The organism is Microbacterium pseudoresistens (assembly GCF_013409745.1).
GTDB classification, from domain to species: domain Bacteria; phylum Actinomycetota; class Actinomycetes; order Actinomycetales; family Microbacteriaceae; genus Microbacterium; species Microbacterium pseudoresistens.
The window spans coordinates 2,079,087-2,134,817 of sequence record NZ_JACCBH010000001.1; the positions used below are offsets into that span (position 1 = coordinate 2,079,087).

Here is a 55,731-nt window from a genome sequence, read left to right on the forward strand (position 1 = left end):
CGAGACGGGTGCGCGCATCCGCGCCGATCCAGCCGCGGTGGCCGGCGATCAGACTGCGGGCGATGCCCAGTTGGCGGTCGGCGTCATCGATCGCGTGCTGCACGTGCTCGATCGCCGGCAGCGGGTTCTCAGCGCGGTAGCGGGCTGCGGCGACGGCCTCGTCGAGAGCGGTGTTCGCCGTGCGCAGCATGCTGAGGTCGGCGAACGGATCCGAGCGCGTGCCGATCGGTGCCACCGCCGTCAGCGCCGAATCCAGCGCTGCGATCGCCTCGCTGACGGCCGGGGTCGACGGGGCGGAACGAGCCGAGACCAGGTCGCCTCGAGAGTCCTCCACGACCTCGGCGAGCGTGGACTCGGCGCGCAGCGCCTCGATCTCGAAGTCTTCGACGGCATCCAGCAGCACTTCGGAGCGTCGGATCGCCTCGGTGGCCGTTTCCAGGGCGAGCACGGCCTCCTCGTTGCGCTTCGCCTCGCGCCGCCGCTCGCAGACATCGGCGCTGTGCGTTGCGAAGGCCAGCAGCTGCTCGGCCTCGTCGGCGCTGCGCGCGATGCGTCGCATCGCGTCGTCGGAGTACCGCTGCGTCAGCCGCTCGATGGTCTCGCGGGCGTGAGGGACGCGCGCACCCAGACGCGTCGCATCCGTGCGCACCTGGGCGATGACCTCGGGCGCGCGGCGCACGCGGGAGACCGATTCGGACAGCGCGGCCGACTTCTCGTCGAGCAGGTCGTGCGCCCATTCGCACAGCTGCGCGATGCGTGCATGACGCGTGCGCAGCTCTTCGGCGGTGTCGGGGATCTCGTCGTGGTTCAGCTGGTGCAGCTGGAATGCTTCGCCCAGGTGCGTGCGGACGGCGCCGAGGGCGTCGCGGAAATCCTTCGTCAACGATTCGCCCAGCTCGGCCGTGGCGAACGCGAGCTCGTCGGTCGCCGTGCGGATGCGCTCATCCGTCGTGACGAGCGCCTGCTCCGCGCGCCGCGCGAGATCCGCGTCCTGCGCCGCCTGCGCTTCCTGTTCCCGCTTGCGTCTGCCCCAGAATCCGGCCATGCTCCGATCTTACGGTTGCCGGGCGCGTCGCGGCTGGGGATCGGCTCCGCTTCGGACCGGGCGGCCGCGCCTGGGGCGCTCGGTGGCGAGTTCGAGCCCCATCGCATGACGCGGATGCGACAGCAGACGCTGTTCGGTGTGATCCAGCCAGCGCACCTCGGCCTCTGCGGCGAAGATCAGCGAGTCCACGACGAGCGACCGGGCCAGCTCTTCGGGATTGCCGGGATCGGCGCCGGCGTGCTTCGCGCGCTGCAGCGACCGCAGATGCGACAGCGATGCGACGCGCTGCGCCTGGATCACGGCACCCGCATCCACGCCGGGCAGTGTGGCGGCGAGGGCCAGCTTGATCGCGAGCTCGTCGCGCGTGGCCTGCTCGCGCACGACGGGGGAGCCCAGCCAGCTCGCGACCTCGGCGGATCCCCCCGGGGTGATCCGCCAGTACACGTGCCCCTGATCGTCGGCGTCGCCGCGCTCGACGAAGCCGTCGCACTCGAGTCGCTCCAGGGTGTTGTAGATCTGGCCGACGTTGAGCGGCCACGTCGATCCCGTGCGGCGGTCGAACTCCGCACGCAGCTGATACCCGTAGCAGGGACCCTGGTCGAGGATGGCGAGCAGGCTTTGACGGACGGACATCGATCCTCCTTTCCAGGAAACTGTTTTCGAGTATATGCATATCCGGAAACCACGGGATGCGCTGTTCGGAGGCGATGCCAAGGTCACGCGCCGGTAACATGGGTGGATGTGCCCGGCGCATACCCTGCGCGTCGTGCCTCATCCACCTCGAGGAGAAGACATCCGTGGCGAATCCGCTTGAGAAGCTGCTGCGCGCCGGTGAGGGTCGCACCCTGCGCCGGCTCAACCAGACGGTGAAGGCGGTAGGCGCCCTCGAGGCAGAGTTCGAGAAGCTCTCCGATGACGACCTGCGCGGTGAGACCGCGGTGCTGCGCGAGCGCTTCGCGAACGGCGAGACCCTGGACCAGCTCATGCCCGAGGCGTTCGCAGCCGTGCGCGAGGCGGCCCGGCGCACGCTGGGCATGCGCGCGTACGACGTGCAGATCATGGGCGGCGCGGCCCTGCACGGCGGCAACATCGCCGAGATGAAGACCGGTGAGGGAAAGACGCTCGTCGCCACCTTCCCCACCTACCTCAACGCCATCGCCGGCGAGGGCGTGCACGTCATTACGGTCAACGACTACCTCGCCACCTACCAGTCCGAGCTCATGGGTCGCGTCTACCGCGCCCTCGGCATGACCACCGGCGTGATCGTGTCGGGTCAGACGCCTGAGGTGCGCCGCGAGCAGTACGCCTGCGACATCACCTACGGCACCAACAACGAGTTCGGCTTCGACTATCTGCGCGACAACATGGCCTGGCGCAAGGAGGACCTCGTGCAGCGCGGGCACTTCTTCGCGCTCGTCGACGAGGTCGACTCCATCCTCATCGACGAGGCCCGCACGCCGCTGATCATCTCCGGTCCGTCATCGGGCGAGGCGAACCGCTGGTTCACCGAGTTCGCGAAGATCGCGCGCACGCTCGAGGCGGGGGAGGACTACGAGGTCGACGAGAAGAAGCGCACCGTCGGCGTGCTCGAGCCCGGCATCGAGAAGGTCGAGGACTACCTCGGCATCGACAACCTCTACGAGTCGGCCAACACCCCGCTCATCTCGTTCCTCAACAACTCGATCAAGGCGCTGGCGCTGTTCAAGCGCGACACCGACTACGTCGTGATGAACGACGAGGTCATGATCGTGGACGAGCACACCGGCCGCATCCTCGTCGGTCGCCGCTACAACGAGGGCATCCACCAGGCCATCGAGGCCAAGGAGGGTGTGCCGGTCAAGGCCGAGAACCAGACCCTCGCCACGGTCACGCTGCAGAACTACTTCCGCCTGTACGACAAGCTCGCCGGCATGACCGGTACGGCCGACACCGAGGCCGCCGAGTTCATGTCGACGTACAAGCTGGGCGTCGTGCCGATCCCCACGAACAAGCCGATGATCCGTCAGGACCGCTCCGACCTCGTCTACAAGAACGAGACGGCGAAGTTCGCGCAGGTCGTGGAAGACATCGCCGCCCGTCACGAGAAGGGCCAGCCCGTGCTCGTGGGAACGGTGAGCGTGGAGAAGAGCGAATACCTCTCGCGCCTGCTCTCCAAGAAGGGCATCAAGCACGAGGTGCTCAACGCCAAGAACCACGCGCGCGAAGCCGAGATCGTCGCCCGCGCCGGGCGGCTGGGCGCGGTCACCGTGGCCACGAACATGGCCGGTCGCGGTACCGACATCATGCTCGGCGGCAACGCCGAGTTCCTCGCCGTGCAGGAGCTCAAGGCCAAGGGCCTGGATCCGGTCGAGACCCCGGACGAGTACGAGCAGGCGTGGGATGAGGCCTACACGGCCACCAAGCAGAAGGTCGCCGAAGAGAGCGCCGAGGTCGTCGAGGCCGGCGGGCTCTACGTGCTCGGCACCGAGCGCCACGAGTCGCGCCGCATCGACAACCAGCTGCGCGGCCGTTCCGGTCGTCAGGGCGACCCGGGCGAGAGCCGGTTCTACCTGTCGCTCACCGACGACCTCATGCGCCTGTTCCAGTCGGGCGCGGCCGAGGCGATCCTCGCCCGCACGAACTTCCCCGACGACATGCCGATCGAGTCGGGTCTCGTCACCCGAGCGATCCGCAGCGCGCAGAGCCAGGTCGAGGCGCGCAACGCCGAGATGCGCAAGAACGTGCTCAAGTACGACGATGTGCTCAACCGTCAGCGCGAGGCGATCTACGCCGACCGCCGGCACATCCTCGAAGGCGACGACATCGCCGGGCGCGTGTCGCACTTCATCGAGGATGCGATCACCGCGATCGTCGACGAGCACACCGCCGAGGGCCACGCCGAGAGCTGGGACTTCGACAGCCTCTGGACCGAGCTGAAGACGCTGTACCCCGTGGGCGTGACGATCGACGAGGTCGTCGCCGAGGCGGCCGGACGCAAGGGCGGGATCACGGCCGAGGGCCTCAAGCGCGAGCTGCTGTCGGATGCCACCATCGCGTACGAGAAGCGCGAGGAGAGCCTCGGCGAGTCGGCGACCCGCGAGCTCGAGCGCCGCGTCGTGCTGCAGGTGCTCGACCGGCGCTGGCGCGACCACCTCTACGAGATGGACTATCTCAAGGACGGCATCGGCCTGCGCGCCATGGCGCAGCGCGACCCGCTGGTCGAATACCAGCGCGAGGGCTACTCGATGTTCCAGGCGATGATGGGCCAGATCAAGGAGGAGTCCGTCGGATTCCTCTACAACCTCGAGGTCGAGGTGCGCCGCGCGGAAGAAGGCGTCGCCGAGGTCGAGGCCAAGGGCCTGGTCACCGGAGGCGACGAGCAGCGCCTGGAGTACTCGGCGCCCAACGACGCCGGCGACGTCGAGGTGCGCAACGAGCGCGGGCAGGTGCAGCAGTCGGCCACCGATCGCCTTCGTCAGGCCGCGGCCTCTGCGCAGCAGCCCGGCGAGGCGCCGCAGGAACCCGCCCAGCGCGGCGCGTTCGGGCAGCGCACCGACGGCGGATCCGGCACGCCGGCCCCGCAGAACCGCGCCCAGCGTCGCGCCGCCGACCGCCGCAAGTAGGTGTCCTGCGCCGCGGGCGGCGACGAGGATCCATCGTCCGCGGCGATAGGATCTAGCGATGACCCCACGATCCTTCGATCAGTCCGCCAAGCTGAAGAACGTTCTCTACGAGATCCGCGGCAAGGCGCTCGTCGAGGCGGCACGGCTGGAGGCCGAGGGGCACGCGGTGCTCAAGCTGAACACCGGCAATCCGGCCATCTTCGGGTTCGAGGCCCCGCAGCAGATCGTGCACGACATGCTCGCGGCGGTGCCCACGGCGCACGGCTACAGCGACAGCCGCGGCATCATCTCGGCCCGTCGGGCCATCGTCAGCCGCTATGAAGAGGTCGAGGGCTTCCCGCCGTTCGATCCCGACGACGTCTACCTCGGCAACGGCGTCTCCGAGCTCATCACCATGACGATGCAGGCGCTGCTCGACGAGGGCGACGAGGTGCTCATCCCCGCGCCCGACTACCCGCTCTGGACGGCCATGACGAGCCTGGCCGGCGGCACGCCCGTGCACTACGTGTGCGACGAGGAGAACGACTGGAACCCCGATCTCGAAGACATCAGGGCCAAGGTCACGCCGAACACCAAGGCGATCGTCATCATCAACCCCAACAACCCCACCGGGGCGGTGTACTCGCGTGCCGTGCTGGAGGGCATCGTGCAGATCGCCCGCGAGAACGGCCTGCTGCTGCTCTCGGACGAGATCTACGACCGCATCCTGTACGACGACGCCCATCACATCCCCACGGCCACCCTCGCGCCCGACCTGCTGTGCTTCACCTTCAACGGCCTGTCCAAGACCTATCGCGTGGCTGGGTACCGTTCGGGCTGGCTCGTGATCACCGGGCCCAAGGCGCACGCCCGGGGTTTCCTCGAGGGGATCACGCTGCTCGCGTCCACGCGGTTGTGCCCGAACGTGCCCGCTCAGCACGCCGTGCAGGCGGCGCTGTCAGGGGTGCAGTCCATCGAGGCGCTGGTGCTGCCCAGCGGGCGCCTGCATCAGCAGCGCGACGCCGCGTGGGAGGGGCTGGAGGCGATTCCCGGCGTCTCGTGCGTGCGGCCGGCGGGGGCGCTCTACGCCTTCCCCCGGCTGGATCCGGACGTGCACGAGATCCACGACGACGAGAAGCTGATCTTCGACATCCTCGTGGCCGAGCGGATCCTTCTCGTGCAGGGCACCGGGTTCAACTGGCCGACGCCGGACCACCTGCGCGTGGTCACGCTGCCCGAGCCGCGCGTGATCGGCGAGGCGATCGAGCGCCTGGGCAACTTCCTGGCGAGCTACCGCCAGTGAGGCGGCTGCGGTCGCCGCAGGTCAGGCGACCACGCGGCGGTCGCGCCGCCGCAGCGCGCGCCGCTCGGGCTGAGTGTCCGGCTCACCTGTGACGGCCGCCCTTCCGGTGCGGTCGAGCATCGTGCTCAGTTGTCGGATCGCCGCGGCGAACGCCGAGCGCGGCGAGACCTCGGCCACGGGCCGGGCATGCAGCAGTGCGGCATCGAGCGCGCGCGGATCGTCGGGCAGGAAGCGGATGTCGCCGATACCGGAGAATCGGTCCAGCGCCCGGCGGATCTGGCCGCGGGCATCGATTCCGAGCGATCCCGACCGCACGCGGTTGACGACGACGGTGACCGGCGTGGTGCCGACCAGTGCCCGCAGCTCGGAGTATGCGCGCACGAACCGGGCGAGGCCCAGTGCATCAGCCGAGGCGACGGCCACGATGTGATCCGCCGACTCCAGCGCCGTGCGTGCGGCGGCGTTGCGGCGCGGCACGCTGAGGTCGCTCATGAGTTCTTCATCGGCTTCGAGCGCGGCGGCGACGTCGACGACGGTGGTCCGGGTCCATCCGCGGCAGGCATCCAGCGCGCCGCGGAGCCTACCGGGCGTCAGCTCCGGCCAGCGCGCAGGGCGGTTGAGCCCCGTCAGCACCTCCAGCGGACCCTGCGAGGTGTCGACGGTGCGGGAGAGCCGGGTGAGCTCGGAGTCGTCGAGCCCGCCGGTCTCGGCCCGGCGGCAGGCCGCGGCGAGGCCGGGACCGTCATCGCCCAGTCCCAGCAGCAGCGCGACGGCGGGGGCGTGGGTGTCGGCGTCGACGAGCGAGACAGGACCGGAGCGGGTCAGCGCCGCGGCCAGCTCGATGGCGATGGTCGTGCGTCCGGGCGCGCCGTGCGGGCCCCACACGGCGACGACGCGCCCCGGTTCGAATGCCCCTCCCGTGCCTGCGTGCCCTTCCGGCGGCACGGCCGACCCGTGCGGCGCGGCCAGGGCATCGGCGATGCGCCAGGCCGAGGCATCGGCGGGCAGCGGTGCGGCCAGGCCGTGGCGGCTCGCGAGGTGCACGCCGTCGCCTTCGTCGCCCAGGAGCAGGATGCGCACCCCGGCGCGATCGCAGGCGGCGAGCACGGGGGAGGAGAGCAGCGCACGTTCGGCGGGAACGACGATCGCGTCGACGTCGCGCAGGGGCGAGTCGTTCTCGGCATCCCAGGTGCGCACGGCGCGGGCGAGCTCGCCGGGCGCGACCTCGCGCACGATCTGCTGACCGGTGAGCGCGAGGTCGTCGCGCAGCGCGTCGGTCCGGGCGGCGTCGAGGGCGAGGACGATACGGCTCACGAACGGCCCCCGGCGGGCACGACGGACAGCGAGGCGCCGCCGGTCACGGCCGAGAGAACGTCGCCGACCTGCGCCCGGTCGATCACGAGCTCCAGCGAGGCCTGCGCCCCGCCGAGCATGCTGTCGTCGTGGGTCACATCGGCCACGGTGGCAGACGGGATGAGGATGCGCGGCTGCTCGAATCCCTTGCCGTCGGGCAGCGCCGGCGCGACCCACACCTCGACGACCGCGCCATCGGTGATCGCGCCGGGGATGCCGATCGCGCTGTCGACCACGATCGAGGTGGTGCGCGCGTCGTCGGCATCGCCGCCGGCGGATCCGGGGATGAGCTCGCCTGCGGCGATCGTGCGGGTGGCGACGGTGCCCGGCTCGAGCGTGCCAGGGGTGAGGTAGTCGTCGGTGATCGATCCCAGCGCGACCTCGACGACGCGGACGTCGTCGGAGGAGAGCGCCTGGCCCGCCACGATCGTGCGTGCGGCCTGCAGCACCGACGTGGTCTGGCGGGCCGAGGCGACGACCATCCAGACGCCGAGCACAGATGCGATGATGAGGCAGACGCCGAGAAGGAAGCGCAGGTCGCCCCACGGACGGCGCGAAACACGGGGAATCGTCATGCCGACATCGTCACAGACGCGTCGTTGACAGCCGCCAAGTTATCCACAGTCGGCGGTGCGACTCGTGCTGCCGGCGGGCGCCCACCACAATGGAGGGCATGCCCGACGCATCCGAGCGCTATCTCGCCCCCTCGCAGGTGGCCGAGTTGTTGAGCCTCGATGTCGACGAGGTGCTCGCACTCGTACTGGACGGGCGACTACGGGGCTCGCGCCTCGGGGAGCCGGCGCGCTGGCGGATCGAGGAGTCGTCGGTCGGGGATTATCTCGCCGATCGCATCGAGGAGAGCCGCCGGATGGCACTGTGGGAGCAGTCGAACGTGGCGAGCTTCCCCGAGCTGTGGGGGCCCTCGGTCCGCCAGGGACGCTGACCCCGCGCCGCTGTCGCGGCTGATCCCGAGGGGCCGGGTCCCGGCGCAGGGCGTCAGCCCAATGCGGAGCCGGCCGTATCGCCGACGATCACCGTCATCACCGCGTCGAAAGGGATGAGTCGGAAGCCGCGGACCGCGTGAGATCGCCGCGCCTCTCCCGCGTCGTGCAGGGCGAGATCGAGGTGATCGGATCCGGCGCGGTCGATCGTGCCGGCCAGCAGCGTGCCCGGTCGCACGCGCAACGCCACCCCTGTGCGGCGGCGCGCCAGATCGCGCAGGACGAAGCCCATCGTCATCCGTTCGCGCAACGGGGAGAGCGGGGCCTGCGTGCTGCCGCTGGCGAGCACCGAGCCGTGGTCGAGGCCCCACTGGACGACGGCGCCGAACGGCAGCAGCGCCGTGCTGTGCGTCTCGCTGAGGTCGAGGGCGGCCCAGTCGGCACCCGTGGCCCTCAGCCGCCCGCGCATCGTCGTGCCGTCGGTGAGCGTCGCATTCAGCGCAGGGGCGTCGGCGACCAGGGCCGCCAGCCGTGCCCTCAGCTCGATGCGGGCGAAGCGCACGCGCTCGGCCTCGGCATCCAGTGCGGCCCGCTCGGCCTCCCAGCCGGAGGCCAGCTGATCCTCGAGGTCTTCGAACAGCCCATCCCATTCCACGCCGACGAGCGTACGGGAGGGCTCCGACCCGTATACGGGTTATCCACATGCATCCTTCAGCAAGCCTTCAGGGTCGCTTTCGCCGTGCTCTACTTCGAGTGTTCCCCTCGGTTCCCGGCGCTCCGGCGTCGCGAGCCGACTTGCACCGAGACGTTCGACCCAAGAGCGACACAAGAGAGCTGACGATGACGCCGTACGAAGAGTTCGCCCCGCAGCACACGCCCTCCGCGATGCTTCCGGATCCCGAGCCGCTGCTCGAGAGCCTCACGCGCGGCGTGCTCGAAGTCGTCGCCGGTGTGCGCGAGGTCGATCAGCTCGCGCGCTGGTTCACCGAAGAGGCGTACCGCTCGGTCATGGTGCGCGCGAACCTCTCCGCCCGCGCGCGGAGCGCTCGGGGCATGTCGCCGACGCGACCCGTGTACCGCATTCTGTCGACGCGGTGCTCGAGCCCGGCCGACGGAGTCGTCGAAGCCGCGGTCGTCGTGGCGGGCCCCGCCCGCACGCGCGCCGTCGCCGTGCGCCTGGAGGGCTGGGATGGGCGCTGGCGCGCCACGAGCCTCGCCGTTCTCTGATCCGCACCGCCCTGCCCGCCGCAGGCGCGAGCCGGGCCGCCCACAGTACTGGCCGTCGCAGGGGTGGGGTCGAACCTGCCTCTAGGCTGAGAGGGTGTCCACCCTCAGCGACCTCGTGCATGCCCAGGGATGCCTGAACGACTCCGATGTCGAATGGCTCCACCGCCTGGCCGGAGACGGCCAGCTGCTGGCCGATCTGGCTTTCGCCGACATCGTGTTGTGGGTGGCGACCTCTGACGCGTCCTTCATCGCGGTGGCGCATGCGCGCCCCGGCGGGGCGGCCACCCTGTTCTATCGCGACATCGTCGGCGAGCGGGTGCGGCCGCAGTGGCGCACCCAGGTGCAGGAGGCCTACGACACCGCCCGGATCGTCGACTCGTCGTCGCCGGACTGGTTCGAGGAGACGCCCACGCGGGTGCGCGCCGTGCCGATCGTGCGCGAGCCGGCGCCGGAGGGCGAGCGCTCCGCGGTGATCGCGGTGCTCACCCGGCACACGAACCTCGGCGAATCGCGCCAGCCATCGCGCCAGCAGATCACGTTCGACCAGTGCGCCGACGACCTGTTCGGCATGATGGGCCACGGCGAGTTCCCCGACCTGTCGGCGCCGACCTCACCACGCCGCGGTGCTCCGCGCGCCTCCGACGGCCTCATCCGGCTCGACGTCGACGGGATCGTCACGTTCGCGAGCCCGAACGCGCTGTCGGCCTTCAATCGGATGGGCTTCGACGACGAGCTCGAGGGGGAGTCGCTCGCCGAGGTGACCTCGCGCATCGTGCCCGCCGGGCGCCAGGTCGACGAGTCGCTCCCGGTCGTGGTGACCGGCCGCGCGCCCTGGCGCACGGATATGGAGGCGCGCGGCGTGACCGTCTCGCTGCGGGCCATCCCGTTGCGCGACCACGGCTCGCGCGTCGGCGCGATCGTGCTGTGCCGCGACGTGTCGGAGATGCGGCACCAGGAGCAGGAGCTCATCACCAAGGATGCGACGATCCGCGAGATCCATCACCGGGTCAAGAACAACCTGCAGACCGTCGCCTCGCTGCTGCGCATCCAGGCCCGCCGCACGCACTCGGAGGAGGGGCGAGACGCTCTCGTCCAGGCTATGCGCCGCGTCGAGGCGATCGCGGTCGTGCACGACACGCTGGCGAGCGGGCTGGCGCAGACCGTCGACTTCGACGAGGTCTTCGCACGGGTGCTCAAGCTGGTGGCCGAGGTCGCCGCCGCGCCGAACACCCGCGCCCGCACACGGCGCGAGGGGCGCTTCGGGGTGCTGCCGAGCGAGTACGCCACTCCGCTGGCGCTCGCCCTCACCGAGGTCGTCACGAACGCCGTCGAGCACGGGCTGTCGGGTCAGGAGGGCACGGTCACCATCGAGGCGCAGCGCACCGACGAGAACCTCCGGGTCATCGTGCGCGACACCGGCCACGGGCTGCCCGAGGGGCGGGTCGGCCAGGGCCTGGGCACGCAGATCATCCGCACGCTCATCCAGGGCGAGCTGGGTGGGACGATCGATTGGCAGGGTGCCGAAGGCGAGGGCACCGTGGTGACGATCGACCTGCCGATGCGTTGGGTGAAGGCCTAGCCAATCACCTGACCCGGCGGGCCGTCGGGGGAGTCAGGAGGCGCGGCGGGCGCGGGCGGCGCGGCGCTTGAGGGCGCGGCGCTCGTCTTCGGACAGGCCGCCCCACACGCCCGAGTCCTGGTTGGACTCGAGGGCGTACTGCAGGCACACCTCGGTGACCGTGCAGCGGGCGCAGACGCTCTTCGCCTTGTCGATCTGGTCGACGGCGGGGCCGGTGTTGCCGACCGGGAAGAACAATTCGGGGTCGACGGTGAGGCAAGCGGCTTTGTCGCGCCAATCCATAGGGGCTCCTCGGGTGAATCGTGGGCGCGCGGATTGCGCGCCGCAAACGGGCGGCGATCGGGTGCGCGGCCCGCTTTGTGCAAGCGGATGCTCGCCCCACGCCGCTGTGGGAGCACATGGCTGTGTTCTATTCTCGTCTATGCACTGTTCACAATCAAGGGTTTTCTGCGCCTCGTCGCGGGATCCCTCGCCTCAGGAGAGTCATGCGCGTCTCGAGACTGACCACGGCCACCGCCGCGCTGCTCGCGCTCGAAGGCATCGCGCTGCTCATCGTCGCGCTCGTGGAGGGCATCCGACTCGGTGCGGGCGAAGCCGCCGAACTCCCCACGGCCCTGGCGCTGATCGGGCTCACCGTCATCGGCGGGGCGGGGCTTCTACTGCTCGCCGTCGGCGTGCTCCGCGGGCGCTCCTGGGCTCGCTCCGGCGGAATGGTGCTGCAGATCCTCGGGGTGGCGACGGCGCTGAGCGGGATGTCGGCGCAGCCGTTCCCGACGCTGTTCGTCGTGGGTCTCGGCGTGCCCTGCGCGCTGGGGATCGTACTGATCTTCCTGCTGTCGCGCCGCGCGGGTCTCGATGCGCGCAGCGCCTCGGATGCGGAGGCCGACGGCAGGCTCTGAGCGGATCCGCTCAGGAGTCGATGCCGAGGAGTTTGCGCAACCGCGCCACGTGGCCGGTGGCCTTGACGTTGTACAGCGCCTCGGTGATCGTGCCCTCTTCGTCGAGCACGAAGGTCGAGCGGATGACGCCCTGGATGATCTTGCCGTAGTTCTTCTTCTCGCCCCACACGCCGTAGGCGTCGTGCACGGCGTGGTCAGGGTCGCTCAGCAGGGTGAACGTGAGCCCGTCGCGCTCGCGGAACGCGGCGAGCTTCGCCGGCTCGTCGCGCGAGATGCCGACGACGGTGTATCCGGCGCCCTGCAGTGAGGAGATGCTGTCGCGGAAGTCGCACGCCTGCGTCGTGCATCCCGGGGTCATCGCTGCCGGATAGAAATACAGCACGACCTTCTGCCCGCGCAGATCGCCCAGCGAGACGGGCGAGTCGTCCTGATCCCGAAGGGTGAAGGCGGGGGCGGGGGTACCGGTTTCGAGGCGCGTAGTCACGGCTCCAGCCTATCGTCGCGGCCGAGACGGTCTGCGTCGCCCGTGATCAGCGCCGGTCGCCGAAGGTGGCCAGCAGCCGCTGCAGGGAGTCGAGGCGCGCTCGCCCCGCCTCGCCGAGCTCTCCGCCTTCCGCGGCGAGGTTCAGCGCGCAGTCCTCGGCATCGGGCAGGTGGGTGCATCCGCGCGGGCATTGCTCGGCGATCTCGGCGAGCTCGGTGAACGCGGAGAGGATGTGGGCCGGATCCACGTGCCCAAGTCCGAACGAGCGCACGCCGGGGGTGTCGATCACCCAGCCCGATCCGCCCGCGGGAGAGCGGTAGCGCAGCGACACGGTCGACGACGAGGTGTGCCGCCCGCGACCGGTCACCTCGTTCACGTGCCCGGTGGCCCGACCCGCTGTGGGCACCAGCGCGTTCACCAGGGTCGACTTGCCCACGCCGGAATGCCCGACGAACACCGTGGAGTGGCCCACGAGCGCCGCCCCGATCTCGTCGACCGGCATCTCGCCACGCGCGCTGGTGAAGATGCGCAGGTCGAGGCCGTCGAAATGGTGCAGGAACGCAGAGGGATCCGCGAGGTCGGTCTTGGTGACCACGAGCAGCGGCTGGATACCGGCGTCCAGCGCGGCGACGAGGTAGCGGTCGACCAGGCGTGCGCGCGGCTCGGGATCGGCCGCGGCGACGACCACCAGCATCTGATCGGCGTTGGCTACGATCACGCGCTCGACCTGGTCGGTGTCGTCGGCGCTGCGGCGCAGCAACGAGGTGCGATCGGCGATTCCCACGATCCGCCCGAGCGTGCCCTCGTCGCCGGAGGTGTCGCCGACGACGCGGGCCCGATCGCCCGTGACGATGGGCGTGCGCCGCAGCTCTCGCGCCCTGGCCGCCGTCACGGTGCGCTCGTCGTCACCGTCCTCGTCGAGCAGCACGGCGTACCGGCCGCGATCGACGCCGAGCACTCGGCCGAGTTCGGCGTCGTCGTGCGAGGGGCGCCGTTTCGTGCGGGGGCGGTTCGCCTTCGGATTGGGACGCACGCGGATGAGCGTCTCGTCGTACTCGTCGAGTTCGTCGAGCTCTGCGTCGTCGTCGTCGCCCAACCAGCTCACGCGGAGGCGCCTCCGACCGGCACCGGTTCGTCGGCGGCCAGCATCTGCTCCCACAGCCGGGCGAACTCCGGCAGCGTCTTGGCCGTCGTGCCGATGTCGTCGATCACGACTCCTTCGACGGCGAGGCCGATCAGCGCACCCGTCGTCGCCATCCGGTGGTCGTGGAACGAGGCCCAGTCGCCGCCGTGCAGAGCGGTGGGAGTGATCCGCACGCCATCCGGAAGCTCCTCGATCTCGCCGCCGAGCGCGCGCAGGTTCGCGATGAGGGCGGCGATGCGGTCGGTCTCGTGCCCGCGGATGTGACCGATGCCGTGGATCGTCGTGGGCTCGTCGGCGAACGCCGCCAGTCCCACGAAGGTCGGCGCGAGCTCGCCCGCCGCCGACAGGTCGAGCGAGCCGCCGCGGATGCGTCCGCCGCCGCGCACGGTGAGCGCGCCCGCCTGTCGCGAGGTGTGCGCGCCCAGCAGGGTGAGCAGCTCGGGCAGCAGACCGCCGGGCTGGGTGGAGTGCGGCGGCCAGCCGTGCACGGTGATCTCTCCGCCGGTGACGAGGGCCGCGGCGAGGAACGGCGCGGCGTTGGAGAGGTCGGGCTCGATCGGCAGTTCCTTCGCGCGGGGCGCGCCCGCTTCGACGAGCCATTCGCCCGTGGCGGGGCGCTCGACGCGGATGCCGCGGCGATGCAGCGCCTCGACGGTCATGTCGATGTGCGGCATGCTCGGCAGCCGGTCACCGGTGTGCACGAGGTGCAGGCCCACGTCGAAGCGGGGAGCCGCCAGCAGCAGGCCGGAGACGAACTGGCTGGACTCGGAGGCGTCGATCTCGACGCGGCCGCCGCGGATCCGGCCGTGACCTCGGATGGTGAACGGCAACGACCAGCTGCCCTCGTCGTCGACGTCGACGCCCAGGTCGCGCAGCGCGTGGATCATGGCGCCCATGGGGCGGTGCAGTGCGCTCTCGTGCGCCGTGAGCATTACATCGCCTTCGGCAAGGCCCGCCAGGGGCGCGACGAAGCGCATCACCGTTCCCGCCTGCCCGCAGTCCACGGTCACGCCCGCGCGGAACGGGGCGGGGGTCACGACGAGATCGGGACCGAACTCGCCCTCGCCCTCGACCTCGGCGATCCCGGTGCCCAGCGCCTGAAGGGCCTCGACCATGCGTCGCGAGTCGTCGGAGTGCAGCGGGGCGACGAGGCGGCCCGGGCCGTCGGCGATCGAGGCGAGCACCAGTTCGCGGTTGGTCAGCGACTTCGAGCCGGGAATCGTCAGCGTCGCAGTGAGGGGGTTGTCGGCCGACGGCGCGACGTAGCGGCCCGTCGGGGCGTCGTGCCGGGAATACCTGTGGTCGCTCATCGGTTTCTAGCCTACTGAAGCGCTCCGCACGGGAAGAGCACCCGAAACAGGAAGGGCGGACATGATCGCGACTCTCGAGCCGGTGTCGGTCGCCCTCGACAGCCTAGACTGGCGGGCGATGGAAGATGACGCATCGCAGGACGCCGCCGCGCACGCGGAGGGCGATTCCGCGCGCCGGGAGTTCGAGCAGCAGGCCATCCCGTTCATGGATCAGCTCTACGCCGCCGCGATGCGCATGACGCGCAATCCGGCCGATGCCGCCGATCTGGTGCAGGAGACATTCGTCAAGGCGTTCGCGTCGTGGGCGAGTTTCACGCAGGGCACCAACCTCAAGGCGTGGCTGTACCGCATCCTCACGAACACCTACATCAACAGCTACCGCAAGAAGCAGCGCGAGCCCTACCAGGGAACGATCGACGAGCTCGAGGACTGGCAGCTCGGCGGCGCCGAGTCGACCACGGCCACGCACCGCCGCTCGGCCGAGGCCGAGGCGATCGATCGCATGCCCGCATCTGTCGTCAAGGACGCGCTGCAACAGGTACCTGAGGACTTCCGCCTGGCGGTCTACTTCGCCGACGTCGAGGGATTCGCGTACCAGGAGATCGCCGACATCATGAAGACCCCCATCGGCACCGTGATGAGCCGTCTGCATCGTGGCAGGCGGATGCTGCGGGAGCTGCTGGCAGATTACGCCGCGGAGCGTGGGATCGCCGCGGCCGGCACGAGGAGCACGACATGAGCGACTGCGGCTGCGACAAGGCCAGGCGCGATCTGGAGGAGTACCTCCGCAACGAGATCTGCAAGACCGAGCATGCGGATATCCGGGCGCACCTGGAGAACTGCCCCGGATGCCGCGATGAGGCGCACGTGGCCACGACCCTCACCGAAGTCGTCGCGCGGGCGTGCAAGGAGACCGCTCCGGAGGAGCTGCGCGACCAGGTGATCGCACGGCTGCGGGCCGTGCAGTCCGGTACCCACTGACGTCGGCCCCTCCGGCGCCCTCCGTGCGGCGCGAGCGAGGCGCCCCTTAGGGTGGAGGGATGACCGCCTCCGACGCGCTTGCCGTTCCCGTCGACCCGACCTCCCGGCAGAGACTCGCCGAGTCCGCACTCGTCTACCGCGTCATCGACATGAGCGATGATGCCGACGCCGAAGGGTTTCTCCGCGCGGATTCGCGCGGTTTCCTCGACGAGGATCCGACGGAGAAGTCGATCGCCGAGATGCGCCCGGGGTTCTCGGAGCGACGCAACGTCGGCGTCTTCGATGAGACGGCCGGCACGTGGCCCATCGCCACGGTGAACGGGTGGATCACTCCGCTCACGGTCCCCGGCGGCGAGATCCCGATGTGGGCGATCAGCTCGGTGACCGTCGCCGGTACGCATCGGCGCCGCGGTATCGCACGCAACCTCCTCGAGGGCGAGCTGCGCGCCGCTTCCGACGCGGGGCTGGCGATCGCCGGGCTCACCGTCTCGGAGGCGACGATCTACGGCCGGTACGGCTTCGCCTCCGCCGTGCCCGTGGCATCGGTGACCGTCGACACCGTGCGCGCCGGCTGGGCCGACAGCGCGCGCACCGACGAGGGGCGAGTGCTCTTCTGCGACCGCGAGACGCTCGCCGATGATCTCGGCCGGCTCCACGAGCGCACCCGCACGGCGCGTGCCGGGCAGATCGCCGGATGGGCCGGTCGCTGGAAGCGTGCGGCCGGAGTCTTCGAGAGCGACAAGGAGCGGGCCTCCGTGCGCGGCGTGCACTACCTCGACGCCGACGGCGAGGTCCGAGGAGCGCTGGCGTACACGCTGTCGGAGGTTCCCGACGCCTTCCGCTCCGAGCTGAAGGTGCGCGCACTCATCGCCGAGACCGACGGGGCACTCCGCGCCCTGTGGCGCTTCGTCGTGCAGCACGACCTCGTGGTGCGCGCCCGTGCAGACCTTCGCCCGGTCGATGATCCGTTGCCCTGGCTCGTCGCCGACCAGCGCGCCGTGCAGGTCTCCGTGCACGATCACGGGTGGCTGCGCATCCTCGACGTTCCGGCGGCGCTGGCGGCGCGCACATATCGTGCGCCGCTGGATGCGGTCGTCGCGGTGGACGACCCGCTCGGGTTCGCCACGGGAACCTGGCGGCTCACGGTCGACGGCGGCCAGGCGTCGACCGTGGAGACGGATGGGCCCGCCGACGTGTCACTGGATGTCGCGACGCTCTCGGCGCTCTACGTCGGAGGGGTCAGCGCCGTGCGCCTGCGCGCCGCGGGCCGGTTGAACGCCTCCGCCGAGATCGCCGCGGCGATCGACGACGCGTTCCGCGCCGCCGATGCCCCGCTCCTCGGAATCTGGTACTGACGGGGAGCTAGAGCGTCAGCGCGCGCTTCATCAGGTCGGCCTGCTCGGCGGCGTGCACCTTCGACGACCCGGTCGAGGGTGCCGCCGATGCCGCCCGCGTGATGGGGCGCACCTGTCGGGCGCCTTCCACGGTGAGGAAGGTGAGGGCGAGCGAGGGCCATGCGCCCTGGTTCTCCGGCTCCTCCTGCACCCACACGATCTCGGCGTTCGGGTAGGTGTCGGCGACGGCCTTCAGCTCGGTCAGCGGGGTGGGGTAGAGCTGCTCCACGCGTACGAGCGCGATCCCGGGGTTCGGGTTCTTCTCGAGTTCGGCGCGCAGATCCCAGTGCACCTTGCCCGAGTGGAAGATCACGCGCTTCACGGCCGCGCGATCCAGTGAGCGGTCGTCGTCGAGCACGGGCTCGAAGCGGCCCTGCGTGAAGTCCTCGACCGGGCTCGTCGCACCGCGCAGGCGCAGCATGGCCTTGGGGGTGAACACCACGAGCGGCTTGCGGGGTCGCGCGTAGGCCTGGCGGCGGAGCAGGTGGAAGTACGACGCCGGCGTCGACGGACGCGCGATGATCATGTTGTCCTGTGCGCACAGCTGCATGAAGCGCTCGATGCGTCCCGAGGAGTGATCCGGTCCCTGGCCCTCGTAGCCGTGCGGCAGGAGGAGGACGACGCTGGAGTGCTGGCCCCACTTCTGCTCGGCCGCCGAGATGTACTCGTCGACGACCGACTGGGCGCCGTTGGCGAAGTCGCCGAACTGCGCCTCCCAGAGCACGAGCGACTCGGGTGACTCCACGGAGTAGCCGTATTCGAATCCGAGCGCCGCGTACTCGCTGAGCAGCGAGTCGTACACGAAGAAGCGCGCCTGGCCGTCGGAGAGGTTCGTCAACGGCAGCCATTCCTGGCCGTTGGCGCGATCGTGCAGCACGGCGTGGCGCTGCACGAACGTGCCCCGTCGGGAGTCCTGGCCGGCCAGACGCACCGGGGTGCCCTCGATCAGTAGCGATCCGAAGGCGAGAAGCTCGCCGAAGCCCCAGTCGATCCCGCCGCTGCGCGTCATCTCCACGCGCTTGTCCAGCTGCTGCTGGAGCTTGGGGTGCACGGTGAAGCCCTCGGGCTTGTTCGCGTGCGCCTCGCCGACGAGGGTGATGACCTCCTGCGGAACGCCGGTCTCGTCCGGCGCGCCGACCTGCTCGTCGGTCGTGCTGGCCTCGGGAGCGATCGGGGTGACGCCGGTCTCGGCGGCGTGTGTCTCGGCGAAGGCGATCTCCAGACGGTTCTGGAAGTCGGCCTTGGCCTGGTCGTACTCGTCCTGCGTGATGTCGCCGCGGCCGACGAGCGACTCGGTGTAGAGACTGCGCACCGAGCGCTTGGCCTGGATGAGGTCGGTCATCAGCGGCTGCGTCATCGAGGGGTCGTCGCCCTCGTTGTGGCCGCGTCGCCGGTAGCAGACGAGATCGATGACGATGTCGCTGTGGAACCGTTCACGGTACTCGAACGCGAGCTGGGCCACGTGGATGACGGCCTCCGGGTCGTCGCCGTTGACGTGCAGCACCGGGGCCTGGATCGTCTTGGCCACATCGGTGGCGTACACCGAGGTGCGCGAGTCGTTGGGGAGGGTGGTGAAGCCCACCTGGTTGTTCACGACGACGTGCACGGTGCCGCCGGTGCGATAGCCGCGCAGCTGCGACATCTGCAGCGTCTCGACGACGACGCCCTGACCGGCGAAGGCAGCGTCGCCGTGCACGAGCACCGGCAGCCAGGTGAAGGTGCCGATGGGCTTGCGGTCCTGCTTGGCGCGGACGATGCCCTCCAGCACGCCGTCGACCGTCTCCAGATGCGACGGGTTGGCCGCGAGGTACACCGGCAGCTCGGATCCGTCGTCGGCGACGAAGGTGCCCTCGGTGCCGAGGTGGTACTTCACGTCGCCCGACCCGCGCTGGTTGCCCGGCGTCGCCGTGCCCTCGAACTCGCGGAACACCTGTCCGTACGTCTTGCCGGCGATGTTGGTGAGCACGTTGAGCCGGCCGCGGTGGGCCATGCCGATCGCGGCGCCCTCCAGACCCGCGGTCGCCGCCCCCTGCAGGATCTCATCGAGCAGCGGGATGAGCGATTCGCCGCCCTCGAGCGAGAAGCGCTTCTGGCCGACGTACTTCGTCTGCAGGAACGTCTCGAACGCCTCGGCCTCGTTGAGCTTGTTCAGCACGCGCAGCTGCTCGTCGTGGCCGGGCTTGACGTACTTGACCTCGAGCTTCTCCTGGAACCAGCGGCGCTGATCCGGGTCGGGGATGTGCATGTACTCCACGCCCAGGGTGCGGCAGTACGAGTCGCGCAGCACGCCCAGCACATCGCGCAGCTTCATGGTGCGCTTGCCGCCGAAGCCGTTCGTGACGAACTCGCGATCCAGATCCCAGAAGGTGAGCCCGTGGCTCTCGATCTCGAGGTCGGGGTGCGAGCGCTGCACGTACTCCAGCGGATCGATGTCTGCCATGAGGTGGCCGCGCACGCGGTAGGAGTTGATGAGCTCCTGCACGCGAGCGGCCTTGTCGATCCGCTCGGCGAGGTCGACGGCGATGTCGCTGGCCCAATGTATGGGCGCGTAGGGGATGCGCAGCGCGCGGAAGATGTCTTCGTAGAAGTCGCGCTGGCCCAGCAGCAGCTCGTGCACCTTCTTGAGGAACTCGCCCGAGCCGGCGCCCTGGATGACACGGTGGTCGTAGGTGCTGGTGAGGGTGATCGTCTTGCCCACGCCGAGAGCGTTGATCGCCGTCTGGCTGGATCCCTGGAACTCGGCCGGATACTCGAGGGCGCCGGCGCCGATGATGCAGCCCTGGCCCTTCATCAGGCGCGGCACGGAGTGCACCGTGCCGATGCCGCCGGGGTTGGTCAGCGAGATCGTCGTGCCCTGGAAGTCGGTCGCGGTGAGCTTGTTGTTCCTGGCACGGGTCACGAGGTCCTCGTACGCGACGAGGTACTCGTTGAAGGTCATCGTGTCGGCGCGCTTGATCGAGGGCACGAGCAGGGCGCGGGTGCCGTCGGGCTTGGGCAGGTCGATGGCGATGCCGAGGTTGATGTGCGCCGGGGCGATGACGGAGGGCTTGCCGTCGACCTCGGAGTAGAACACGTTCTGGCTCGGGAACTCCTTGAGCGCGCGGATGAGCGCCCAGCCGATGAGGTGCGTGAAGCTCACCTTGCCGCCGCGGGTGCGCGCCATGTGGTTGTTGATCACGATCCGGTTGTCGATCATGAGCTTGGCGGGGATCGTGCGCACGCTCGTCGCGGTGGGGACGGTGAGCGACTCGTCCATGTTCGCCGCGAGCGTCTTGGTCATGCCGCGCAACGGCGTCACCACGTCTTCGCCGGCATCCTGCTTGGGTTTGTCCTCGGACTTGCTGGGCGCCTGCGCGGGAATCGGCGCGGAGGAGGCCGGCTTGGCCGTGGTGCGCGCCACAGGCTGCTGGCCGATCACCGGGATGGGGGCGGTGACCGGATGCGTCTGCTCGGTCTTGCCGGCCGCGGTCGTGGCCTGCGAGGGCTGGTACTTCTCCAGGATGGGCCACCACTCCTTGTCCACGGAGTCGCGGTCGACCTTGAACTGCTCGTAGAGCTCGTCGACGAGCCAGGAATTGGCTCCGAACTCCTCGTCATTCGAAGTCCCGACGCCCGTCGTCTGGCTCGACACGCTCGATCGCCCTCTTTCGTCGCTGAAGTGCGGTTTCCGCCGCCTGTGGAGAACTTTTCCGTGCGGCGTTCTTTACTGGTAAAGCCTAACGTGTCCAGGGGTGTGCTCAGGCCTCTCTGAACCTTGCGACACGCCGCTGCCGGTACCCTGGAGACATGCAGTTCTCCGGTGAGCGACCCATGGTCGACCTGACGTACTCCGACGTCTTCCTCGTGCCCCGTCGCTCCGATGTGACCAGTCGGCTCCAGGTCGACCTCGCGCCGCAGGACGGCACCCCCGCGACGATCCCGCTCGTCGCGTCGAACATGAACTCGGTCACGGGTCCGCGCCTGGCCGCAACCCTCGCCCGCCGCGGCGGCATCGGCGTGCTGCCGCAGGACATGGCGCTGCAGCAGCTCGACGAGTCGATCCGCTGGGTCAAGCGTCAGCCGGTCGCCTGGGACACGCCCATCGTGCTGCCGCCGACGGCCTCCGTCGAAGACGCGCTGCGCCAGCTGCCGGCCACGGACGGGCACGGCTTCGTCGTCGCCGAGCCGGGCGAGTCGATCGACGCGGAGTCGATCATCGGCACCCTGCCCGCCGCGCGCCTGGCGACGGCCCTGCCCGATGCACGACTCGGCGACCTCGTGCGGGGAAGCTCGCCGTCGCTCGACGCCGACGACGTCCAGGGCGGCCGCGCCGCGTTCGATGCGATCACCGCCGCCGACGCCGAGATGATGTGCGTGCTCCAGCACGGACGCCTCGTGGGCACGCTCACCGCCCGCAGCGCACTGCGCTCAACCCTCTACCGCCCGGCAGTGGACGGCTCCGGGCGGCTCGCCGTCGCCGCCGCCGTCGGCATCAACGGCGATGTCGCCGCGAAGGCCAAGGCTCTCGCCGCGGCCGGCGTCGACGTGCTCGTGGTCGACACTGCCCACGGGCATCAGGAGGGCATGCTCCGCGCCCTGCAGACGGTCTCGGGGCTCGGGCTCGGCCTGCCCATCGTCGCGGGCAACATCGTCACGGGCGACGGCGTGCGCGACCTCGTCGACGCGGGCGCCTCGATCCTCAAGGTCGGCGTCGGCCCCGGCGCCATGTGCACCACGCGTATGATGACGGCCGTGGGCCGCCCGCAGTTCTCCGCCGTGCTCGAGACCGCCGAGGCCGCCCGTGCGGTCGGCGCCCACGTCTGGGCCGACGGCGGCGTGCGCTACCCCCGCGACGTGGCCCTGGCGCTCGCCGCGGGTGCGGCGTCCGTGATGATCGGATCCTGGTTCGCCGGAACAGTCGAGGCCCCCGGCGAACTGCAGAGCGATGCCGAGGGACGCCTGTTCAAGGAGTCGTGGGGGATGGCCTCCACGAAGGCCGTCCAGGCGCGCTTCGGCCGTCTGGACGCGTACGATCGCGCCCGCAAGGAGCTTTTCGCCGAGGGCATCTCGTCGTCGAAGATCTACCTGGATCCGCTGCGCCCCGGTGTGGAGGACCTGCTCGACATGATCACCTCCGGCGTGCGGTCGTCGTTCACCTACGCGGGAGCGTCGAGCGTTCCCGAGTTCCACGAGCGCGCCACGGTCGGCCTGCAGTCCGCGGCGGGATACGAGGAGGGCAAGGCGCTCCCGGTCAGCTGGTGACCGTCCGAGGCCTTTGATACGACGGCGCGGGCTTTCACAGCCGATCCGGATACAATCTCCTCACCATGGACGACCCTCCTTCTTGTAGTCCCTCGCCCCACCGTCCGGCCTCTGCTCTTGCGGAGGTGCACGCCTGATGGATTACGTCTGGCTCGGCGTGGGGCTCCTGCTCACGATCGGCACGGGTCTGTTCGTCGCCAGCGAGTTCGCTCTGGTGAACCTCGACCGTGCAGACCTGGAAGCGCGTCGCGATCGCGGCGAGACGCGGCTGGGAATGACCATCGCCGCGTTGAAGATCACGTCGACGCATCTCTCATCCGCTCAGCTCGGGATCACCCTCACGACGCTGCTGACCGGATTCACGATGGAACCGGCCCTGTCGAACCTGCTCGGTCCCGTGCTGCGAGGCTGGGGCGTTCCTGCCGGTGCCGTCGCACCGATCGGCGTCATCGTGGCGATGTTCGTCGCCACGATGCTGTCGATGATCATCGGCGAACTCGTGCCGAAGAATTTCGCCCTCGCCCTGCCGGTGGCCACCGCGAAGCTGGTGATCCCGTTCCAGACGGCGTTCACCTGGGTGTTCCGGCCGGCCGTGGCCCTGCTCAACGGCAGCGCCAACGGCGTGCTCCGTGCGATGGGGATCGAACCGAAGGAAGAGCTCTCCGGTGCACGATCGGCCGAGGAGCTCTCCTCGCTCGTGCGTCGCTCCGCCAGCGCGGGGGTGCTCGAAGCCGACACCGCCTCGCTCCTGGATCGCAGCCTCCGCTTCTCGCGTCTCACGGCCGATGACGTCATGACGGCGCGCCCCAGCATGCACGCCATCGCCGCGGGCGACTCCGCCGACGACGTCATCCGTCTCGCTCGCCGCACGGGGCACAGCCGCTTCCCGGTGTACGACGATTCGCTCGATGACATCGTCGGCGTCGTGCACCTCAAGGCCGCCGTGTCGGTGCCGCGCGACCGCCGCGCCGACGTGCCGGCCGCCGCGCTCTCGTCCGAGCCGCTGCGCGTGCCCGAGACGCTGCACTTGGACGTGCTGATCTCCGAGCTGCGCAACCGCGGCTACCAGATGGCCATCGTCGTCGACGAGTACGGCGGCACCGCCGGCGTGGTCACGCTCGAGGACCTCGTGGAGGAGATCGTCGGCGAGGTCGCAGACGAGCACGATCGCAGTCGCGCCGGCGTCATCCGCAACCGTGACGGGCTCATCAGCTTCCCCGGTGAGCTGCGACCCGACGAGCTGCGCGAGAGCACCGGCATCGATGTGCCGGAGGGCGATGTGTACGACACGGTCGGCGGATACGTGATGAGCGTGCTCGAACGCGTGCCCGCCGTCGGCGATGAGGTGCTGCTCGACGGCGGCACCCTCCGGGTCGTGCGCATGCACGGCCGCCGAGTCGACCGCATCCGCTTCACCCCCGCGCCGGCCGCGGTCGACGATGAGGGGGTCGGCCGATGAGCGACTGGGCAGGTCTGGTCTGGCTGGTCGTGCTGCTGATCGCCAACGCCTTCTTCGTGGGGGCGGAGTTCGCCGTGATCTCGGCGCGCCGCTCGCAGATCGAACCGGCAGCCGAGCGCGGCTCCCGATCGGCGAAGACCGCGCTGTACGCGATGGAGCACGCCACGTTGATGCTGGCGACCTCGCAGCTGGGCATCACGGTGTGCTCGCTGCTCATCCTCAACGTCTCCGAACCGGCGATCCACCACCTGCTGGCCGTGCCGCTGCACGCACTGGGCCTGGCGGATGCCGCCGTGGACGGGATCGCCTTCGCGATCACGCTCGTGCTCGTGTCGTTCCTGCACGTCGTGTTCGGCGAGATGGTGCCGAAGAACCTCGCGTTCTCGGTGCCCGACCGTGCCGTGCTGATCCTGGCCACGCCGCTGGTGTGGATCTCGAAGGTGTTCTACCCGATCATCCGCGCGCTGAACGCGACGGCCAATGGCGTCGTGCGGCTGTTCCGCGTGGAGCCGAAGGACGAGGCCGCCTCCACCTTCACGCTCGACGAGGTCGCCACGATCGTGACGCAGTCCCGGCGCGAGGGCGTGCTCGATGACCTGTCGGGCACGGTGGCCAAGGCCGTGGAGTTCACCGACAAGAAGGCCCGAGACATCGCCGTGCCGCTGGACTCGCTCGTGACGCTGCCGATGGGCTCCACGCCCGAAGACGTGGAGCGCGCGGTCGCCAAGCACGGATTCTCCCGCTACGTGACCGTCGACGCCGAGGGACGCCCCACCGGCTACGTGCACCTGAAAGACGTGCTGCGCTCGGAGGATGGGCCCGACGGGTCGGCGTCGTTCACGGAGCCGATTCCTGCCAAGCGCGTGCATCACATGGTGCCGGTGCAGGAGGACACCGACCTCGAAGACGCGCTCACGATCATGCGTCGCGCCGGCCGTCACCTCGCCCAGGTGCGCGATGGGGCGGGCCAGACCACGGCCGTGCTGTTCCTGGAGGACATCCTGGAAGAGCTCGTCGGGGAGGTGCAGGACGCCACTCGTCGCGGGCACGGGCGGTGAGCCCGTGCATCGGGCTCACCGCCAGCGGGCGCGCAGGTACTGATCGGGCCAGTAGGGCACGTCGACGCCGAGCTCGTGGGCCGCGCGCAGGGCGAAATGCGGGTCGCGCAGCCATTCGCGGGCCGCGAAGATCGCGTCGGCGTCACCCGCCTGCAGCACGGCCTCGGCCTGTGCGCCCGAGGTGATGATCCCCACGGCCGATGCGGGGATGCGTCCGCCGCGGCGCACGGCGGCGGCCAGCGGAACCTGGTAGCCGGGGTGCACCTCGATGCGCTGATGGGCGACGAGGCCTCCGCTGGAGACGTCGATGAGGTCGGCGCCGTGTTCGATCGCCCGGTCGGCGACGACCGCCGCCTCGTCGGGTGAGAATCCGCCCTCTGCGTGATCGGTGGCCGAGATGCGCACGAAGACGGCGCGATCGGGGCCGGCGGCCTCGCGCACCGCGTCGACGACGCGCAGCAGCAGGCGTGCGCGGTTCTCCAGCGAGCCGCCGTACTCGTCGTTGCGGAGGTTGCTCAGCGGGGAGAGGAACTGGTGCAGCAGGTAACCGTGCGCGCCGTGCACCTCGAGCACGTCGAACCCGCCCTCCACGGCACGGCGCGCGGCGTCGGCGAAACCCGCCACGACCCGCTCGATGCCCGCGGTGTCGAGAGCGACCGGTTCGTCGAACCCTTCGAAGGCCACTGCCGACGGTGCCGTCGTGATCCATCCGCCCTCGGCAGCGGGCACTGATCCGCGCTCGGATGCCCACGGCCACCACGTCGAGGCCTTGCGTCCGGCATGGGCGAGCTGGATGCCCGCGGCGGCGCCGCGGTCGTGGATGGCGCGGACGATGGGCGCCCACGCGTCGCGCTGGGCGTCGTTCCACAGTCCGGAGTCGCGCGGGGAGATGCGGCCCTCGGGCACCACGGCGCTGGCCTCGGCGACGATGAGGCCGGCGCCGCCGGAGGCGAACTGGGCGAGATGGGTATGGTGCCACTCCTGCGGCACGCCGTCGACGGCGCTGTACATGCACATGGGCGATACCCACAGGCGGTTTCGGATCTGGACGGCGCGGACCGACACGGGCTCGAACAAGAGGCTCACCCCTGCGACGTTAGCGCTCTCTCCGAGGGGCGGCGTCGCTCCTCCGGAGAAAAGGGCTCGCGCACTAGCGTGGAGTCATGCCCCCGCTTCGCCCGTGGACGCGTGCCGACACGCGAGAGGCGCTGCGCGCACCCCTCGCCGATGACGACAAGTACCGGCGCGGAACGGTGGGCCTGCGCACCGGATCGGATGCCTACCCAGGGGCCGCCGTGCTCGGGGTCGAGGCCGCATGGCGCGCCGGCGCAGGGTTCGTGCGGTACATCGGTCCCGTGCGGGCCGCCGACCTCGTGCTCGCCCGGCGTCCCGAGACGGTCGTCACCCTGCCCGAAGACGCCGATCCGCTGCCCCGTGTCGACGCCTGGGTGATCGGCTCGGGACAGGATGGGCGACGGCGCTGCCTCGAGGAGGAGAGCGGACTGCGACGCATCCTCGCGGGGGATGCGCCCGTGGTCGTCGACGCCGCGTCGATCGAGCTCGCGCCGGACGCGACGGCGCCGCTGATCGTCACCCCTCATGAGCGCGAGTTCGCACGGCTGCGGGAGCAGCTGCGCCTCGACGCGCTGTCGCCCGACGATCTCGCCGTGCCGGATGCGCGTGCCGAGGCGGTGGCAGAGACGACGCAGGCGCTCGGGTATCCCGTGCTGCTCAAGGGCGCGCGCACTCTCGTCGCCGAGCCCGACGGCGAGATCCTCGCCGTCGAGGCGGGCACGCCTTGGCTCGCGACAGCGGGAACGGGAGACGTACTGGCCGGCGTCATCGGGGCGCTCTCGGCAGCGCGGCCCGACCTTCCGCTCCCACGCCTGGCCGCGGCTGCCGCCTGGCTGCACGGTGTCGCCGGTCGCCGGGCCGCGGGTCACCGGGCCGCGGGCGCCTTCGGCGGCGGGCATCCGCTCGTCGCGCTCGACGTCGCGCATGCCCTTTCCGCGGTGCTCGGCGAGGTGCTCGACGACGTGCAGGACGACGACGGCGCCGATCGCGACGAAAGCGCGCCCGAGTGACGAGTCGCGCCCGGCGGCGGCCGAGGATCGCGCTGTGGGCGGCGTTCGTGCTCGTGCATGCGCTCGTGGCATGGCTCGGCTGGATGCTGCCCGGTCAGCCCATGGGCGATGTCGTGCTGGTGTACGAGCCGTGGTCGACGAGCGCGGTCACCGGCGGCGCCGTCGTGGGCATCACCGAACCGTGGGTGTATCCGCACCTCGCGCTGGTGCCGATGCTGCTGGCCAAGGGCATCGCCGTGCTGCTCGCGCCGCTGAGTGCGCTGTTCGGGGCGCTGAGCGGGAGCGGGGCGTATCTCGTGGCGTGGGCGCTGCTGGTGACGCTCGTCGATGCCCTCGGGTTCCTCCTGCTCACCGGCGGCCGCCGCAGCGTCGCCCGCAGGAGCGCGGCGTGGTTCTGGCTCGCCGCGCTGGTGCTGCTCGGACCGGTCGCGATGTACCGGATCGATGCGATCACCGTGCCGCTCGCGGTGATGGCCGGCGTCTGGCTGATCTCGCGCCCCGCCGTCGCCGCGGCGCTGCTGGCGGCAGCCGCCTGGATGAAGATCTGGCCCGGCGCCGTGCTGCTGGCCGCCCTCGCGCTGCTGCGCCGCCGGATGCGGATGCTCGTGGCCGCCGCGCTGGTGACGGCAGGCGTCATCGGGCTGGTGGCGCTGCTGGGCGGCGGGCCGTTCCTGCTGTCGTTCCTCACCGAGCAGACCAGCCGCGGGCTGCAGATCGAGGCGGTCGCCGCCACGCCGTTCCTGTGGTTGGCCGCCGCAGGCCGCGCGCGCATCGACTACAGCTACGACATCCTCACCTTCCAGATCGGCGCCCCCGGTGCCGGGCTCGTCTCGACGCTGCTCACCCCGGTCATGGTCGTCGTCGTGCTCGCCCTCTGCGTCCTGGCCGTGCGGCGGCTGCGCGACGGTGCCGATCCGCTGCGGCTGCTGCCGCCGACGGCCCTCGCGCTCGTGGTCGCCCTCATCGTGTGCAACAAGGTCGGCTCGCCGCAGTTCCAGGTGTGGCTGATCGCACCGGTGATCCTGTGGATCCTGTACGACCGGCGTCGCGCGGGCACGGCGGTGACCCTCGTGCTCGTGCTGTGCCTGCTCACCCTGGCCGTGTACCCGATCACGTACGACGCGCTACTGCGCGCCCAGGTGCTGCCGATCGTGCTCCTCACCGCCCGCAACGCGCTGCTCGTCGCTCTCGGTATCGTGGCGGTGCGGGCCATGCTGCGCACGCCGCGTCAACGGTCGCGCCGCCCCGCCTGATCCGCCGTCCGCGATTCGCCCACTCTGGAGGTCTCATGCTCATCGCCTTCTCCGTCGCCCCGAGCGGCGCGCCCGCCGATGCCATTCCCGCCGCCGATGGCTCGGTGCACGACGCCGTGGCCGCCGCGGTGCGCGTCGTGCGCGAGTCGGGCCTGCCGCACCGCACCACCTCGATGTTCACGGAGGTCGAGGGAGAGTGGGATGAGCTGATGGCCGTCGTCAAGGGCGCGGTCGACGCCGTGCAGCCCTTCGGATCGCGCGTGTCGCTCGTGCTCAAGGCTGACATCCGTCCGGGCCGCACGGGAGAGATCGACGGCAAGATCGAGCGCCTCGAGCGCGCGATCGAAGACGCCGGCGAATGAGCGGTGATCCCGTGCTCGGTGGCACGGCGGTGACCCTGCGCGACGGGACGGGCGGTGTCGAGGTGCTGCTCGTGCGGCGCCCCGACCGCGGTTCATTCGCCGGGGCATGGGTGTTCCCCGGCGGGGTCGCCGAGGAGTCCGATCGGACGCCGGAGACTTCGGAGATCGAGATCGCGCGACGCACGGCGATTCGCGAAACCGAGGAGGAGGTCGGGCTGCGCATCCGAGACCTCGTGCCGCTGTCGTGCTGGAGTCCGCCGCCGGAGGCGCCCAAACGCGTGCGCACCTGGTTCTTCCTCACCGCCGATGCCGAGGGCGATCTGCACTCTGCCGCCGCCGAGGTCGTCGACGCCGTCTGGCTCACCCCTGGAGAGGCGCTCGCGCGTCATGCCGAGGGCGCCCTGTCGCTCTTCCCACCAACGTGGGTGACCCTGCACGGGCTCACGGGGCGCGGGACAGCCGCCGAGGCGCTCGCCGCCGCAGGGGAGCCCGCCCGGTTCCGCACGCGGCTGCGGCACGCGGAGAAGGGGCTCACCTCCGCGGGACAGGTCTTCCTCTGGGAGGGCGACGAGGAGCATCCGGATTCGCCGGGCGCCGTCGGTGCGCGCCACCGGCTGGAGACCGGCGCCGGACCCTGGCGGTACGTGCGCGACTGAGCCCGCTGTCCCCGCCGCCCGCCGCCGAATGTGCGGGATCTCGCCGAATGCGCGGCATATTCGCGGGAACAAGCCGTGCATTCGGCGAGAAGCCGTGCACTCGCGACGGGATCAGCCCTCGAGCAGGCGGCGAAGGTGCCTGCCGACGTCATCGGTCTCGATGAGGAAGCCGTCGTGGCCGAAGTCGCTTGCGAGCACCGCGGCCTCGTTGCCGTCGAGCGTGTCGCGGATGCCGCGGGCGATGCGGTGCTGCCCGTCGACGGGGAACAGCCGGTCGGTGTCGATGCCGAGCACGAGGGTGCGCGCCGTCACGCGGCGCAGCGCATCCTCGACGCCTCCGCGGTCGCGCCCCACGTCGTGCGAGTTCATCGCCTCGACGAGGGTCACGTAGCTGTTGGCGTCGAAACGCCGGGTGAATTTGTTGCCGTGGAAGTCGAGATAGCTCTCCACCGCGAAGCGCCCGCCGCTGCCCAGCGGCGAGACGCCGGACTGCCAGGAGCGCTGGAAGCGCTGGTTGAGCTCGATCGGGCTGCGGTAGTTCAGCAGCGCCATGCGTCGCGCCAGGGCGAGTCCGCGGTGCGGGCCCTCACCGATGTTGGCGTCGTAGTACTCGCCGCCCGCGAAGCGGGGGTCCATCCGCACCGTCTCCAGCTGCACGAAGTTGAGCGCGAGCTGATCGGCTGTGGTGACCGGGGGAGAGGAGAGGATGGCGAGCCGCTCGACGCGATCGGGATGCTCCACCGCCCATTCAAGGGCGTGCATGCCGCCCATCGAGCCGCCGATCACGGCACCCCAGCGGTGGATGCCGAGCTCGTCGGCCAGGAGAGCGTGGGCGGCCACCTGGTCGCGCACCGTGAGGTACGGGAAGCGTGACGCCCACTCGTAGCCGTCGGGGGCGATGCTCGCCGGTCCTGTGGAACCCTGGCACCCGCCGAGCATGTTGGGGGCGACGACGAACCAGCGATCCGTGTCGATGGCTTGCCCGGGGCCGACGATGCCGTCCCACCATCCGCTGGTCGGGTGCCCGGGGCCGGCCTCGCCGATCACGTGGCTGTCGCCGGTGAGCGCATGCAGGACGAGCACGGCGTTGTCGCCCGCGGCGTTTAATTCGCCCCAGGTCTCGAAGGCGAGGCGGATGACCGGCAGCTCTTCGCCGCCCTCGGTGCGGAAAGCGCCGAACGCGGCGAAGGAGCGGTTGCCGGGGGCGTCTCCGTCGCGCCACGCACCCGTGGCAGGGGGTCTGGCGCGAAGCAGGCGCTCGTCCGCGTCGGTCACGCGGGCCGAGGGCACGGTGTCCTCGGATGTCGTCTGCCAGTCCATGCCTCCATTCTCGCCTGCCGTCGCCACGGCGCGGGAAACGTTACGGGGCTGGGTAGGGCACAGGAGTCTGCGTGAAACGCGTCGGATCGCGATGGCGTGCAGCGGAGCCCGGACGAACGGATGCCCCGGACCTCGCAGTCCGGGGCATCCGTTCTCTGAGGAGGAGAGTCAGGCGCGGGCGGCCTCGGAGACCGAGCGCGCGGCGGCCAGGGCCTGCTCGAGGTCGGCCTTAAGGTCGTCGACGTTCTCCAGCCCCACCGACAGGCGCACGAGACCCGGCGTCACGCCGGCCGTGAGCTGCTGCTCCGGGGTGAGCTGCGAGTGCGTCGTCGAGGCGGGGTGGATGACGAGCGAGCGCACGTCGCCGATGTTGGCGAGGTGGCTGAACAGCGACAGGTTGTTGACGAACTCGCGGCCGGCCTCCACGCCGCCCTTCAGTTCGAACGACAGCACAGCGCCGACGCCCTTGGGCGCGTACTCGTTCGCCTTGGCGTACCAGGGCGAGGTGGGCAGGCCGGAGTAGTTGACCGAGGCGACGTCGTCGAGGCCGTCGAGCCACTCGGCGATCTCCTGCGCGTTCTGCACGTGGCGCTCGATGCGCAGCGACAGCGTCTCAACGCCCTGGATGAGGTTCCAGGCGCTCTGCGGCGCGATGGCCGAGCCCAGGTCGCGCAGAAGCTGCACGCGGGCCTTGATGATGTACGCCAGTCCGTCGCCCACCGCGGTGGTGTAGCTCGCGCCGTGGTACGAGGGGTCGGGCTCGGTGAGGCCGGGGAACTTCTCGACGTTCTTGGACCATTCGAACTTTCCGCCGTCGATGACGACGCCGCCGATGGTGGTGCCGTGACCGCCGAGGAACTTGGTGACCGAGTGGACGACGATGTCGGCGCCGTGCTCGAACGGACGGATGAGGTACGGAGTCGCGATCGTGTTGTCGACGATGAGCGGCACGCCGTTCTCGTGGGCGACGTCGGCGACGGCGCGGATGTCGAGCACGTTGATGCGCGGGTTGCCGATGGTCTCGGCGAACAGGAGCTTCGTGTTCGGGCGCACGGCGCGGCGCCACTCCTCGATGTCGTCCTGGTCCTCGACGAAGGTGACCTCGATGCCCAGCTTGGCCAGGGTGTACTTGAAGAGGTTGTAGGTGCCGCCGTAGATCGAGCTGGAGGCGACGAAGTGGTCGCCGGCCTGCGCGATGTTGAGGATCGCGAAGGTCGAGGCGGCCTGCCCGCTGGAGAGCACGAGCGCCCCGGTGCCGCCCTCGAGCGCGGCCAGGCGCTGCTCGAGCACATCCTGCGTGGGGTTCTGGATGCGCGTGTAGATGTTTCCGAACTCGGCCAGCGCGAACAGATTCGCGGCGTGGTCGGCGTTGTCGAAGACGTACGAGGTGGTCTGGTAGATCGGCGTGGCCCGCGACTTCGTCGTCGGGTCGGGCGCGGCGCCGGAGTGGATCTGCTTGGTCTCGAAGCGCCAGTTCTCGGGTGCGGACATGATTCCCCCTGGAAGGTGCGGGCGGTGGTCGGGTGGTCGGGCCCGCGGCGAGCCCGTGATCCGAGACTACGGATCCCGGCCGTTGTCAACAACGAATCGGAAATGTGACGTAACACGCGCGAGGCCGCACGGGTGCCGGTGAGTGGTCGCGGTGCCGATTCGTCGTACGGTGGGGGCATGGCGAATCGCAGAGCCGTCGTGACAGGGGCCAGCACCGGCATCGGAGAGGCGAGCGTGCGCGCGTTGCGCGCGAGCGGATGGGATGTGGTCGGCGTCGCACGCCGGGTCGACCGGCTCGACGCGCTCGCCGCCGAGACCGGGTCGACGGCCTTCGCGGCCGACCTCACGAACGAGGACGACCTGCGGGCCCTCGCCGAGCACCTGCGCGACTCCGGTCCCCTGCACGCCCTCGTGCACGTGGCGGGCGGAGCGCGCGGCACCGAACGCGTCGAAGACGGTGTCGTCGAGGACTGGCGCTGGATGTACGAGGCGAACGTGCTCGCCGCGCAGCGCCTCGTCGCCCTGCTGCTGCCGCAGCTGCGCGCATCCGTGGAAGAGGGCGGCCACGCCGACACGCTGTTCGTCACCTCGACCGCCGCGCAGACCGCGTACCCCGGCGGCGGCGGGTACAACGCCGCCAAGGCGGCGGAATCCATGCTCGTGCACGCCCTCCGCCTGGAGCTCAACGGCGAACCGATCCGCGTCGTCGAGATCGCGCCGGGCATGGTGGCGACCCCGGAGTTCGCCCTCAACCGGCTCGGCGGAGACATCGCCGCGGCCGAGGCGGTGTACTCCGGCGTCGACGCGCCGCTGGTGGCGGCCGACGTCGCCGACGTGATCGGATACGCGCTGAACGCCCCCGGGCACGTCAACCTCGACCTGGTCACGATGCGCCCCGTCGCCCAGTCCGCGACGCACGTGCTGGCCCGCGGTCCGCTGCGCGTGCGCGGCGAGGACTGATCCGGTGGCGCGCACCCTGGCAGAGCTCGCCGCGGACGGACAGATCGACCCGGGATGGGCGGACGCCCTCGCGCCGGCCGGAGGACTCATCGCCGAGCTCGGTGACCGGCTGCGTGCCGAGAATGCGGCCGGTCGCGGCTACCTGCCCGCGGGTGCGAACGTTCTCCGCGCCTTCGCCCGCCCGCTGGCCGACGTTCGGGTGCTCATCGTCGGCCAGGATCCATACCCGACGCCGGGGCATCCCATCGGCCTGTCCTTCGCCGTCGACCGCGATGTGCGCCCGTTGCCCCGTAGCCTGTCGAACATCTACCGCGAGTTGGAGAGCGACCTGGGCATCGCCCCCGCCGCGCACGGTGATCTGTCGTCGTGGAGCGATCAGGGAGTGCTGCTGCTCAACCGGGTGCTCACGGTGCGGCCGGGCACGCCGGCGTCGCACCGGGGCTGGGGCTGGGAGAAGGTCACAGAGCTGGCCATCCGCGCCCTCGTGGCGCGGAGGACCCCGCTGGTGGCCGTGCTGTGGGGAAGGGATGCGGCAGGCCTTCGCCCGATGCTCGGCGAGACGCCGATCGTGGCGTCGGCGCATCCGTCTCCGCTGTCGGCTAGCCGGGGATTCTTCGGGTCGAAGCCCTTCTCGCAGGTCAACGCGCTGCTCGCGCAACAGGGCGCCGACCCCGTCGACTGGACCGTTCGGTGACGGAGGGAGTGCATTTCCGGCCGGCGAGCCCGGACGACCTGATCGCCGTCCGCGACATCTACAACCATTACGTCCGAGAGAGCACGGTCACCTTCGACGAGGTCGAGAGCACGACCGAGTCGTGGCGCGACAAGCACGCGGCGCTCGTCGCGGCGGGGCTGCCCTTTCTCGTTGCGGAGGAGCACGACGGTGTGCTCGGCTACGGGCTCGTGCAGCCGTTCCGCCCGAAGTCGGCGTACCGGTTCACCGTGGAGAACTCGATCTACCTCGCGCCGGAGACCACCGGGCGCGGTGTCGGCGAGGCTCTCCTGCGCGCACTGCTCTCCGCGGCGACGGACGCCGGAGTGCGGGAGGTCGTCGCGGTGATCGAGCCGACATCGGCCGCAGGATCGATCCGGCTGCATCGCAGACTCGGATTCGTCGATGTCGGCACTCTGCAGCGCGTGGGCGTGAAGTTCGGCCGCTCGCTCGACACAGCGATGCTCCAGCTCTCGCTGCCGCGCTGAGCGACGCGGCGGGTCCGGCTAAGCCTGCGGGATGACGGGGATCGCGGCGAGCAGGCGCCTGGTGTATTCCTGCTGCGGCATGTGCAGCACATCATGGGTCGACCCCTGCTCGACGATCCGGCCGTCCTTCATCACCGCCACCGCATCGCAGAGATTCTGCACCACGCCGATGTCGTGCGAGACGAGCACGAGGGTCATCCCGTCGGCGCGCAGCGCGCGCAGCACGTCCAGCACCTGCGCGCGCACCGTGACATCGAGCGCCGAGAGCGGCTCGTCGCCGACGAGGATGCGCGGGCGATGGGCGATCGCCCTGGCCAGGGCGATGCGCTGACGCTGACCGCCGGAGAACTCGTGCGGAAAGCGCTCCGCCATCTCCGCCTCGAGCCCCACCTGCACGAGCACCTCGGCCACGCGGTCGTCGTGGTCGCCGGGGATCCCGAGCGCGCGCAGCGGCTCGGAGACGATCCGTGCGACGTTCTGCCGCGGATCCAGCGAGGCGTGCGGATCCTGGAAGACGAGCCCGGTCTGCCGCCGCAGCCAGTGCAGAGATCGGGCCGATCCGCGCGCATCCACGGGGCGTCCGTCGACCTCCACCGTGCCCGAGGTCGGGCGATCCAGACCCAGGAGCAGGCGCACGAGGGTGGACTTGCCCGATCCGGACTCGCCGATGAGGCCGAGCGCGCTCCCGGCGGCGACGTCGAGGTCGGCGTCGGCCAGCGCGATCGTCCGCCGGGCGGGGGCGAAGGGGTGCGCGCGCGACGCGGGGAAGGTACGGGTCAGCCCCCGCGCACGGATGAGCGGCGCGGTCATGCCGTCTCCGTCCCATCGGGGCGCCACAGCGTGGCGGTGGCGTCGCGCAGCAGGCCCTGCGCCACGACGGATGCGGGGCTGTGCAGCAGCTGCGCGATGGGCGCCTCCTCCACGGTGCGTCCGTCTTCGAGCACCACTGCGTGCGTGGCGACCTGGGCGAGCACGGCGAGGTCGTGCGTGATGAAGATCAACGACATGCCCTCCTGCTCGACCAGCGTGAGGAGCAGTTCGAGGATCTCGGCCTGGATCGTCACATCCAGCGCGGTCGTGGGCTCGTCGGCGATGAGCAGCCGGGGACGCGCGGCCAGCGCCATGGCGATCGCCACGCGCTGACGCTGGCCGCCGGAGAGCTGATGCGGGTAGCGCGCGAGCAGCGACGCCGGGTCGGGCAGGTGCACGCGCTCGGCCTCGGCGATCGCCCGAGTCCTGGCCTCTCGCCGGCTGATCGGCTCATGGATGCGGATGCTCTCGGCGATCTGGCGCCCGGCCGTGCGGATCGGGTTGAGGGCGGTGCGCGGCTCCTGGAACACCATCCCGATCTCGTCGCCGCGCAACTGGGCGAGCTCGCGGTCGGGCAGGCCGATGAGCTCCCGCCCGTTCCAGCGGATGCTGCCGCTCGCGACCGCCCCGTCGGGAAGCAGCCCCATGATCGCCAGCGCCGTGATCGACTTGCCCGACCCGGACTCACCGATCAGGCCCAGCCGCGCACCGTCGGGCACCGAGAACGAGACGTCGTCGACGACGCGGCGCCCGTCGATGTCGATGCAGAGGCCCTCCACCTCGAGGCTCATGCGATCACCGCCGGCACGTGCGAGCGGGCCGCGACCGCGCGCGGGTTGTGCCGCAGGGTCGGGTCGCTCGCCTCGCGGAGACCGTCGCCCAGGAGGTTGAGGGCGAGCACCGTGACCGTGATCGCCAGTCCCGGCCACACGACCGACAGCGGATGCACGGCGATGTAACGCTGCAGGTCGGCGAGCAGGATGCCCCACGATGGGTCGACGACCGAGGCGCCGAAGCCGAGGTAGCTCAAGCCCGCCTCGGCGAGCACGGCCACGGCCATCGACCACGACAGCTGCACGATGAACACCGGGGCGACGTTGGGCAGCAGATGCTGCGCGAGGATCTGCGGGGCGGAGAGCCCGTTGGCGCGCGCGGCGAGCACGAACTCGCTCTGCTGCACGCGGCGCAGCTCGGGCCGTGTGACCCGGGCGATGTTCACGCCGAAGCCGATGCCGACCGACCACACCACAACCCAGAGCGAGCCGCCCCAGACCGAGGAGATCATCATCGCGATGATGAGCACGGGGAAGGCGATGAGGATGTCGACGAGCACGGCCACCGTCTCGCGGATCCCGCGGGCCGTGAGCGCGCCCAGCGCGCCCAGGAGCACGCCGACGAGCGTGGCGACGACCCCCGCACCTACGGCGACGAGCACCGTGGTGCGGGCCCCCGCCATGATCAGGCTCAGGAGGTCGCGACCGGTGCCGTCGGTGCCGAGCAGATGCGGCCATCCCGGCCCGCCCCATCGGGCGGCGATATCGGTGGTACGCGGATCGAACGGCATCCAGACCAGCGAGACGGCGGCGGTGAGCACGACGACGGCGAGCACGATCACACTGAAGCGGCCGCCACCGGACGCCCAGAGGTGACGCCAGGTGCGCAGGCCGCTCGAACGGCGCACGGATGCGGCACGGGTCATGCGCTCTCCCTCTGACGGGGGTCGATGAGGTGATGCACGAGGTCGACGAGGAAGCCGACGACGAGCACGGATCCCGTGAGCACGAGCAGTTCGCTCTGCACCTTGACGAGGTCGCGCGTGCCGACGTCGGCGACGACCATGCGCCCGATACCGGGCAGCGTGAACAGCTGCTCGATGACCACCGAGCCGACGATGAGCCCCGCGATCTGGACGCCGAGCACGGTGAGCACTGAGAGCCCGACCGCGGGCACGCCGTGCAGAATGAGCGCGCGGGCGCGGGTGAGGCCCTTGGCGGCCGCCGTGCGCACGAAGTCCTCGCCGGAGGCCTGCAGGGTCGCGCTGCGCACGAACCGCAGCAGCATGGCGCCCTCGACGACGCCGATCGTGAGCGCGGGCAGCAGCAGCGCCTGCAGCGCCCGGCCCGGGTCGGCCCAGCCGTTGCGCGGGAAGCCTTGCGCGGGCAGCCAGCCCAGCCAGATCGCGAAGACGACGACGAGCATCATGCCGGCCCAGATGACCGGCACGGCCGCAATGGCCTGTGCGGCCACGTTCACGAGGGTGCCGCTGCGGCGACCGCGCAGCAATGCCGTGAGGATGCCGAGCGGCACGCCGATGAGCAGCGCGATGATCAGCGACAGGGCCATCAGCGGAACCGTCACCTGCGCTTTGAGGGCGATCTCCTCGGCGACCGATGCGCCGCTGAGCTGGGAGGTTCCGAGATCGCCGTGGAACAGCCCGCCGATCCACTCGGCGTACTGCACGGGCAGCGGGCGGTTCAGGCCCAGCGCCTCGCGCAGCGCATCCACCTGCGCGGGCGTGGCCTTGCTGCCCGCGATGAGCTGGGCGACGTCTCCCGGGAACACGCGCAGCGCGAGGAAGATCACGGCGCTCGCGACGAGGAGCCCGGCGATCAGCAGGGCTCCTCGTACCAGCGTGTAGCGGATCACGGGATCCGGCGTCCTGGCATGCTCACGTCACGAGGCTACGGCGTCGGGTTGCTACTTCGACAGCGTCACGCCGCGCAGGTCGATCCGTGAGTTGATCGAGTCCTCGGGGAAACCCTGCACCCCGGGTACGAGCGCGGTGATCGTCGCGCCGTTGTACAGCCAGTCGGCGGCGTGATCCTCGGACACCAGCCGGGCGGCCTGCGCGAGCAGCTCGGCGGACTTCTTCTCGTCGGTCTCGGCCTTCGCCTGCGCGTACAGCGACTGCACCTCGGGGTTGTCGTACCCGAAGTAGTAGTCGGGATTGGCGAAGTTCACGAAGTCGCGGGGCTCGACGTGCAGCACGAAGCTGAGGTCGTAGTCCTTGTTCGAGTACACGTCCTCCAGCCAGGTCGCGAACTCGACCGAGTTGACCTTGAGCGTCACGCCGACCTTGGAGAAGTCGGACACGAGCACCTGGGGCACGGTCGTGCCGTAGAAGCTCGGGATCGTCAGGGTGAGCGTGAGATCCTCGTGACCTGCCTCCTTCAGCAGCTCCTTGGCGCGTTCCGGATCGTACGGGGCGATGTCGGAGAGGTCTTCGTATCCCGGATCGAGTTCGGGGATCGGGCCGTACATGGTCTGCCCGGCGCCGACGGCCGCGACCAGGGCGTCGTGATCGATCGCCCGCCGCAGCGCCTCGCGCACGCGCACATCATCGAGCGGCGCCTTGGCGTTGTTGAACGCGAGCGTGCCCTTGTCGGTGGTACGCCCCTCGGTGAGCACGAAGTCGCCGCTCTTCTCCAGCTGCGGGGCGAGGTTCGGATCCACGGCGGTCAGCACGTCGAGGCTGCCGTCGAGGGCTGCGTTCACCCCGGCCGTGAAGTCGGGGATGTAGTCGAGCACGACCTCGCCGACGCCGGCCTTCTCGCCCCAGTAGGCGTCGTTGCGGTTGAGGCTGATGGAGCTGCCCTTGCGCCACGTTCCCAGCGTGAACGGCCCCGTGCCGTTGGCGGCGGCCTTCAGATCGGTCGTGTCGCCGTTCTGGAAGACGAGCCCGGCCGGACCGGTGAGGCTGAAGAGGAAGTTCTGATCCGGCGCGGTCAGGGTGATGACGACGGTGCTGGCATCGGGGGCGGCGATGGAGGCGACTCCGGCGAGCTCGGAGTGCCCCTGCATCGACTCGTCGTCCCTCACTGCCTGCAGCGAGGCGACGACATCGGCCGAGGTGAGCGGGGTGCCGCTGTGGAAGACGATGCCGTCGTTCAGCGTGAATGTGTAGGTGAGCCCGTCGTCGGAGACCGTGTACGACGAGGCCAGCCGCTCAGTGATCTCGTTGCCCTGGGTGCGGGTGACCAGTCCCTCGTAGACGTTGTCGATGAGGAGCTGCTCCAGCGCCGCGCCGCTGGTGTGGCGGATGTCGAGGTTTGTCGGCTCGAGCACGAGCCCGACGGTGAGCGTCGCATCGGGATCGACGGTTCCGGTCGGTTCGGGGCTCGCGGAGCCCGCGCACCCGCTCAGCGCCAGGGCGGCGGCCAGGCCGGTGATCAGGGCGAGGCTCGCGGATCGGCGGGTCATGGAGTGATCCTCTCGGTGGGGTGGGGCTGCTCAGTGGAATCGGGCTGTACGGCGGCGCGGATGATCTCGGCGAGTTCGCGAGCCGCGGTCTCCTGCGCGTTGTGCGGCGCATCCACGCTGAGGACGGCGGCGTCGGGCAGTCGCCGTGCGAACTCGTCAGCATCGCCGGCGGACACGAAGCCCTGCTCGGCGCGCACGAGCGTGATCGGCGCGGTGACGGCAGCCAGGTCGTCCCATCCGCTGTCGCGCAGCACCGGCGCGGCTCCGGGGCTTGCCTGCGGTGCGGTGTCGGCGGGGGAGGGAGCGGCGAAGGCGCGCGAGGCGAGCCGGGCGAAATGGTGCTTCCACTCGACTCGCCCGTCGTCGCGGATGCGGCTGTTCAGGAAGACACCGCGTTCGGTGTTCGCGCGGTTGCCGCCGAGCCCGAAGCTCAACGCGTGCTCGACGAGCTCCTCGCGGGAGGCGAAGTCGGTCACCGCGTAGAACGCGCGCAGGGCGGCGGGACCGCCCGAGGTGTCGATACCGGGTGTGATGTCGATGATGACGAGCTCGCGCACGAGGTCGGGCCGCTCGGCCGCGAGCGCTGCGCCGGTGAGGCCGCCCAGCGATTGACCGACGACGATCTGCGGCTGCTCCGTCCACTCGTCCAGTCCTGCGGCGACGTCGGCGGCGAGGGAGCCGCCGGCGTAGTCGGCGTCGTCCTTCCACGACGAGTCGCCGTGCCCCGGCAGATCGATGGCGAGGGCGGGCAGGCCCAGGGCGAGGATCGTGGCATCCCACGTGTGCGCGTTCAGCCCGGCGCCGTGCAGGAAGGTCACGAGGGGAGGGTCGTCGCCGAAGCGGAGCGCGCTCAGTTCGCGGTCGTCGGCGAGCGTCATCGTGGATCGTCGGACGTGGGGCACGGTCGCGGACAGCTCATCCGCCTGGCGCGCGAGGAAGGAGAATTCCGTCGTCTCTGTGGGCACGCGCTCATTCTGCTCCTGCGCGAGGGGGCGCGTGAAACCGTCTAGCAGATTGCCAACTCATGACCGTAACAGTTTGCAAATATGACAATGCATAAGGGGGTTTCTCTGTGCATTCAGGATTCTTCCTGAACTCGTGGCCGGACCTTCCTCGATCCGAGCCGACGAGAGGCCGGCTGGGTAGGCTGGCGGCATGAGCGAGACGCGTGTGCACCTGTCCAGGACCGAGCCGAGCGCTTACCGCGCCCTCGACGAGTTCTCCAAGACCGTGGGCGGGATCTGCGACGAGGCGGGCATCGATGCCCGGCTACGCGAGCTCGTGCTCATCCACTGCTCCCAGCTCAACGGCTGCGCGTACTGCACTCGCATCCACGTCGACCGCGCCACCGAGGCGGGTGTCGACGTCGACACCCTGACCCAGATCCCCGCGTGGCGGGAATCGGGCGTGTTCTCGGATCGCGAGTGCGCCGCTCTCGAGCTCGCCGAGGCCTTCACCTTCATCCACGACGAGGGGGTTTCGGACGAGGTGTACAACAAGGTGGGCAGCGTCTTCACCGAGAAAGAGTACGCCGCGCTCAGCTGGCTGTGCGTCTCGATCAACGCCTTCAACCGCATCGTCGTGGCGGGTCGCTATCCCGTTCCGCCGCGCACCGCATCGTGAGCGTGCTCGAGCTTCCCGGCGCCGTCAACCTCCGCGACGTCGGCGGCATCCCCGTCGGCGATGGGCGCATCCGCAGCGGGGTGCTCTTCCGCTCCGGTCAGCTCGCCGGGCTCACGATCGAGGGCGGCACGATGCTGCGCGCGCGCGTGCGACGGATCGTCGACCTCCGCGATGATGTCGAGGTGCGTCATCAGCCGTCGGCGCTGCAGGGTGTCGCCATCACCCGGGTGCCGCTGTTCCTCGGATCGGTGGCATCGTTCTTCACCGACGATGTGAGCCTGGAAGGGATGTACCGCGGCCTCATCGAGCAGTCCGCACACCGGCTGGTCGAGGTTGTGCGCGTGATCGCCGCCGGAGAGCCGACGCTCGTGCACTGCACGGCGGGCAAGGATCGCACGGGCGTGAGCATCGCCTTGGCGCTGTCCGCAGTGGGTGCCGATCGCGACGCGGTCGTCGCGGACTACGCGCTGACCGAGACCCTCATGCCGCCGGAGCGTCGCAGCCAGATCGAAGCGCGCGTGCTTGCTCAGCATCCTGAGGCGCGAAACGCCGCGGCGCTGGCCACGCGCTCGCCCGCCCCGATCATGCAGGCGCTGCTGGACGAGATCGATCGGAACCACGGCTCCGCGGCGCAGTATCTGCTTGATGCCGGTCTCAGCGCCGCAGAGCTGAGGGAACTGACCGCGGCGCTCGTGGACTGAGCTGCGACGATTCGTCGGACAGACGATTCGCCGGACAAGGGGTGATTCGGATAGACAAGGTTAGGCAACCCTTTGCGTGGTGCTATCCTGGATTCACCATGACATACCCCGCACCGACCGCCACGAGCATTCGCGCCCAGCGCCGCGCGTCTCGTCGGCGTCCGCGGGCGCAGCACCTGGTCACCGCCGATGAGAACTCGCTGGTCGAGCTCGAGGCGCTCATCGCGACTCTGCCTCTGTGCGCCACGGGTCGCGTGTTCGTCGAGGTCGCCGATGCCGACCAGATCGCCGCGATCGCCGTTCCGCCGCGGATGACGATCACCTGGCTGCCGCGTGCCTCGCGCTCGGGTGAGCCGGGCAGCAGCCGTCGATGTGCGACCGGTGCCGCGCTCACACGCGCCGTCACCGCGTGGGCCGACGAGATGCTCTGCGATGCGGATGAGGATGCGCAGCGAGACACCCCGGAGACTCACGTCACGCTGTTGGGCGGCTACCTCGGCACCGCCGACATCGTCGACCACCTGAAAGACCTCGGAGTGGATCCCGCGGCGATCCACGCGCCCGAGCGCTACGGCCTGAGCGTCTGACGACGCTGCCGAGGGAGGTAGTTCCCGTCGGCGAGCCCCGCTTCGATCTCGAAGCGGTTCTGCAGCGGATCCCTTCCAGCCAGGGCGTACAGGACCGGCATGGCAGCGCCGTAGCGCAGCCACTGCGCCTTGTGCACGCGCTCGTGGCGGAGCATCCGTTCATCGGGTTCGGCATCACCGGTGAGGAAGCAGCCGCCCACGCACACGCCGCCGCGGCCGAAGGTCCATTCCGGCATGCCGCGGAACACCCACAGACCTTCGCGCCGTTTGATCGGACCGGTGCTCCACAGGCCGCCCCAGATCCAGCCGACGGCCGTGCCCCACAGGTACCCGAGCCGGGTGAGCGGGGAGCGCAACAGGAATGACGGGATGCGCCGGTCGAACCGGCGCCCGCGGGCGAGGATCTCGTCGGCGCGGGCGTGGATCGTCTCGAGCGGCGTCGTGTCGCCGGATCGTGAGGAGGAGTCGGTCATGCCACCGCGCCGATCAGGCGCAGCACGGCGCCGAGGTCATCGACGGCGGCGACGGGGGAGCGCGGGGCGAAGCCCGCGATGGTGGCGCCGGCGATCGGCGCCCGCGCGCGCACGGCGCGCAGGGCCGCGACGAGGTCGGCCACGGCGATTCCGAACGGGGCGGGGGCGGAGACCCCGGCGAACTCGGCGGGATCGATGACATCGACGTCGATGTGCACGTACACGCGTGCGGCGCCGGTGGCGGCGACAGCATGGGCGAGGACATCGGGGCTCGTCAGATCGTCGACGCGGGTGATTCCGGACCCGGTCAGGTGGTCCTCCTCGGCGTCTTCCGCGACGCGTGCACCGACGAGGATCACCCGATCCGGCGAGAGGCCGGCGCGACCCGGCAACGGGGAGTCGGGATCGCCGAGGGCGGCCCGCAGCGCCATGCCGGAGTACGCGCCCGACGGCGAGGTCGCGGGGGTGTGCAGATCGGGATGCGCATCGCACCAGATCAGGGCGACGTCGTCGAGTGCGCCGGGGAGGGCGCCGATCGCGCCCACGCTCACACCGCAGTCGCCGCCGATCGCGACCACCGGCTCGTTCGCGGTCCGCACGGCGTCTTCGACCAGAGCGCGGATCCGTCGCAGGCTGCTCAGGCGTTGCACGGCGGTGCCCTCGGTGTCGCCCGCTTCGAGCGGGATGTCGAGCACCGTCGTGTGGGCGCGGGGAAGGTCACCGGCGATCGCCGAGGCGCCGTCGGTGAGCAGCATCGCCCGCGCGGCGGGGGAGCCCTGCCACTGCGGTACGACGACGAAGCGGGTCATGGTGTCATCCGTGGGTCGGGACGGAGGAAGGCGGATGCCGCGGCTCGCGCCGACGGCATCCGCCTTCGAGGGTCACTCGGCTTCGATGGCGGCCTTCGGTGCGGAACCCCCGGACTTCAGCTCGGCGAGCCGGGCCTCGACCTCGGTGAGCTGGCCCACGTCTTCGAGACTCTCGAACTGCGCGTCCAGCGACGACGCGGCGATCTCCGCCTTGCCCTGGGCAAGCGCCTCCTGGCGGCGGATCTTGTCCTCGAAACGGCCCAGTTCGCTCGTGGGGTCGAGCACGTTGATCGAGCCCACCGCGTCCTGCACCTTGTTCTGCGCCTCGGCGACCTTGGAGCGAGCGACGAGTTCGCTGCGCTTGTTCTTCAGCTCGCCCAGCTTGTCCTTCATGCCGTTCAAGCCGTTCTTGAGCTTGTCGACGATCTCGGTCTGCGTGGCGATCTGCGGCTCGGCCGTCTTCGCCTCGTTCTCGGCGCCGATCTGGCGCTGCAGGGCGACCTTGGCGAGGTTGTCGAACTTGTCGGCGTCGGTCGCGTTGCCGGAACGGCGCAGCTCGTCGGCCTTGCGGCTGGCGGCGAGCGCCTTGTTGCCCCACTCGGCGGCGGCCTGCACGTCTTCCTCGTGGTCGCGTTCGAGCAGTCGCAGATTGCCGATCGTCTCGGCGATCGCCGACTCCGCGTCGGCGATGTTGTTGGTGTAGTCGCGCACGAGCTGGTCGATCATCTTCTGCGGATCCTCGGCGGAATCGAGGAGCGCGTTGATGTTCGCCTTCATGAGGCTCGAGATGCGGCCGAAGATGGATTGCTTGACCATGTCGTTTCCTTTCAATGACGGACGTCGATTCAGATGTGTGTTCCGGGTTCATCCGGGAGGGTCGTCACGCGTCTAGAAGCGACCACCCCCGGAACGGCCGCGGGATCCTCCGCCGAAGCTCGACGGACGGAACCCTCGACCTCCGCCGCTGGAACGCCAGCTGCCGGCCGAGCCTCCCCAACCGGACGAGGAGCTGCTGCCGCCGACACCGCCGGCGAGGATGCCGCCGAGGATGCCGCCGAGGATGTCGCCGCCGAGGTTGCCTCCGCCTCCGCCGCCCCAGCCGCCACCGAGGCCGCCGCCACCGAAGCCGGTGTCGAAGCCGGAGACGTCGCTCTGCGCCGCCGCGATGGCCTGCTGGGCGAGCTCGATCGCTCGGGTGGCGTGCTGCAGCGACTCCTCCGGATCCGAGGTGCGCAGAGCTTCTGCCTTGCCGTACTCGGCGGTGGCCTCGGCCGCCCGTGTGCGGGCGGTGGCGCCGATGGTGCCGCGGCGGGTGACGATGAAGTCGTTCGCCGCCGAGATCTGCGCCTGGGCCTGCAGCATCGTGTGGTCGAGCACCTGGCGCGCCCGGGCGGCGCGCTCCTGCGCTCCGCGGATGCCTTCCATCGTGGCGTCGATCCGGGTGTTCACGGCCGTCAGGGCCTCGAGCACCACCTGCGGGCTGCGCGAGGCTCCGCTGAGGTTCTCGCGCGCCCGTGACAGCAGCGCACGTGTGGCTGTGGTCACCTCTTCGAGCTCCGCGGTGGCGGGCATGGAGGCCGCGGCGGCGAGGTCCTGCTCGAGGTCGGAGATGAGGGCTTTCGCCTTCTGCTCGCTGGCGGTGAGATCCTTGCCCAGCGAGCCGATGGCGTCGGCCAACTGCTGCGCCTGCACGACGCCTTCCTCGGCGGTGCGGATGGCGAACGCGGCCTCGCCGCGCTTACCGTCGGCCAGCAGCTTCTCCGCCTCGGCGATGTGCGCATCGGCGAGTTCGAGCCGGCTGGCCGCGTGCTCCGGATTCTCGGTGACCGTGCTGAGGGCCGCGGCGTCGTAGCTCTGCTGGAGCTCGGAGAGCGCGGCCGGAGCAGCGGTGACGGCCTCCTGCGTGCGGGCGCGTTGCTCGGTGACCCGCGTCAATGCCTCTTCGGCATTCTTCTCGAGGTCGCGGAGCTCATCGAAGGCCTTGACGTTCGACTCCAGGCTGTGATCGATCTCGGCGCACAGCTTCACGATGTTGATGCGCCACGCGCGATGCTGCTCCGCCGTGTCCGGGATCTCGTCGTCGATCTTCTGCTTGAGCGAGAACGCCTCGGAAAGCTTCGCCTCGGCGCCCTTGACCACCTCGGTGAACGCTGCTGTCGCCTCCTCGCCGAACTGCGCCGTCGCGAATCCGAGATCCTCTCGGCTCGAGGTGATCGCGTCGTCGGCGTGCACGAGGGCTGAGCCCGCCCGGGTGGTCAGTTCCTCGTCGGAGAGCCCGGAGAGATCCTCGGCCTTCCTGCGGCGCCCGGAGGGGGCGCCCTTGCGCTTGCGCAGGAACGACACGAGCAGCCAGATGAGGGCGCCGACGATGACGAGCACGAGCAACGCCGTGAGGATGCCGGCCCACGGGCTGTCTCCGGCGGCGCCACCGCCGCTGGAGAAGCCGTCTGCGGCTTTCACGACCGCGCCGGACCAGTCGCCGTCGCGCAGAGCGGGCTCGATCTCCTGCTCGATCGCATCGAGACGGTTCTCGCTGATGGGACCGGCCGAGTCCGCCGAGATGTAGTACTGACGACCCTCGGTGGCGACGGCGAGCAGATACTGCGTGGTGCCGAGGCCGTTGTCGTACGCGACCTTGTCAGCCCATTGCTGGCGGTCGGAGGGCTGGGTGAAGTCATCGACGAACACGGCATAGAGGTCCAGTCCGTCCTGACGGCTGAGCGTGGTGAGCCGCTCGTTGAGCGACGACTCCTGGGCGGCACTGAGCACGTCGGCGTCGTCGGTGACGAACCCGGACGACAGCGTCACCGGTGGCGTGGCCGCGACCGGACCCGCTCCGAGGATCGCGACGAACGCGCCCACCAACCCCGCCACGATCGCCCAGCGTCTCCGCATCATCGCTCCCCTCGTGGTTCCCCGGTTGTGAGTCTATTCACAGATACCGCCTCACGGTAGCTCTCGTCCACACCCCCGCGCGCCGCCGCGTGGCGGCGAAGACAGGGCGCCGACCGAGCCTAGGGTGGGAAGGATGGACGACAGGTACGGCAGCGACTTTCTCGCGTCCGGATGGCGGGATCAGGGCACAGTGCGCCCCACGCCGACGCCCGCCGCGCCGGGCCTGGTCGTCGAGGTGGCCGCGGACGGGTTCTGCGGCGCCGTCACCCGCGTGGAGGGACGGCTCGTCGAGCTGGAGGATCGGCACGGCCGCCGTCGGCAGTTCCCGCTCGGCGCGGGTTTCATGATCGACGGCGAACCGGTGCTGCTGACCCTTCCGCGTGCGGCGGCGGATGTCCGCGCCCGCACCGCCTCCGGATCGTTCGCCGCCGACGACACCCGCGCGCGTATCGCGCGGCCGAGCCGCATCCTGGTCGAGGGGCGGCACGACGCCGAGCTGGTCGAGAAGGTGTGGGGCCACGATCTGCGGGTGGAGGGCGTGGTCGTGGAGTACCTGGAGGGGATCGATCTGCTCGATGACCTCCTGAGCGTCGCACCGCCCGATCGCACGCGTCGATACGGAGTGCTCGTGGACCATCTCGTTCCGGGATCGAAGGAGTCGCGCATCGCGGAGCAGATCCTGCGCGGTCCGCACGGCGCGCATCTGCGCATCGTGGGCCATCCCTTCATCGACGTGTGGCAGTGCGTGACCCCCGCGGCGATGGGGATCCGCGCATGGCCGGAGATCCCGCGCGGCACGGAGTGGAAGGTCGGGGTGTGCCGCGCCTTCGGCTGGCCCGCCGAGACCCAGACCGACATCGCGTACGCGTGGAAGCGCATCCTCGCCCGCGTCTCGACGTACCGCGACCTCGAGCCGTCGCTGCTGGGCCGCGTCGAGGAGCTCATCGACTTCGTGACCGAGCCGGTCGGGGCCTGAGCCGCCGATACGCTGGGACGATGCCAGAGATGGGGCCAGAACAAGGGCCGGAGCACGCGTCGCAACGAGGGATGCCCGACCGCCCGACGTTCCGCGAGGAGCCGGTGTCTTTCGTGCGCCGCAGCGGGCGCATGTCGGAGGCGCAGGAACGCGCCTTCGTCGATCTCGCCCCGCATTACCTCATCGAGGTGCCGCGCGACACGGCGTGGACATCGGTGCATCCGGATGCGCTGATGGATGCGGCCGAACGGTACGGACGCCGGGCGCCGTTGGTCGTGGAGGTCGGTTCCGGCCAGGGGCACGCGATAGTCGCCGCGGCGGCCGTGCATCCGGACACCGACTTCCTCGCCGTCGAGGTGTTCCGCGCGGGTCTCGCCCGCACGATGCTGGACGCCGACCGCGCGGGGGTGCGCAACCTGCGCCTCATCGAGGCGAATGCGCCGGAGGTGCTGTCGTCGTTCCTGCCTGCCGGATCGGCCGATGAGGTGTGGGTGTTCTTCCCCGATCCGTGGCACAAGAAGCGGCACACCAAGCGCCGCCTCGTGCGCGCCGGATTCGGGGCGATCGCGGGGCATGCCTTGCGCGACGGCGGGCTGCTGCGGCTGGCGACCGACTGGGAGGAGTACGCCGTGCAGATGCGCGACGTGCTCGACGCCGAACCGGAGTTCGTGCGCGCCTTCGAGGGCGACTGGGCCGAGCGGTTCGACGGCCGCGTGATGACCGCGTTCGAGCGCAAGGGCATCGCCAAGGGCCGCGAGATCCGCGATCTCGTCTACCGGCGCGTCTCCCAGGGTGCCGGCTGACCCGCACCTTGTTACCGTCATGCCGACGGTCTGAATCCGTCAGGAGGATCCGCCCGTGAGTCGACGCTTCGAGCTGCCGAGGCTGCGCTGGTCGCGCACGTTCGTGATCGTGTGCGCCGCCGTGTTCGTCGTGCTCTACGCCGTGGTCGTGCTACTGTACGCGCACGGCGGCCGGACGGATGAGGGCACGCCGGTCGACAACGCGAAGGAAGGCGTGCACGTCATCCTCACGCCGCGCGATGTCAACGCCGACACCGATCGCATCTCGATGGAGATGCGCTTCGCGTCCGGCAGCGAGTTCATCTCCGACGACGGCCTCACCGTCACCCAGGACTTCCGGATGCTGTTGCCCGGCGCCGTGCTGCGCGAGGGGCAGGGGTTCGCCTTCACCGCGGGAGCAGCCGTGCCGCCCACCGTGCTGGAGCTGCGCACGAGCGGAGCGATCGAGCGCTGGCCGTTCGACACGCATCCCGTGCAGACGATGCTGCTCGTGTCGACGGCCGACGAGTCGGGACAGGATGTTCCCGTGCACGCCGACCTCAGCCTCGGCGAGCACCACGTGCCGGGCTGGAACATCACGATCCGCGTCGATCACACCTCCGAGCCCGTCACCCTCGAAGGCGGCGAAGTGGTGAAGCAGTACGTGATCGAGGCGCGCCGTGCCACGGCGACCGTCGCGTTCGGGCTCGTGCTGCTGGCTCTGATGGTGATGATGCCCGCGCTCGGCCTGACGGTGGCGATCCTCGTGCTGCGCGGCCGTCGGAAGGTGGAGATCGGCATCTTCACCTGGAACGCGGGAATGCTGTTCGCCACGCCCACGCTGCGCAACTTCCTGCCCGGCCAGCCGCCCATCGGCTCCTGGGTGGACTACCTCGTCGTGCTGTGGGTGGTGGCCGGTCTCATCCTCGCCCTGCTCATCAGCGTCGTCGCCTGGTACCGGTGGACCAGGCCGCAGCCGGAGATCGATCGCCGTAAGCGCGAGGAGGCGCAGGAGCGCGCCCGCAGCACTGTGGCGGCGGGATGAGCATCCGGGCCCGAGCGCGCAGACGCTCGGTCGCACCCATGGCACGGATCGTCGCCGCCCTGATCGTGTGCCTCGCCGCACCGGCGTTCTTCGTCGTGCGCATCCCGTGGCTCGGCGGGACGCTTCTCGCCCTCGGTCTGATCGCGGCGATGCTCGTGGAGCACGTCGGCGACGCCCCGGAACGTCCCGAGGTGCGGATCGGTGCTCGCGGGGAGACCGCTCGCACCGTCTCGGATCGGCCGCCCTCGCTCACCCGCGACCTGTCGCTCATCGCGCTGGGGATGCTCATCGTGAGCGCCATCCCGCTGGCCGCCGAGCTCGATGATGCCGCCATGCTGCGATTCACCCTGGCGCTCGGCGGCGCCGTCGCTGTGCCGTACCTCGTCTCGCGGTACGTGTTCCGCGACCGCGCCATCCGCTTCCCCTGGCGCACCGGACGGCGCTGGGGGCGGCTGCAGTGGACGTGGTTGGTTGCCGTGCTCGTGCTGGGCTGGCTCATCCTGCCGTACTACTTCATCACCAGCGGGGTCTACCGCAACTGGCCCGTCGTCGACACGCCCGACCTCATCGGCCGGCTGTTCCTCGGCGTGGGCGCCGTGGGCATCTGGGACGAGCTCTTCTTCATCTGCACCGTCTTCGCGCTGCTGCGCCGGCATTTCCCGGATGCGCTGGCCAACCTCCTGCAGACGATCGTGTTCGTGTCGTTCCTGTGGGAGCTCGGCTACCGGGCCTGGGGGCCGGTACTGACCATCCCGTTCGCGCTTCTGCAGGGGTTCATCTTCCTGCGCACGCACTCGCTCGCCTATGTCGTGACCGTGCATCTCCTCTTCGACGCCGTGGTCTTCGCCGTGCTCGTGCACGCCCACAATCCGGGACTGCTGGATGTGTTCCTGATCTGAGGTCGCCTGCCACTCCGGCGACTCTGGTGAGATGCGGAGGCGCGGGGCAGAATCGGATCGTGCTCCTCATCGGATCGATCCTCGCCGCGCTCGCTGCGCTCCTGCACGTGTACATCTTCGTCCTCGAGTCGATCCGCTGGACGCATCCGTCCACGCGACGCGTCTTCGGGATCAGCGAGGCCGACGCGGAGGTGACCAAGCCGCTGGCGTTCAACCAGGGCTTCTACAACCTCTTCCTCGCTGTGGCCGCCGGAGCCGGTGCGGTGTGCATCCTCGCCGGGGCGACGGTCGTCGGCGTCACGCTCGCCCTGGCAGGCACCGTGATGATGCTCGCCGCCGCGCTCGTGCTCGTCCTGTCGGACCGCACGAAGGCGAGGGCGGCGACGGTGCAGGGACTCATCCCGCTGCTCGCGGTGATCGCGCTCGTGATCGGTGCGTCGACCTGACGCCGCATCGACGCTATGCGGATGCCGCGCGCTGTGCGATGACCGGGTGCGGGACGATCCGGTAGACCTGCACGGAGGCGACGAACAGCCACCCGAAGCTCGCGATCACGGCGATCCACAGCAGTGCGATGCCGACGGCGCCCGACGAAAGCGCGGCTCCGGCGAGGAACGCGATGACGATCACGACGCCGAGGATGCGCGACCACGCGGCGTGCGACCGCTCCCCGCGTGCGGCGAAGCACCGGGCGAGCATGATCGCCGCCGCGCCCAGGGCGATGAATTCCACGGCGCCCAGAGCGAGGTGGATCACGCCGCCGACGCTCATCCCGGATGCGGCACCCGCAGGAAAGCCGCCGGCCGGGTCGGGGCGGAAGATCCCGGCCAGCGCGATCGCCGCACCGGCGACGATCACGAGCGTTCCCGCACTGCGCCCCCGCCCGTCGATCGCACGCCGCAGGCCCCATCCGGCGACGATCACCATGATTCCGGTGAGGATGAAGTTCACGGTCTGCAGCCAGCCGGCTTCGCCGAGCGTGAGCAGGCTGAGGGCGTGGCGCGACAGGTCGAAGCCCTGTCGGGTGAGGGCGAGAATCACCCCGAAGACGAGATAGAAGGGCCCGGCGACAGCACCCCACCCCAGCATCGATCGGGTCACGGCGGCACGAACATCCAGTCCTTCGGTCATAATGCAACGATAAAGGAAAGATTCAGAAAGCGAAAGAGATGGTCCGGGCTTCGTCCCGAGAGCCTGCGAGGATGAAGGCGTGTCCGAACCGATACCTGACATCAATCAGGGCGACTCCGCGCTGTGGCGCGTGCTGGATCGGTATCGCGAGCTCGAACTGCAACTCGCCGTCTTCGGCCATCACCTCAGCGCGCGGCTCGGCATGCGTCCGGTCGATCTGCAGTGCTTCAACCTCGTGCACCGCCACGACGCCGTCACGGTCGGGGATCTCGCGCGGATGCTGGCGCTCCCGCCTGCCACGACGACGGGCATCATCGACAGACTCGTCTCGCAGGGCTGGGTCGCCCGTGACCGGTCGGAGTCCGATCGGCGCACGGTCGTCGTGCGGGTGCTTCCCGACCGGCTGCCCGAGCTCTTCGGCGCCCTCGCCCCGCTGGGCGAAGACCTGGGCGCGAAGCTCGTCGAGTTCGACGAGGGGGCGCTCGGGGCGATCGCCGACTTCCTCGCGCACGCCGCCACGGCGACGCAGCGCGCGACGAATCGCGACGACGCAATGGTGCCCCCGACAGGAATCGAACCTGCGACCTACGGTACCGGAAACCGGCGCTCTATCCGCTGAGCTACGGAGGCGTACCGACCGATCCTATCAGCGCGCACGCATGATTCATTCCGTGGTGCGACGCGCTGCCGGAACGGCCGGCGGCGCTACTTCATCGTTCCCTGCGACACCGAGCCGTGCAGTTGGCGCTGGAAGAAGATGTAGACGATGAGCACGGGGACGATCGTGATGATCACCGCCGCGAACATGGCCCCGAAGTCCACCTGATATCCCGCCGACGACGCGAACGACGCCATGCCCTGAGAGAGCACATAGCTGCTCTTGTCGGTGTTCAGCGCGATCGGCAGCAGGAACTGGTTCCACAGGCCGAGGAAGTTCATGATCGCGACGGCCGCCAGGCCGGGCTTGGCCATCGGCAGCATCACCTGGAAGAAGGTGCGCCACTCGCTGGCTCCGTCGACGTAGGCCGCCTCCTGGATCTCGTACGGCAACGATTTGAAGAACGAGTACAGGAAGAACACGGTGAACGGCAGCGCGAAAGCCACGTACGTGAGAATCAGCCCCGGGAGCGTGTTCAGCAGTCCCATGCCCTGCAGGATGAAGAACAGCGGCACGATCGCGAGGAACACCGGGAAGGTGAGCCCGGCCAGCATCAGGTAGTACACGACGTTGCTGCCCGGCAGGTCGAAGCGCGCGAGCACGTACGCGCACATGGCGCCCAGGATCATCACCAGCACGAGTGAGACGCCCACGACGATGACGGTGTTGACGAACATGCCGCCGAAATTGTGCTGGCTCCACGCCGAGACGTAGTTCGCGAAGTTCCACTCCGCGGGCAGGCCGAAGGGGGAGGCGAAGATCTCACGGGTGGTCTTGAACGATGACAGCAGCGTCCACACCATCGGCAGGATGACGATGATCGACCAGACGGCGAGCACCACGTGCGAGACGCCGCTGACGGCTTTGTCGCCCGGAGTGGACTCCACCTTGCGCCGCGCGGGTCCGCGCAGCGCCGCTCGCCGGGCTTTCGGATCGATGGAGATCAGGGTCGAGGTCTTGTCGCTCACGCGCGTCCTCCGTCGTCTCGGCCGCCGGTGAGACGATTGACGGCGATCACGATGCCGGCGAACAGCAGCGTGACGACGGCGAGCACCACGCCCATCGCGCTGGCCAGGCCGAACTGACCCTTCTCGAAAGCGGTGCGGAACAGGTACTGGCTCATCACGAGCGTGCTGTTGCCCGGGCCGCCGGTGGCGTTCAGCGCCGCCATGTAGACGAAGGCGTCGAGGGCGAGGATGCCGATGTAGATGTACGCGGTCTGCACGTTGTCGCGGATCTGCGGCAGGATGATTGACACCACGGTGCGGAAGCGCCCCGCACCGTCGATGCGCGCCGCCTCGAAGGTCTCGGCGGGGATGCCCTTGATCGCCGCGATGAACAGCACCATGTAGAAACCGACCAGGCCCCACACGATCACGAAGATCGACGCGCCCATGGCGGTGCTCTGGCTGCCCAGCCAGGCGAAGTCGTTCATATCGATGCCGACGGCGCCGAGCAGGCCGTTCAACAGCCCGCTGGGCGTGTAGATCATGCTCCACAGGATGCCGATGACGATGGCGGGGATCACGTACGGGAAGAACGAGACCACCCGGTAGAAGGCAGATCCCTTCAGACCTCGGACGGGCCCATGGGTCGAGCCGCCCACAGTGATCATGCTGGCGAAGACCAGTGCGATCGTCAGCGTGATCAGCGGCACGAGGACGGCGAGCAGGATGTTGTTGCCCATCGCTTGCATGAACGTCGCGTTGCCGAACAGCTTGACGAAGTTGTTCAGGCCGATGAAGTCCATGTTGGGCGAGAAGCCGGTCCAGTTCGTCATCGAGTAATACACCGCCTGCACGAACGGCGAGATGACGAAGATCAGGAAGATCGCCAGCGGAAGGCCGAGGAAGACGAGCAGGAACGAGACGTAGTCGACGGTGAGTTTGCGGCGCGGCCCCGTGCGGGGCGTCTTACGACGCCCCGCACGGGCGGCCGTGACCGCAGCCGTCTGCAGCCCCGGCCCGCCACTGGTGTTGGAGAAGCTCACTACTTGATCTCGATCTTCTCGATCGAGTCGTCGTTGCGCACGGCGTCGGTGAGATCCTGCAGCTGCTTGGTGATCTGCTCCACCGTGAGCTGGCCGTCCAGGAACGAGTTCCAGATGTTCAGCTGGTCGCTGTTCATGCCGTACAGGTTGACGAACTTGACCGTGAACATGCCCGAGCCCGCGGCCTCGATCATCTCCACCTGCGAGACCAGGGCTGTGGAGCCGAAGCCGTCGTCGGGCACGGTGCCCTTGACGATGGTCGGCGCGAGCTTGTTCTTGCTGAACGCGCTCGCGGCCTCCTGCGACAGCATGGTGCGCAGCAGCTCCTTGCCGCCGGCTGGGTTCTTCGAGTTGCTCGGCACGATGAACGGCTCGCCCGCCTCCGCGCGCATGTAGCCGGCGGGTGTGGTCGGGCTGGCGTTCAGCGGCAGCTCACGGAACCCCTTCATCTGGAAGCCGTCGGCGGTCTGATCCTTCATCTCGTTCTCGATCCAGGATCCCGACGGATACAGCAGCGCCTCCTGGTTGAGGCTCCACTGCGCTTGCGCCTCGGTGAACTGCGTACCCGATCCGCCCGGCTTGACGTATCCGGACTGGATGAGGTCGTGGAAGATCGTGAGGATCTCCTGGATCTCGGGCTGCGACCAGCATCCTTCCTCGAGGTTCTCCAGGGCGAGGCGCACCTTGTCGCCGCCCTGGATGATCGCCGAGTCCATGACGAGGGTCTGGTAGTAGGTCGCGGCCTCCTTGCCCCAGAGGAACAGGTACTTGCCCTGTGCCTTTGCCGCTTCGCCCAGCGCCTTCAGATCCTGCCAGCTCTGCGGCACCGACCATCCGTTGGCCTCGAACAGGCTGCCGGAGTACCAGATGCCGTACGTGGTGAACACATAGTTGATGGCGGCGAACTTGTCGCCGAAGGTGCCTGGTGCCTCGACCCCGTCGAACAGCGTGTCGCGGATCTTCTCGCCCTCGAGGTTGTTCGCGTCGAGAACCTCGGTGAGGTCTTCGAGCTGGTCGAGGATCGTGTTCCATCCGATGGAGTTGGCGCCGGAGTTGTCGACGAGGTCGGGCGGGTTGCCGCCGACGAAGCGCGGCTGGAGCTCCTGGGCGATCTTGGTGGAGGGGGAGACCTTGACGGTCACGCCGTCCTGACCCTTCTCCATGATCTTCGCGGCGTTCTCGACATAGTCCACGCCGTAGCCGCCGTCGAAGATCACGGCGTCGACCGTGGTGTTCGCGGCGACGCCGAACGGGTTGTCGGCGGTGACTTCGCCGGCCGGCGCCGATCCGCCTCCTCCGCCTCCGGGGGCGGCGCAGGAAGCGAGCGAGATGCCGACGGGTACGAGCACCGCCGCCATCGCCGCGCTGCGGAGGAGGGAGCGGCGGCTGAGGGAGACGTCGTTCAGTTCCATGGTGTTGCCTTCCTTCTGGGTAGGGGACAGAGGTCTGTAGGGGACAGCGATGTCAGGCGCCGCGTCTGAGGCGGTCGCGATAGCGGTCTTCGAGCACCGCGTTGTGCTCATCGCCGCCGGGGATGTTGGCCGAGATGTACAGCGGCGGCGTCTCGCCGTCACTCGCGATCGCCGCCGAGACGCCCAGGGTGAGCAGCTGGGCGATGAAGGCGGCGGTGATCGAGGAGATCGCGCCGACGCCGATGCCGCCGGCCAGCTGGAGGGTCGCGTCGCCGTAGGGGGCGAGGTTGTCGATGACCACGTCGGCGACCTCGCTGAGGCGCTTGCCGCTGGGATGCTTCGGCTCCACGCGCACCGTGTGCTGCAGGCTGGTGACCGCGATGACGGGATGCCCGTGCTCCTTCGCCCACAGCGC

The 55,731-nt window shown here is 69.9% G+C and carries 55 protein-coding genes, 1 tRNA gene and 1 pseudogene (2 of these 57 running past the window's edge); 28 read left to right on the forward strand and 29 right to left on the reverse strand.

Annotated elements, in window-relative coordinates:
- Together BKA02_RS10255 and BKA02_RS10260 are read right to left on the reverse strand one after the other, a co-directional pair.
- On the reverse strand, positions 1-1,045 hold the 5' portion of the coding sequence (locus BKA02_RS10255; protein WP_179433745.1) for a coiled-coil domain-containing protein. 272 nt of this gene lie to the left of the window's left edge; 1,045 of the gene's 1,317 nt are visible here — the first part of the coding sequence; the start codon lies at positions 1,043-1,045; its stop codon lies beyond the left edge, outside the window.
- Between the two features lie 9 nt (positions 1,046-1,054).
- Positions 1,055-1,678, reverse strand: a complete 624-nt coding sequence (locus BKA02_RS10260; protein WP_179433747.1) for a PadR family transcriptional regulator — start codon at positions 1,676-1,678, stop codon at positions 1,055-1,057.
- Between the two features lie 164 nt (positions 1,679-1,842).
- Here BKA02_RS10260 and secA point away from each other — a divergent pair, with 164 nt between their 5' ends.
- Both secA and BKA02_RS10270 read left to right on the forward strand, forming a co-directional pair.
- Positions 1,843-4,647, forward strand: coding sequence for a preprotein translocase subunit SecA (secA, locus tag BKA02_RS10265; protein ID WP_179433749.1), 2,805 nt, complete (start codon positions 1,843-1,845; stop codon positions 4,645-4,647).
- 58 nt (positions 4,648-4,705) lie between these two features.
- The gene (locus BKA02_RS10270; protein ID WP_179433751.1) at positions 4,706-5,929 is read left to right on the forward strand and encodes a pyridoxal phosphate-dependent aminotransferase; all 1,224 of its coding nucleotides are present in this window, start codon (positions 4,706-4,708) and stop codon (positions 5,927-5,929) included.
- 21 nt (positions 5,930-5,950) lie between these two features.
- Here BKA02_RS10270 and BKA02_RS14420 read toward each other — a convergent pair whose 3' ends face one another.
- Positions 5,951-7,243, reverse strand: coding sequence for a CpaE/TadZ family protein (locus BKA02_RS14420; protein WP_179433753.1), 1,293 nt, complete (start codon positions 7,241-7,243; stop codon positions 5,951-5,953).
- A complete protein-coding gene (locus BKA02_RS10280; protein WP_179433755.1) occupies positions 7,240-7,857 on the reverse strand; it encodes an SAF domain-containing protein in 618 nt (205 codons plus the stop codon). Before BKA02_RS10280 ends, BKA02_RS14420 begins: the two co-directional genes overlap by 4 nt.
- 98 nt (positions 7,858-7,955) lie before the next feature.
- On the opposite strand from BKA02_RS10280, the gene BKA02_RS10285 reads away from it, so the two are divergent.
- Complete coding sequence (locus BKA02_RS10285; RefSeq protein WP_370467865.1) at positions 7,956-8,225, forward strand: DNA-binding protein; 270 nt, start codon at positions 7,956-7,958, stop codon at positions 8,223-8,225.
- Positions 8,226-8,278: 53 nt separating this feature from the next.
- Here the strand turns inward: BKA02_RS10285 and BKA02_RS10290 are convergent, their stop codons facing one another.
- The gene (locus tag BKA02_RS10290) at positions 8,279-8,878 is read right to left on the reverse strand and encodes a hypothetical protein (protein ID WP_179433759.1); all 600 of its coding nucleotides are present in this window, start codon (positions 8,876-8,878) and stop codon (positions 8,279-8,281) included.
- A 185-nt stretch (positions 8,879-9,063) separates the two neighbouring features.
- Here BKA02_RS10290 and BKA02_RS10295 point away from each other — a divergent pair, with 185 nt between their 5' ends.
- Together BKA02_RS10295 and BKA02_RS10300 are read left to right on the forward strand one after the other, a co-directional pair.
- Positions 9,064-9,450 carry an Rv3235 family protein gene (locus BKA02_RS10295; protein ID WP_179433761.1) on the forward strand — a complete coding sequence of 129 codons (387 nt, stop codon included), beginning with the start codon at positions 9,064-9,066 and terminating at the stop codon, positions 9,448-9,450.
- Between the two features lie 94 nt (positions 9,451-9,544).
- Positions 9,545-11,029, forward strand: a complete 1,485-nt coding sequence (locus BKA02_RS10300; RefSeq protein WP_179433763.1) for a histidine kinase N-terminal domain-containing protein — start codon at positions 9,545-9,547, stop codon at positions 11,027-11,029.
- A 33-nt stretch (positions 11,030-11,062) separates the two neighbouring features.
- On the opposite strand, the gene BKA02_RS10305 is transcribed toward BKA02_RS10300, so the two are convergent.
- Complete coding sequence (locus BKA02_RS10305; RefSeq protein WP_179433765.1) at positions 11,063-11,311, reverse strand: WhiB family transcriptional regulator; 249 nt, start codon at positions 11,309-11,311, stop codon at positions 11,063-11,065.
- 203 nt (positions 11,312-11,514) lie between these two features.
- On the opposite strand from BKA02_RS10305, the gene BKA02_RS10310 reads away from it, so the two are divergent.
- Complete coding sequence (locus BKA02_RS10310) at positions 11,515-11,928, forward strand: hypothetical protein (RefSeq protein ID WP_179433767.1); 414 nt, start codon at positions 11,515-11,517, stop codon at positions 11,926-11,928.
- Positions 11,929-11,938: 10 nt separating this feature from the next.
- On the opposite strand, the gene bcp is transcribed toward BKA02_RS10310, so the two are convergent.
- From bcp to aroA, 3 genes are read right to left on the reverse strand one after another with little or no spacing between them, the layout of a single operon-like run.
- Positions 11,939-12,412 carry a thioredoxin-dependent thiol peroxidase gene (gene bcp, locus BKA02_RS10315; RefSeq protein WP_179433769.1) on the reverse strand — a complete coding sequence of 158 codons (474 nt, stop codon included), beginning with the start codon at positions 12,410-12,412 and terminating at the stop codon, positions 11,939-11,941.
- A 46-nt stretch (positions 12,413-12,458) separates the two neighbouring features.
- Complete coding sequence (gene rsgA / locus BKA02_RS10320; protein WP_179433771.1) at positions 12,459-13,517, reverse strand: ribosome small subunit-dependent GTPase A; 1,059 nt, start codon at positions 13,515-13,517, stop codon at positions 12,459-12,461.
- Positions 13,514-14,866: a 3-phosphoshikimate 1-carboxyvinyltransferase gene (gene aroA, locus BKA02_RS10325; protein WP_179433773.1), complete on the reverse strand. Its 1,353-nt coding sequence runs from the start codon at positions 14,864-14,866 to the stop codon at positions 13,514-13,516. The genes rsgA and aroA overlap by 4 nt, the downstream gene beginning before the upstream one ends.
- Before the next feature lie 61 nt (positions 14,867-14,927).
- Between aroA and BKA02_RS10330 the strand changes: the two genes are divergently transcribed.
- From BKA02_RS10330 to BKA02_RS10340, 3 genes are read left to right on the forward strand one after another with little or no spacing between them, the layout of a single operon-like run.
- Entirely contained in the window at positions 14,928-15,605 is a 678-nt protein-coding gene (locus BKA02_RS10330; protein WP_179433775.1) for a sigma-70 family RNA polymerase sigma factor, read from the forward strand.
- Positions 15,602-15,847, forward strand: coding sequence for a zf-HC2 domain-containing protein (locus tag BKA02_RS10335; RefSeq protein ID WP_179433777.1), 246 nt, complete (start codon positions 15,602-15,604; stop codon positions 15,845-15,847). The genes BKA02_RS10330 and BKA02_RS10335 overlap by 4 nt, the downstream gene beginning before the upstream one ends.
- A gap of 59 nt (positions 15,848-15,906) precedes the next feature.
- A complete protein-coding gene (locus tag BKA02_RS10340; protein ID WP_179433779.1) occupies positions 15,907-17,202 on the forward strand; it encodes a GNAT family N-acetyltransferase in 1,296 nt (431 codons plus the stop codon).
- A gap of 7 nt (positions 17,203-17,209) precedes the next feature.
- Here BKA02_RS10340 and BKA02_RS10345 read toward each other — a convergent pair whose 3' ends face one another.
- Positions 17,210-20,872: a multifunctional oxoglutarate decarboxylase/oxoglutarate dehydrogenase thiamine pyrophosphate-binding subunit/dihydrolipoyllysine-residue succinyltransferase subunit gene (locus BKA02_RS10345; RefSeq protein ID WP_179433781.1), complete on the reverse strand. Its 3,663-nt coding sequence runs from the start codon at positions 20,870-20,872 to the stop codon at positions 17,210-17,212.
- A gap of 155 nt (positions 20,873-21,027) precedes the next feature.
- Here BKA02_RS10345 and guaB1 point away from each other — a divergent pair, with 155 nt between their 5' ends.
- The 3 genes from guaB1 (at position 21,028) to BKA02_RS10360 (ending at position 24,999) form a co-directional block, all read left to right on the forward strand.
- The gene (gene guaB1, locus BKA02_RS10350) at positions 21,028-22,482 is read left to right on the forward strand and encodes a GMP reductase (protein WP_179433783.1); all 1,455 of its coding nucleotides are present in this window, start codon (positions 21,028-21,030) and stop codon (positions 22,480-22,482) included.
- A 136-nt stretch (positions 22,483-22,618) separates the two neighbouring features.
- Positions 22,619-23,941 (forward strand): hemolysin family protein, encoded by a 1,323-nt coding sequence (locus tag BKA02_RS10355; RefSeq protein ID WP_179433785.1) that lies wholly within the window; start codon positions 22,619-22,621, stop codon positions 23,939-23,941.
- A complete protein-coding gene (locus tag BKA02_RS10360; protein ID WP_179433787.1) occupies positions 23,938-24,999 on the forward strand; it encodes a hemolysin family protein in 1,062 nt (353 codons plus the stop codon). The genes BKA02_RS10355 and BKA02_RS10360 overlap by 4 nt, the downstream gene beginning before the upstream one ends.
- A gap of 15 nt (positions 25,000-25,014) precedes the next feature.
- On the opposite strand, the gene BKA02_RS10365 is transcribed toward BKA02_RS10360, so the two are convergent.
- Positions 25,015-26,085 (reverse strand): oxidoreductase, encoded by a 1,071-nt coding sequence (locus tag BKA02_RS10365; RefSeq protein ID WP_179433789.1) that lies wholly within the window; start codon positions 26,083-26,085, stop codon positions 25,015-25,017.
- Between the two features lie 77 nt (positions 26,086-26,162).
- Between BKA02_RS10365 and BKA02_RS10370 the strand changes: the two genes are divergently transcribed.
- The 4 genes from BKA02_RS10370 to BKA02_RS10385 are packed head-to-tail and all read left to right on the forward strand — an operon-like array spanning position 26,163 to position 29,354.
- A complete protein-coding gene (locus BKA02_RS10370) occupies positions 26,163-27,083 on the forward strand; it encodes an ADP-dependent NAD(P)H-hydrate dehydratase (protein WP_179433791.1) in 921 nt (306 codons plus the stop codon).
- On the forward strand, positions 27,080-28,336 hold the full coding sequence (locus BKA02_RS10375) for a glycosyltransferase 87 family protein (RefSeq protein ID WP_343045391.1): 1,257 nt from the start codon (positions 27,080-27,082) through the stop codon (positions 28,334-28,336). Before BKA02_RS10370 ends, BKA02_RS10375 begins: the two co-directional genes overlap by 4 nt.
- Positions 28,337-28,371: 35 nt before the next feature.
- Positions 28,372-28,698 carry a thiamine-binding protein gene (locus tag BKA02_RS10380; RefSeq protein ID WP_179433793.1) on the forward strand — a complete coding sequence of 109 codons (327 nt, stop codon included), beginning with the start codon at positions 28,372-28,374 and terminating at the stop codon, positions 28,696-28,698.
- Positions 28,695-29,354, forward strand: coding sequence for an NUDIX domain-containing protein (locus tag BKA02_RS10385; RefSeq protein WP_179433794.1), 660 nt, complete (start codon positions 28,695-28,697; stop codon positions 29,352-29,354). Before BKA02_RS10380 ends, BKA02_RS10385 begins: the two co-directional genes overlap by 4 nt.
- Positions 29,355-29,465: 111 nt before the next feature.
- Here BKA02_RS10385 and metX read toward each other — a convergent pair whose 3' ends face one another.
- Both metX and BKA02_RS10395 read right to left on the reverse strand, forming a co-directional pair.
- On the reverse strand, positions 29,466-30,674 hold the full coding sequence (gene metX, locus BKA02_RS10390) for a homoserine O-acetyltransferase MetX (RefSeq protein WP_179433796.1): 1,209 nt from the start codon (positions 30,672-30,674) through the stop codon (positions 29,466-29,468).
- A 168-nt stretch (positions 30,675-30,842) separates the two neighbouring features.
- Entirely contained in the window at positions 30,843-32,165 is a 1,323-nt protein-coding gene (locus BKA02_RS10395) for a bifunctional o-acetylhomoserine/o-acetylserine sulfhydrylase (RefSeq protein WP_179433798.1), read from the reverse strand.
- 177 nt (positions 32,166-32,342) lie between these two features.
- Here BKA02_RS10395 and BKA02_RS10400 point away from each other — a divergent pair, with 177 nt between their 5' ends.
- From BKA02_RS10400 to BKA02_RS10410, 3 genes are read left to right on the forward strand one after another with little or no spacing between them, the layout of a single operon-like run.
- Entirely contained in the window at positions 32,343-33,125 is a 783-nt protein-coding gene (locus BKA02_RS10400; protein ID WP_179433800.1) for an SDR family oxidoreductase, read from the forward strand.
- Between the two features lie 4 nt (positions 33,126-33,129).
- A complete protein-coding gene (locus BKA02_RS10405; protein ID WP_179433802.1) occupies positions 33,130-33,819 on the forward strand; it encodes a uracil-DNA glycosylase in 690 nt (229 codons plus the stop codon).
- On the forward strand, positions 33,816-34,325 hold the full coding sequence (locus tag BKA02_RS10410) for a GNAT family N-acetyltransferase (protein ID WP_179433804.1): 510 nt from the start codon (positions 33,816-33,818) through the stop codon (positions 34,323-34,325). Before BKA02_RS10405 ends, BKA02_RS10410 begins: the two co-directional genes overlap by 4 nt.
- A gap of 18 nt (positions 34,326-34,343) precedes the next feature.
- On the opposite strand, the gene BKA02_RS10415 is transcribed toward BKA02_RS10410, so the two are convergent.
- From BKA02_RS10415 to BKA02_RS10440, 6 genes are read right to left on the reverse strand one after another with little or no spacing between them, the layout of a single operon-like run.
- The gene (locus tag BKA02_RS10415; protein ID WP_179433806.1) at positions 34,344-35,135 is read right to left on the reverse strand and encodes an ABC transporter ATP-binding protein; all 792 of its coding nucleotides are present in this window, start codon (positions 35,133-35,135) and stop codon (positions 34,344-34,346) included.
- On the reverse strand, positions 35,132-35,926 hold the full coding sequence (locus BKA02_RS10420) for an ATP-binding cassette domain-containing protein (protein WP_179433808.1): 795 nt from the start codon (positions 35,924-35,926) through the stop codon (positions 35,132-35,134). The genes BKA02_RS10415 and BKA02_RS10420 overlap by 4 nt, the downstream gene beginning before the upstream one ends.
- Complete coding sequence (locus BKA02_RS10425) at positions 35,923-36,834, reverse strand: ABC transporter permease (protein ID WP_179433810.1); 912 nt, start codon at positions 36,832-36,834, stop codon at positions 35,923-35,925. Before BKA02_RS10425 ends, BKA02_RS10420 begins: the two co-directional genes overlap by 4 nt.
- A complete protein-coding gene (locus BKA02_RS10430) occupies positions 36,831-37,781 on the reverse strand; it encodes an ABC transporter permease subunit (RefSeq protein WP_179433812.1) in 951 nt (316 codons plus the stop codon). The genes BKA02_RS10425 and BKA02_RS10430 overlap by 4 nt, the downstream gene beginning before the upstream one ends.
- Positions 37,782-37,832: 51 nt before the next feature.
- Complete coding sequence (locus BKA02_RS10435; protein ID WP_179433814.1) at positions 37,833-39,335, reverse strand: ABC transporter substrate-binding protein; 1,503 nt, start codon at positions 39,333-39,335, stop codon at positions 37,833-37,835.
- Entirely contained in the window at positions 39,332-40,300 is a 969-nt protein-coding gene (locus tag BKA02_RS10440) for an alpha/beta fold hydrolase (protein ID WP_343045392.1), read from the reverse strand. The genes BKA02_RS10435 and BKA02_RS10440 overlap by 4 nt, the downstream gene beginning before the upstream one ends.
- A 190-nt stretch (positions 40,301-40,490) precedes the next feature.
- On the opposite strand from BKA02_RS10440, the gene BKA02_RS10445 reads away from it, so the two are divergent.
- The 3 genes from BKA02_RS10445 to BKA02_RS10455 all read left to right on the forward strand — a co-directional run bounded on the left by BKA02_RS10445 (position 40,491) and on the right by BKA02_RS10455 (position 42,246).
- Positions 40,491-40,958, forward strand: coding sequence for a carboxymuconolactone decarboxylase family protein (locus tag BKA02_RS10445; protein WP_179433816.1), 468 nt, complete (start codon positions 40,491-40,493; stop codon positions 40,956-40,958).
- A gap of 2 nt (positions 40,959-40,960) precedes the next feature.
- Positions 40,961-41,659 (forward strand): tyrosine-protein phosphatase, encoded by a 699-nt coding sequence (locus BKA02_RS10450; RefSeq protein WP_343045393.1) that lies wholly within the window; start codon positions 40,961-40,963, stop codon positions 41,657-41,659.
- 98 nt (positions 41,660-41,757) lie between these two features.
- A complete protein-coding gene (locus tag BKA02_RS10455) occupies positions 41,758-42,246 on the forward strand; it encodes an SIP domain-containing protein (protein WP_179433820.1) in 489 nt (162 codons plus the stop codon).
- Here BKA02_RS10455 and BKA02_RS10460 read toward each other — a convergent pair.
- The 4 genes from BKA02_RS10460 to BKA02_RS10475 form a co-directional block, all read right to left on the reverse strand.
- On the reverse strand, positions 42,228-42,719 hold the full coding sequence (locus BKA02_RS10460) for a Fe-S oxidoreductase (RefSeq protein WP_218844527.1): 492 nt from the start codon (positions 42,717-42,719) through the stop codon (positions 42,228-42,230). The two genes, BKA02_RS10455 and BKA02_RS10460, sit on opposite strands and share 19 nt — an antisense overlap.
- Positions 42,716-43,528 (reverse strand): arginase family protein, encoded by an 813-nt coding sequence (locus tag BKA02_RS10465; RefSeq protein WP_179433822.1) that lies wholly within the window; start codon positions 43,526-43,528, stop codon positions 42,716-42,718. Before BKA02_RS10465 ends, BKA02_RS10460 begins: the two co-directional genes overlap by 4 nt.
- A gap of 72 nt (positions 43,529-43,600) precedes the next feature.
- Positions 43,601-44,344 carry a PspA/IM30 family protein gene (locus tag BKA02_RS10470; protein WP_179433824.1) on the reverse strand — a complete coding sequence of 248 codons (744 nt, stop codon included), beginning with the start codon at positions 44,342-44,344 and terminating at the stop codon, positions 43,601-43,603.
- A gap of 72 nt (positions 44,345-44,416) precedes the next feature.
- Positions 44,417-46,426, reverse strand: coding sequence for a TPM domain-containing protein (locus BKA02_RS10475; protein WP_246286016.1), 2,010 nt, complete (start codon positions 46,424-46,426; stop codon positions 44,417-44,419).
- Positions 46,427-46,556: 130 nt separating this feature from the next.
- Here BKA02_RS10475 and BKA02_RS10480 point away from each other — a divergent pair, with 130 nt between their 5' ends.
- The 5 genes from BKA02_RS10480 (at position 46,557) to BKA02_RS10500 (ending at position 50,571) form a co-directional block, all read left to right on the forward strand.
- Complete coding sequence (locus BKA02_RS10480) at positions 46,557-47,399, forward strand: DUF3097 domain-containing protein (protein WP_179433826.1); 843 nt, start codon at positions 46,557-46,559, stop codon at positions 47,397-47,399.
- Positions 47,400-47,470: 71 nt separating this feature from the next.
- Positions 47,471-48,202: a tRNA (guanosine(46)-N7)-methyltransferase TrmB gene (gene trmB / locus BKA02_RS10485; protein ID WP_179433828.1), complete on the forward strand. Its 732-nt coding sequence runs from the start codon at positions 47,471-47,473 to the stop codon at positions 48,200-48,202.
- Between the two features lie 55 nt (positions 48,203-48,257).
- Positions 48,258-49,226: a DUF4436 family protein gene (locus tag BKA02_RS10490; RefSeq protein ID WP_179433830.1), complete on the forward strand. Its 969-nt coding sequence runs from the start codon at positions 48,258-48,260 to the stop codon at positions 49,224-49,226.
- Between the two features lie 38 nt (positions 49,227-49,264).
- Positions 49,265-50,125 carry a CPBP family intramembrane glutamic endopeptidase gene (locus BKA02_RS10495; protein ID WP_179433832.1) on the forward strand — a complete coding sequence of 287 codons (861 nt, stop codon included), beginning with the start codon at positions 49,265-49,267 and terminating at the stop codon, positions 50,123-50,125.
- A gap of 59 nt (positions 50,126-50,184) precedes the next feature.
- Positions 50,185-50,571, forward strand: a complete 387-nt coding sequence (locus BKA02_RS10500) for a DUF1304 family protein (protein ID WP_179433834.1) — start codon at positions 50,185-50,187, stop codon at positions 50,569-50,571.
- A gap of 13 nt (positions 50,572-50,584) precedes the next feature.
- On the opposite strand, the gene BKA02_RS10505 is transcribed toward BKA02_RS10500, so the two are convergent.
- Complete coding sequence (locus tag BKA02_RS10505) at positions 50,585-51,256, reverse strand: DUF998 domain-containing protein (protein ID WP_218844529.1); 672 nt, start codon at positions 51,254-51,256, stop codon at positions 50,585-50,587.
- Positions 51,257-51,458: 202 nt separating this feature from the next.
- Between BKA02_RS10505 and BKA02_RS14600 the strand changes: the two are divergent.
- Positions 51,459-51,575: pseudogene (locus BKA02_RS14600) on the forward strand (hypothetical protein); the annotation flags it as partial.
- A 235-nt stretch (positions 51,576-51,810) separates the two neighbouring features.
- On the opposite strand, the gene BKA02_RS10515 reads toward BKA02_RS14600, so the two are convergent.
- From BKA02_RS10515 to BKA02_RS10535, 5 genes are all read right to left on the reverse strand, one after another.
- Positions 51,811-51,886 (reverse strand) — tRNA-Arg (locus BKA02_RS10515).
- A 75-nt stretch (positions 51,887-51,961) separates the two neighbouring features.
- On the reverse strand, positions 51,962-52,801 hold the full coding sequence (locus BKA02_RS10520) for a carbohydrate ABC transporter permease (RefSeq protein ID WP_343045438.1): 840 nt from the start codon (positions 52,799-52,801) through the stop codon (positions 51,962-51,964).
- Between the two features lie 77 nt (positions 52,802-52,878).
- Positions 52,879-53,904, reverse strand: coding sequence for a carbohydrate ABC transporter permease (locus BKA02_RS10525; RefSeq protein WP_343045394.1), 1,026 nt, complete (start codon positions 53,902-53,904; stop codon positions 52,879-52,881).
- Positions 53,904-55,316 (reverse strand): N-acetylglucosamine/diacetylchitobiose ABC transporter substrate-binding protein, encoded by a 1,413-nt coding sequence (gene ngcE, locus BKA02_RS10530; RefSeq protein ID WP_179433836.1) that lies wholly within the window; start codon positions 55,314-55,316, stop codon positions 53,904-53,906. The genes BKA02_RS10525 and ngcE overlap by 1 nt, the downstream gene beginning before the upstream one ends.
- A 52-nt stretch (positions 55,317-55,368) precedes the next feature.
- Positions 55,369-55,731, reverse strand: the end of a protein-coding gene (locus tag BKA02_RS10535; RefSeq protein ID WP_179433838.1) for a sugar isomerase domain-containing protein. 390 nt of this gene lie beyond the right edge of the window; only the last 363 of its 753 coding nucleotides appear in the window; its start codon lies off the right edge, out of view — the gene reads right to left on this strand; its stop codon occupies positions 55,369-55,371.

Excerpts from the sequence above, each read along its gene's own strand:
- BKA02_RS10260 (WP_179433747.1), bottom strand. The coding sequence starts at position 1,678 with ATGTCCGTCCGTCAAAGCCTGCTCGCCATCCTCGACCAGGGTCCCTGC.
- BKA02_RS10270 (WP_179433751.1), top strand. The coding sequence starts at position 4,706 with ATGACCCCACGATCCTTCGATCAGTCCGCCAAGCTGAAGAACGTTCTC.
- BKA02_RS10280 (WP_179433755.1), bottom strand. The coding sequence starts at position 7,857 with ATGACGATTCCCCGTGTTTCGCGCCGTCCGTGGGGCGACCTGCGCTTC.
- BKA02_RS10285 (WP_370467865.1), top strand. The coding sequence starts at position 7,956 with ATGCCCGACGCATCCGAGCGCTATCTCGCCCCCTCGCAGGTGGCCGAG.
- BKA02_RS10295 (WP_179433761.1), top strand. The coding sequence starts at position 9,064 with ATGACGCCGTACGAAGAGTTCGCCCCGCAGCACACGCCCTCCGCGATG.
- BKA02_RS10305 (WP_179433765.1), bottom strand. The coding sequence starts at position 11,311 with ATGGATTGGCGCGACAAAGCCGCTTGCCTCACCGTCGACCCCGAATTG.
- BKA02_RS10310 (WP_179433767.1), top strand. The coding sequence starts at position 11,515 with ATGCGCGTCTCGAGACTGACCACGGCCACCGCCGCGCTGCTCGCGCTC.
- aroA (WP_179433773.1), bottom strand. The coding sequence starts at position 14,866 with ATGAGCGACCACAGGTATTCCCGGCACGACGCCCCGACGGGCCGCTAC.
- BKA02_RS10330 (WP_179433775.1), top strand. The coding sequence starts at position 14,928 with ATGATCGCGACTCTCGAGCCGGTGTCGGTCGCCCTCGACAGCCTAGAC.
- BKA02_RS10335 (WP_179433777.1), top strand. The coding sequence starts at position 15,602 with ATGAGCGACTGCGGCTGCGACAAGGCCAGGCGCGATCTGGAGGAGTAC.
- BKA02_RS10340 (WP_179433779.1), top strand. The coding sequence starts at position 15,907 with ATGACCGCCTCCGACGCGCTTGCCGTTCCCGTCGACCCGACCTCCCGG.
- guaB1 (WP_179433783.1), top strand. The coding sequence starts at position 21,028 with ATGCAGTTCTCCGGTGAGCGACCCATGGTCGACCTGACGTACTCCGAC.
- BKA02_RS10355 (WP_179433785.1), top strand. The coding sequence starts at position 22,619 with ATGGATTACGTCTGGCTCGGCGTGGGGCTCCTGCTCACGATCGGCACG.
- BKA02_RS10360 (WP_179433787.1), top strand. The coding sequence starts at position 23,938 with ATGAGCGACTGGGCAGGTCTGGTCTGGCTGGTCGTGCTGCTGATCGCC.
- BKA02_RS10370 (WP_179433791.1), top strand. The coding sequence starts at position 26,163 with ATGCCCCCGCTTCGCCCGTGGACGCGTGCCGACACGCGAGAGGCGCTG.
- BKA02_RS10380 (WP_179433793.1), top strand. The coding sequence starts at position 28,372 with ATGCTCATCGCCTTCTCCGTCGCCCCGAGCGGCGCGCCCGCCGATGCC.
- BKA02_RS10385 (WP_179433794.1), top strand. The coding sequence starts at position 28,695 with ATGAGCGGTGATCCCGTGCTCGGTGGCACGGCGGTGACCCTGCGCGAC.
- metX (WP_179433796.1), bottom strand. The coding sequence starts at position 30,674 with ATGGACTGGCAGACGACATCCGAGGACACCGTGCCCTCGGCCCGCGTG.
- BKA02_RS10395 (WP_179433798.1), bottom strand. The coding sequence starts at position 32,165 with ATGTCCGCACCCGAGAACTGGCGCTTCGAGACCAAGCAGATCCACTCC.
- BKA02_RS10400 (WP_179433800.1), top strand. The coding sequence starts at position 32,343 with ATGGCGAATCGCAGAGCCGTCGTGACAGGGGCCAGCACCGGCATCGGA.
- BKA02_RS10415 (WP_179433806.1), bottom strand. The coding sequence starts at position 35,135 with ATGACCGCGCCGCTCATCCGTGCGCGGGGGCTGACCCGTACCTTCCCC.
- BKA02_RS10420 (WP_179433808.1), bottom strand. The coding sequence starts at position 35,926 with ATGAGCCTCGAGGTGGAGGGCCTCTGCATCGACATCGACGGGCGCCGC.
- BKA02_RS10425 (WP_179433810.1), bottom strand. The coding sequence starts at position 36,834 with ATGACCCGTGCCGCATCCGTGCGCCGTTCGAGCGGCCTGCGCACCTGG.
- BKA02_RS10435 (WP_179433814.1), bottom strand. The coding sequence starts at position 39,335 with ATGACCCGCCGATCCGCGAGCCTCGCCCTGATCACCGGCCTGGCCGCC.
- BKA02_RS10445 (WP_179433816.1), top strand. The coding sequence starts at position 40,491 with ATGAGCGAGACGCGTGTGCACCTGTCCAGGACCGAGCCGAGCGCTTAC.
- BKA02_RS10455 (WP_179433820.1), top strand. The coding sequence starts at position 41,758 with ATGACATACCCCGCACCGACCGCCACGAGCATTCGCGCCCAGCGCCGC.
- BKA02_RS10460 (WP_218844527.1), bottom strand. The coding sequence starts at position 42,719 with ATGACCGACTCCTCCTCACGATCCGGCGACACGACGCCGCTCGAGACG.
- BKA02_RS10465 (WP_179433822.1), bottom strand. The coding sequence starts at position 43,528 with ATGACCCGCTTCGTCGTCGTACCGCAGTGGCAGGGCTCCCCCGCCGCG.
- BKA02_RS10470 (WP_179433824.1), bottom strand. The coding sequence starts at position 44,344 with ATGGTCAAGCAATCCATCTTCGGCCGCATCTCGAGCCTCATGAAGGCG.
- BKA02_RS10475 (WP_246286016.1), bottom strand. The coding sequence starts at position 46,426 with ATGATGCGGAGACGCTGGGCGATCGTGGCGGGGTTGGTGGGCGCGTTC.
- BKA02_RS10480 (WP_179433826.1), top strand. The coding sequence starts at position 46,557 with ATGGACGACAGGTACGGCAGCGACTTTCTCGCGTCCGGATGGCGGGAT.
- trmB (WP_179433828.1), top strand. The coding sequence starts at position 47,471 with ATGCCCGACCGCCCGACGTTCCGCGAGGAGCCGGTGTCTTTCGTGCGC.
- BKA02_RS10495 (WP_179433832.1), top strand. The coding sequence starts at position 49,265 with ATGGCACGGATCGTCGCCGCCCTGATCGTGTGCCTCGCCGCACCGGCG.
- BKA02_RS10505 (WP_218844529.1), bottom strand. The coding sequence starts at position 51,256 with ATGACCGAAGGACTGGATGTTCGTGCCGCCGTGACCCGATCGATGCTG.
- ngcE (WP_179433836.1), bottom strand. The coding sequence starts at position 55,316 with ATGGAACTGAACGACGTCTCCCTCAGCCGCCGCTCCCTCCTCCGCAGC.